50 protein-coding genes, 1 tRNA gene and 1 pseudogene (1 of these 52 cut by a window edge) are annotated in these 57,001 nt (G+C 61.1%); 29 read left to right on the top strand and 23 right to left on the bottom strand.

What is annotated here, in order from left to right; all coding sequences use genetic code 11:
• From GV819_RS28500 to GV819_RS28475, 6 genes are all read right to left on the bottom strand, one after another.
• Window positions 1–939: the 5' portion of an ABC transporter ATP-binding protein gene (locus GV819_RS28500; RefSeq protein ID WP_161759364.1), read on the bottom strand. Its footprint begins 636 nt before the window's first position; the window shows 939 of its 1,575 coding nt (coding positions 1–939); its start codon is at window positions 937–939; its stop codon lies off the left edge, out of view.
• A 14-nt stretch (window positions 940–953) separates the two neighbouring features.
• Window positions 954–1,976 carry an ABC transporter permease gene (locus tag GV819_RS28495; RefSeq protein ID WP_161759363.1) on the bottom strand — a complete coding sequence of 341 codons (1,023 nt, stop codon included), beginning with the start codon at window positions 1,974–1,976 and terminating at the stop codon, window positions 954–956.
• Window positions 1,976–3,040: a microcin C ABC transporter permease YejB gene (locus tag GV819_RS28490; RefSeq protein ID WP_161759362.1), complete on the bottom strand. Its 1,065-nt coding sequence runs from the start codon at window positions 3,038–3,040 to the stop codon at window positions 1,976–1,978. The genes GV819_RS28495 and GV819_RS28490 overlap by 1 nt, the downstream gene beginning before the upstream one ends.
• Window positions 3,040–4,902 carry an extracellular solute-binding protein gene (locus tag GV819_RS28485; protein WP_161759361.1) on the bottom strand — a complete coding sequence of 621 codons (1,863 nt, stop codon included), beginning with the start codon at window positions 4,900–4,902 and terminating at the stop codon, window positions 3,040–3,042. Before GV819_RS28485 ends, GV819_RS28490 begins: the two co-directional genes overlap by 1 nt.
• Before the next feature lie 136 nt (window positions 4,903–5,038).
• The gene (locus tag GV819_RS28480; protein ID WP_161759360.1) at window positions 5,039–5,320 is read right to left on the bottom strand and encodes a peptidylprolyl isomerase; all 282 of its coding nucleotides are present in this window, start codon (window positions 5,318–5,320) and stop codon (window positions 5,039–5,041) included.
• Window positions 5,321–5,535: 215 nt separating this feature from the next.
• A complete protein-coding gene (locus tag GV819_RS28475) occupies window positions 5,536–6,627 on the bottom strand; it encodes a 3-deoxy-7-phosphoheptulonate synthase (RefSeq protein WP_161759359.1) in 1,092 nt (363 codons plus the stop codon).
• A 638-nt stretch (window positions 6,628–7,265) separates the two neighbouring features.
• Here GV819_RS28475 and GV819_RS28470 point away from each other — a divergent pair.
• The gene (locus tag GV819_RS28470; protein WP_161759358.1) at window positions 7,266–8,021 is read left to right on the top strand and encodes a carbon-nitrogen hydrolase family protein; all 756 of its coding nucleotides are present in this window, start codon (window positions 7,266–7,268) and stop codon (window positions 8,019–8,021) included.
• Window positions 8,021–8,482: a GNAT family N-acetyltransferase gene (locus GV819_RS28465; RefSeq protein WP_161759357.1), complete on the top strand. Its 462-nt coding sequence runs from the start codon at window positions 8,021–8,023 to the stop codon at window positions 8,480–8,482. Before GV819_RS28470 ends, GV819_RS28465 begins: the two co-directional genes overlap by 1 nt.
• 18 nt (window positions 8,483–8,500) lie before the next feature.
• Here the strand turns inward: GV819_RS28465 and GV819_RS28460 are convergent, their stop codons facing one another.
• Window positions 8,501–8,731 (bottom strand): DNA-binding protein, encoded by a 231-nt coding sequence (locus tag GV819_RS28460; protein WP_161759356.1) that lies wholly within the window; start codon window positions 8,729–8,731, stop codon window positions 8,501–8,503.
• Between the two features lie 81 nt (window positions 8,732–8,812).
• On the opposite strand from GV819_RS28460, the gene GV819_RS28455 reads away from it, so the two are divergent.
• From GV819_RS28455 to GV819_RS28430, 6 genes are all read left to right on the top strand, one after another.
• On the top strand, window positions 8,813–9,178 hold the full coding sequence (locus GV819_RS28455) for a helix-turn-helix domain-containing protein (protein WP_161759355.1): 366 nt from the start codon (window positions 8,813–8,815) through the stop codon (window positions 9,176–9,178).
• A gap of 145 nt (window positions 9,179–9,323) precedes the next feature.
• Window positions 9,324–9,965, top strand: coding sequence for a response regulator transcription factor GacA (gene gacA / locus GV819_RS28450; protein WP_011061841.1), 642 nt, complete (start codon window positions 9,324–9,326; stop codon window positions 9,963–9,965).
• 1 nt (window position 9,966) lies between these two features.
• On the top strand, window positions 9,967–11,790 hold the full coding sequence (uvrC, locus tag GV819_RS28445; protein ID WP_161759384.1) for an excinuclease ABC subunit UvrC: 1,824 nt from the start codon (window positions 9,967–9,969) through the stop codon (window positions 11,788–11,790).
• A 32-nt stretch (window positions 11,791–11,822) separates the two neighbouring features.
• A complete protein-coding gene (gene pgsA, locus GV819_RS28440; RefSeq protein WP_161759354.1) occupies window positions 11,823–12,383 on the top strand; it encodes a CDP-diacylglycerol--glycerol-3-phosphate 3-phosphatidyltransferase in 561 nt (186 codons plus the stop codon).
• A 64-nt stretch (window positions 12,384–12,447) separates the two neighbouring features.
• Window positions 12,448–12,523: transfer RNA gene (locus tag GV819_RS28435), tRNA-Gly, on the top strand.
• A gap of 375 nt (window positions 12,524–12,898) precedes the next feature.
• The gene (locus tag GV819_RS28430; protein ID WP_368668953.1) at window positions 12,899–13,657 is read left to right on the top strand and encodes a phosphopantetheine-binding protein; all 759 of its coding nucleotides are present in this window, start codon (window positions 12,899–12,901) and stop codon (window positions 13,655–13,657) included.
• 92 nt (window positions 13,658–13,749) lie between these two features.
• On the opposite strand, the gene GV819_RS28425 is transcribed toward GV819_RS28430, so the two are convergent.
• Window positions 13,750–14,523, bottom strand: coding sequence for an alpha/beta fold hydrolase (locus tag GV819_RS28425; RefSeq protein ID WP_161759352.1), 774 nt, complete (start codon window positions 14,521–14,523; stop codon window positions 13,750–13,752).
• A 737-nt stretch (window positions 14,524–15,260) separates the two neighbouring features.
• On the opposite strand from GV819_RS28425, the gene GV819_RS28420 reads away from it, so the two are divergent.
• The 4 genes from GV819_RS28420 to GV819_RS28405 all read left to right on the top strand — a co-directional run bounded on the left by GV819_RS28420 (window position 15,261) and on the right by GV819_RS28405 (window position 19,382).
• A complete protein-coding gene (locus tag GV819_RS28420) occupies window positions 15,261–16,268 on the top strand; it encodes a 2-keto-3-deoxygluconate permease (RefSeq protein ID WP_161759351.1) in 1,008 nt (335 codons plus the stop codon).
• The gene (locus GV819_RS28415) at window positions 16,265–17,545 is read left to right on the top strand and encodes a four-carbon acid sugar kinase family protein (protein ID WP_161759350.1); all 1,281 of its coding nucleotides are present in this window, start codon (window positions 16,265–16,267) and stop codon (window positions 17,543–17,545) included. The genes GV819_RS28420 and GV819_RS28415 overlap by 4 nt, the downstream gene beginning before the upstream one ends.
• Window positions 17,542–18,540, top strand: a complete 999-nt coding sequence (gene pdxA / locus GV819_RS28410; RefSeq protein WP_161759349.1) for a 4-hydroxythreonine-4-phosphate dehydrogenase PdxA — start codon at window positions 17,542–17,544, stop codon at window positions 18,538–18,540. Before GV819_RS28415 ends, pdxA begins: the two co-directional genes overlap by 4 nt.
• A 74-nt stretch (window positions 18,541–18,614) precedes the next feature.
• The gene (locus GV819_RS28405) at window positions 18,615–19,382 is read left to right on the top strand and encodes a DeoR/GlpR family DNA-binding transcription regulator (RefSeq protein ID WP_161759348.1); all 768 of its coding nucleotides are present in this window, start codon (window positions 18,615–18,617) and stop codon (window positions 19,380–19,382) included.
• Between the two features lie 170 nt (window positions 19,383–19,552).
• Here the strand turns inward: GV819_RS28405 and abaF are convergent, their stop codons facing one another.
• From abaF to GV819_RS28330, 15 genes and pseudogenes are all read right to left on the bottom strand, one after another.
• Window positions 19,553–20,950: a fosfomycin efflux MFS transporter AbaF gene (abaF, locus tag GV819_RS28400; protein ID WP_161759347.1), complete on the bottom strand. Its 1,398-nt coding sequence runs from the start codon at window positions 20,948–20,950 to the stop codon at window positions 19,553–19,555.
• 53 nt (window positions 20,951–21,003) lie between these two features.
• The gene (locus GV819_RS28395; protein WP_161759346.1) at window positions 21,004–22,032 is read right to left on the bottom strand and encodes a trans-3-hydroxy-L-proline dehydratase; all 1,029 of its coding nucleotides are present in this window, start codon (window positions 22,030–22,032) and stop codon (window positions 21,004–21,006) included.
• Between the two features lie 9 nt (window positions 22,033–22,041).
• Entirely contained in the window at window positions 22,042–22,764 is a 723-nt protein-coding gene (locus GV819_RS28390; protein WP_161759345.1) for an amino acid ABC transporter ATP-binding protein, read from the bottom strand.
• Window positions 22,757–23,407, bottom strand: a complete 651-nt coding sequence (locus GV819_RS28385) for an amino acid ABC transporter permease (protein ID WP_161759344.1) — start codon at window positions 23,405–23,407, stop codon at window positions 22,757–22,759. Before GV819_RS28385 ends, GV819_RS28390 begins: the two co-directional genes overlap by 8 nt.
• 10 nt (window positions 23,408–23,417) lie before the next feature.
• Window positions 23,418–24,083 carry an amino acid ABC transporter permease gene (locus tag GV819_RS28380; RefSeq protein WP_161759343.1) on the bottom strand — a complete coding sequence of 222 codons (666 nt, stop codon included), beginning with the start codon at window positions 24,081–24,083 and terminating at the stop codon, window positions 23,418–23,420.
• A complete protein-coding gene (gene lhpI, locus GV819_RS28375; RefSeq protein WP_161759342.1) occupies window positions 24,076–25,854 on the bottom strand; it encodes a cis-3-hydroxy-L-proline dehydratase in 1,779 nt (592 codons plus the stop codon). Before lhpI ends, GV819_RS28380 begins: the two co-directional genes overlap by 8 nt.
• 14 nt (window positions 25,855–25,868) lie before the next feature.
• A complete protein-coding gene (locus GV819_RS28370; RefSeq protein ID WP_161759341.1) occupies window positions 25,869–26,687 on the bottom strand; it encodes an ABC transporter substrate-binding protein in 819 nt (272 codons plus the stop codon).
• 243 nt (window positions 26,688–26,930) lie between these two features.
• Window positions 26,931–27,227: pseudogene (locus tag GV819_RS33365) on the bottom strand (helix-turn-helix domain-containing protein); the annotation flags it as partial.
• A 17-nt stretch (window positions 27,228–27,244) separates the two neighbouring features.
• Complete coding sequence (locus GV819_RS28360) at window positions 27,245–28,501, bottom strand: NAD(P)/FAD-dependent oxidoreductase (protein WP_161759339.1); 1,257 nt, start codon at window positions 28,499–28,501, stop codon at window positions 27,245–27,247.
• Window positions 28,498–28,734, bottom strand: coding sequence for a (2Fe-2S)-binding protein (locus tag GV819_RS28355; RefSeq protein WP_161759338.1), 237 nt, complete (start codon window positions 28,732–28,734; stop codon window positions 28,498–28,500). Before GV819_RS28355 ends, GV819_RS28360 begins: the two co-directional genes overlap by 4 nt.
• On the bottom strand, window positions 28,727–29,842 hold the full coding sequence (locus GV819_RS28350; protein WP_161759337.1) for an NAD(P)/FAD-dependent oxidoreductase: 1,116 nt from the start codon (window positions 29,840–29,842) through the stop codon (window positions 28,727–28,729). The genes GV819_RS28355 and GV819_RS28350 overlap by 8 nt, the downstream gene beginning before the upstream one ends.
• Window positions 29,839–30,771: a 4-hydroxyproline epimerase gene (locus tag GV819_RS28345; protein ID WP_161759336.1), complete on the bottom strand. Its 933-nt coding sequence runs from the start codon at window positions 30,769–30,771 to the stop codon at window positions 29,839–29,841. Before GV819_RS28345 ends, GV819_RS28350 begins: the two co-directional genes overlap by 4 nt.
• Before the next feature lie 111 nt (window positions 30,772–30,882).
• Window positions 30,883–31,557 (bottom strand): GntR family transcriptional regulator, encoded by a 675-nt coding sequence (locus tag GV819_RS28340; protein WP_161759335.1) that lies wholly within the window; start codon window positions 31,555–31,557, stop codon window positions 30,883–30,885.
• A 203-nt stretch (window positions 31,558–31,760) separates the two neighbouring features.
• Window positions 31,761–33,341, bottom strand: coding sequence for an aldehyde dehydrogenase (NADP(+)) (locus tag GV819_RS28335; protein ID WP_161759334.1), 1,581 nt, complete (start codon window positions 33,339–33,341; stop codon window positions 31,761–31,763).
• A gap of 134 nt (window positions 33,342–33,475) precedes the next feature.
• Entirely contained in the window at window positions 33,476–34,423 is a 948-nt protein-coding gene (locus tag GV819_RS28330) for a dihydrodipicolinate synthase family protein (protein WP_161759333.1), read from the bottom strand.
• A gap of 332 nt (window positions 34,424–34,755) precedes the next feature.
• On the opposite strand from GV819_RS28330, the gene GV819_RS28325 reads away from it, so the two are divergent.
• The 17 genes from GV819_RS28325 to GV819_RS28245 all read left to right on the top strand — a co-directional run bounded on the left by GV819_RS28325 (window position 34,756) and on the right by GV819_RS28245 (window position 56,624).
• The gene (locus GV819_RS28325) at window positions 34,756–35,049 is read left to right on the top strand and encodes an aldehyde dehydrogenase family protein (protein ID WP_306108862.1); all 294 of its coding nucleotides are present in this window, start codon (window positions 34,756–34,758) and stop codon (window positions 35,047–35,049) included.
• 918 nt (window positions 35,050–35,967) lie between these two features.
• Entirely contained in the window at window positions 35,968–37,524 is a 1,557-nt protein-coding gene (tssA, locus tag GV819_RS28320; RefSeq protein ID WP_161759332.1) for a type VI secretion system protein TssA, read from the top strand.
• 33 nt (window positions 37,525–37,557) lie between these two features.
• Window positions 37,558–38,061: a type VI secretion system contractile sheath small subunit gene (tssB, locus tag GV819_RS28315; RefSeq protein WP_161759331.1), complete on the top strand. Its 504-nt coding sequence runs from the start codon at window positions 37,558–37,560 to the stop codon at window positions 38,059–38,061.
• Between the two features lie 27 nt (window positions 38,062–38,088).
• Window positions 38,089–39,564, top strand: coding sequence for a type VI secretion system contractile sheath large subunit (tssC, locus tag GV819_RS28310; protein WP_161759330.1), 1,476 nt, complete (start codon window positions 38,089–38,091; stop codon window positions 39,562–39,564).
• Window positions 39,565–39,578: 14 nt separating this feature from the next.
• The gene (gene tssE / locus GV819_RS28305) at window positions 39,579–39,986 is read left to right on the top strand and encodes a type VI secretion system baseplate subunit TssE (RefSeq protein ID WP_161759329.1); all 408 of its coding nucleotides are present in this window, start codon (window positions 39,579–39,581) and stop codon (window positions 39,984–39,986) included.
• Between the two features lie 197 nt (window positions 39,987–40,183).
• The gene (tssF, locus tag GV819_RS28300) at window positions 40,184–41,971 is read left to right on the top strand and encodes a type VI secretion system baseplate subunit TssF (protein ID WP_161759328.1); all 1,788 of its coding nucleotides are present in this window, start codon (window positions 40,184–40,186) and stop codon (window positions 41,969–41,971) included.
• Window positions 41,935–42,942 carry a type VI secretion system baseplate subunit TssG gene (gene tssG, locus GV819_RS28295; protein WP_161759327.1) on the top strand — a complete coding sequence of 336 codons (1,008 nt, stop codon included), beginning with the start codon at window positions 41,935–41,937 and terminating at the stop codon, window positions 42,940–42,942. Before tssF ends, tssG begins: the two co-directional genes overlap by 37 nt.
• A gap of 6 nt (window positions 42,943–42,948) precedes the next feature.
• Window positions 42,949–45,609: a type VI secretion system ATPase TssH gene (gene tssH, locus GV819_RS28290; protein WP_178125120.1), complete on the top strand. Its 2,661-nt coding sequence runs from the start codon at window positions 42,949–42,951 to the stop codon at window positions 45,607–45,609.
• A gap of 10 nt (window positions 45,610–45,619) precedes the next feature.
• Window positions 45,620–47,137, top strand: coding sequence for a sigma-54 interaction domain-containing protein (locus tag GV819_RS28285; protein ID WP_161759325.1), 1,518 nt, complete (start codon window positions 45,620–45,622; stop codon window positions 47,135–47,137).
• A gap of 89 nt (window positions 47,138–47,226) precedes the next feature.
• Entirely contained in the window at window positions 47,227–47,367 is a 141-nt protein-coding gene (locus tag GV819_RS28280) for a type VI secretion protein (protein ID WP_161759324.1), read from the top strand.
• 17 nt (window positions 47,368–47,384) lie between these two features.
• On the top strand, window positions 47,385–48,581 hold the full coding sequence (gene tagH / locus GV819_RS28275) for a type VI secretion system-associated FHA domain protein TagH (protein WP_161759323.1): 1,197 nt from the start codon (window positions 47,385–47,387) through the stop codon (window positions 48,579–48,581).
• A gap of 5 nt (window positions 48,582–48,586) precedes the next feature.
• Window positions 48,587–49,093 carry a type VI secretion system lipoprotein TssJ gene (gene tssJ / locus GV819_RS28270; RefSeq protein WP_161759322.1) on the top strand — a complete coding sequence of 169 codons (507 nt, stop codon included), beginning with the start codon at window positions 48,587–48,589 and terminating at the stop codon, window positions 49,091–49,093.
• Window positions 49,090–50,421 (top strand): type VI secretion system baseplate subunit TssK, encoded by a 1,332-nt coding sequence (tssK, locus tag GV819_RS28265; protein WP_161759321.1) that lies wholly within the window; start codon window positions 49,090–49,092, stop codon window positions 50,419–50,421. The genes tssJ and tssK overlap by 4 nt, the downstream gene beginning before the upstream one ends.
• A 5-nt stretch (window positions 50,422–50,426) precedes the next feature.
• Window positions 50,427–51,296 (top strand): type IVB secretion system protein IcmH/DotU, encoded by an 870-nt coding sequence (gene icmH, locus GV819_RS28260; protein WP_161759320.1) that lies wholly within the window; start codon window positions 50,427–50,429, stop codon window positions 51,294–51,296.
• Between the two features lie 14 nt (window positions 51,297–51,310).
• Window positions 51,311–54,838 (top strand): type VI secretion system membrane subunit TssM, encoded by a 3,528-nt coding sequence (gene tssM, locus GV819_RS28255; protein ID WP_161759319.1) that lies wholly within the window; start codon window positions 51,311–51,313, stop codon window positions 54,836–54,838.
• The gene (locus tag GV819_RS28250) at window positions 54,838–55,566 is read left to right on the top strand and encodes a PP2C family protein-serine/threonine phosphatase (RefSeq protein ID WP_161759318.1); all 729 of its coding nucleotides are present in this window, start codon (window positions 54,838–54,840) and stop codon (window positions 55,564–55,566) included. The genes tssM and GV819_RS28250 overlap by 1 nt, the downstream gene beginning before the upstream one ends.
• The gene (locus tag GV819_RS28245) at window positions 55,563–56,624 is read left to right on the top strand and encodes a serine/threonine-protein kinase (protein ID WP_161759317.1); all 1,062 of its coding nucleotides are present in this window, start codon (window positions 55,563–55,565) and stop codon (window positions 56,622–56,624) included. The genes GV819_RS28250 and GV819_RS28245 overlap by 4 nt, the downstream gene beginning before the upstream one ends.
• Window positions 56,625–57,001 lie beyond the last annotated feature (377 nt).

Raw genomic sequence — 57,001 nt, 5'->3', positions numbered from 1 at the left:
CTCGCCGACAATTCCCAGGGTCTTGCCTTGCTGCACGCTGAGGCTGATGCCGTCTACTGCCCGCAGATACTCCTTGCGCCGGAACAGGCCGCCGGCGATCTGGAACTGGACGCTGAGGTGGTCCACTTCCAGCACGGTTTTCCGGGTGTCGAGGCACAGGGGTTCGCCCTCGGGTTCGGCGTGCAGCAGCTCGCAGCTGTAGGGATGTTGCGGGGTGTTGAACAGGGTTTCGCAATCGGCCTGTTCGACGATCTCCCCGGCCTTCATCACGCACACCCGCTGGGCAATGCGCCGCACCAGGTTGAGGTCGTGGCTGATCAGCAGCAGCGACATGCCCAGGCGCTGTTGCAGGGACTTGAGCAGCAGCAGGATCTTGCGTTGCACCGTGACGTCGAGGGCGGTGGTCGGCTCGTCGGCGATCAGCAGTTCCGGCTCGCAGGCCAGGGCCATGGCGATCATCACCCGTTGGCGCTGGCCGCCGGAGAGTTGGTGCGGGTAGGCCTTGAGGCGTTCCCTGGGTTTTTGAATGCCAACCAGCTCCAGCAGTTCGAGGATCCGTGCCTGGGCTTCCTTGCCGCCCAGGCCACGGTGCAGCAGCAGGGTCTCGCCGATCTGCTTCTCGATGCTGTGCAGCGGATTGAGCGAGGTCATCGGCTCCTGGAAGATCATCGCGATGCGGTTGCCCCGCAGCTTCTGCAGGGTCGCGGCGTCGGCGCCGATCAGTTCCTGGCCGCGATAGCGCACGCTGCCGCTGCTGCTGCAGCCGGTCTGCGGCAGCAGTTGCAGGATCGAGTGGGCGGTCACCGACTTGCCCGAGCCGGACTCGCCCACCAGCGCCAGGCATTCGCCGGGGCGGATATCCAGGTTCAGGTTGCGGACTACGCGGTGCTCGCCGAAGGCCACGTCGAGCTGGCGGATTTCAATCAGGTTGTCGGTCATTGGTTCAATCCGCTTCACGATCGTGGGTCAAAGGCATCACGCAGCGCCTCGCCGATAAACACCAGCAACGAGAGAATCAGCGCCAGGGTGAAGAACGCCGTCAGTCCCAGCCAGGGTGCCTGCAGGTTCTGCTTGCCCTGGCCGATCAGTTCGCCCAGGGAGGCGCTGCCGGCGGGCATGCCGAAGCCGAGGAAGTCCAGGGCGGTGAGGGTCGAGATGGCGCCGGTGAGGATGAACGGCAGGTAGCTCAGGGTCGCGTTCATGGCGTTGGGCAGGATGTGCCGCAGGATGATCTTGCGGTCGGTCAGGCCCAGGGCCCGGGCGGCCTTGACGTATTCCAGGTTGCGTCCGCGCAGGAACTCGGCACGCACCACGTCCACCAGGGCGAGCCAGGAGAACAGCGCCATGATTCCCAGCAGCCACCAGAAGTTCGGTTCGACGAACCCCGAGAGAATGATCAGCAGGTACAGCACCGGCAGCCCCGACCAGACCTCCAGCAGGCGCTGGCCGAGGAGGTCGATCCAGCCGCCGTAGTAGCCTTGCAGGGCGCCGGCGGCGATGCCGATCAGGGCGCTGATGGCGGTCAGCGCCAAGGCAAACAGGATCGATACCCGGGCACCGTAGATCACTCGCGCCAGTACATCCCGGGCCTGGTCGTCGGTGCCCAGCCAATTGACGGTGCTCGGCGGGCTGGGGGCGGGTTGGCTGAGGTCGTAGTTGGGCGTGTCCTCACTGAAGGGCACCGGTGGGAACAGCAGCCAGCCACCGTCCTTGCGGATCAGTTGCTGCACGTAGTCGCTGCGGTAGTCGGCCTGGAATGGCAGCTGGCCGCCGAATTCCTGCTCGGTGTAGCGCTTGAACACCGGGAAATACAGCGAGCCCTGGTAGCTGACCACCAGCGGTTTGTCGTTGGCGATCAGCTCGCCGCCGAGGGTGAGGATGAACAGGCCGATGAACAGCCACAGCGACCACCAGCCACGGCGGTTTTTCTTGAAACGCTCGAAGCGTCGGCGCGCCAGGGGAGAAAGCGTGAACATCAGGCGTTCCTCGCGGCGAAGTCGATACGCGGGTCGACCAGGGTGTAGCACAGGTCGCCGATGAGTTTTATCAAGAGGCCGAACAGGGTGAAGATGAACAGCGAGCCAAACACCACCGGGTAGTCACGGGACACGGCGGCCTCGTAGCTCATGCGGCCCAGGCCATCGAGGGAGAAGATCACCTCGATCAGCAGCGAGCCGGCGAAGAACACACTGATGAAGGCCTGGGGAATCCCCGACACCACCAGCAGCATGGCGTTGCGGAACACGTGGCCATACAGCACCCGGCGTTCGCTCAGGCCCTTGGCCCGGGCGGTGACCACGTACTGGCGGGTGATCTCGTTGAGGAAGGAGTTCTTGGTGAGGATGGTCAGGGTAGCGAAGCCGCCGATCACCAGCGAGGTCACCGGCAGCACCAGGTGCCAGAAGTAGTCGGCGATCTTGCCCAGGGTGCTCAGTTGCTCGAAGTTGTCCGAGACCAGCCCGCGCACCGGGAACCAGTTCAGCGAGGTGCCACCGGCGAACAGCACGATCAGGAACATGGCGAACAGGAACGCCGGCATGGCGTAGCCGATGATGATCGCGGTGCTGCTCCAGATGTCGAAGTGGCTGCCGTGGTGCACCGCCTTGCGAATGCCCAGGGGGATCGACACCAGGTAGGTGATCAGGGTCGCCCAGAGGCCGAGGGAGATGGTCACCGGCATCTTTTCCAGGATCAGGTCGGTGACCGTGGCGCCGCGAAAGAAGCTCTTGCCGAAGTCCAGCCGGGCGTAGTTCTTGAGCATCAGCCATAGGCGTTCGTGGGCCGGTTTGTCGAAGCCGTATTGTTTCTCGATGTCCTCGATCAGCTTGGGATCCAGGCCGCGGCTGGCCCGGGAGCCGCTGCTGCTCATGACGTCGGCGGAACCGCCGACACTGCCACCACCGCCGATGCCTTGCAGGCGAGCGATGGCCTGTTCCACCGGCCCGCCGGGGGCGGCCTGGACGATGACGAAATTCACCAGGAGGATGATCAACAGGGTCGGAATGATCAGCAGCAGGCGCCGCAGAATATAGGCCAGCATCAGTGGCGTCCTCCGGGTTTGCCACGGCGGATCTGCTCGGCGGCCATTTGTTCATCGGTCAGCGCAGTGTTGCTGACTTCCCACCAACTCTCGATGGCTTCATCGTTGCTTGCGGGCACCTTGGGGATGCCGAAGCGGTTCCACCATACGGTGGAGGTGCCCGGTGGGTAGTAGTTGGCGATCCAGTAGTAGTTCCACTGCAGCACTCGGTCCAGGGCGTGGGCATAGCGCAGCATCTCCGGTTGGCTGGTGGCTTTCACCAGGCCGTTGACCAGGGTGTCCACCGCCGGGTTCTTCAGCACCATGTAGTTGTTGGAGCCGGGGTCGTTGGCCGCGGCCGAGCCGAAGTAGTTGTACAGCTCCATGCCGGGCGAGGTGGTCACCGGGTAGCCGGTGACGATCATGTCGTAGTCCCTGGCCATCAGGCGGTTGACGTATTGCGAAGAGTCGATGCGGCGGATGTTCAGGCTGATGCCGATCTGCGCCAGGTTGCGCTTGTAGGGCAGCAACAGGCGTTCGATGGAGCTTTGGGTGATCAGGAAGGTGAAGCTCAGCGGCTCGCCCTGGGCATTCACCAGCTTGTCGCCTTCGGCTTTCCAGCCCGCCTGTTCCAGCAGGGCCAGGGCTTGCAACTGCTTGTCGCGAATATTGCCGCTGCCATCGGTCTTGGGGGCTTCGAAGACCTGGGTGAAGACTTCGTCGGGGATCTGCCCGCGCAGAGGTTCGAGGATCTTCAGCTCATCGGCGTCCGGCAGGCTGCGGGCCGCCAGCGAGGTGTTGGAGAAGAAGCTCTGCTGGCGGATGTACAGGTCGCGCATCATCTGCCGGTTGCTCCATTCGAAATCCCAGAGCATGGCCAGGGCCTGGCGCACCCGGCGGTCCTGGAACACCGGCCGGTCGAGGTTGAACACGTAGCCCTGGGCCGGCTGCGGTGCCGACTGGGCCAGGTGGGCCTTTTGCAGGCGGCCATCGCTCAGGGCCGGACTGCTGTAGCCGATGGAGTAGCCGGTGGCGGAAAATTCACGGTTGTAGTCGTAGGCGCCGCCGCGCAGCACCTGGCGGGCGACGTCGATGTCACCGAAGTACTCGACGCTGAAATGATCGAAGTTGTACAGGCCACGGCTTACTGGCAGGTCCTTGCCCCACCAGTCGGGGTTGCGGGCGAAAGTGATGCTGTTGCCCGAGTCGACCTTGCTTACCCGGTACGGCCCGCTGCCCAGGGGCGCTTCATAGCCGCCGCCATTGGCAAAGTCGCGACTCTTCCACCAGTGTTCGGGGAACACCGGCAGGGTCGCGATATCCAGGGGCAGGGTGCGGTTTTCATTGTTCTTGAAGTCGAAGCGCACCACCCGTGGCGATTCCACGGTGACGCCTTTGACGTCCTCGAACTGGGTGCGGTAGCGCATGCTGCCCTGGGTCATCAGCAGCTCGTAGCTGTAGCGTACGTCTTCGGCGGTGATCGGCGTGTTATCGGCAAAGCGAGCCTTGGGGTTGAGGTAGAAGCGCAGCCACAGGCCGTCTTCGGCGCGCTCCATCTTCTCGGCCACCAGGCCGTAGACGGTGTAGGGCTCGTCCAGGGAACGCAGGGCCAGGGGCGAATAGACCATGCCGTCGAGCTGGGACACGCCGATGCCTTTGTCGATATAGGGCAGCACATGGTCAAAGCGGCCGATCTCGATCGCCGAGCGGCGCAGGGTCCCGCCTTTCGGGGCCTGGGGGTTGACGTAGTCGAAGTGGCTGAAGCCCTGGGTGTACTTGGCCGGTTCGCCGTAGACGGTCATGGCGTGCTGCGGTGCGGCCTGGGTACTTGCGGCGCCCAGCAACAGGGCGGTGAGAAGCGCGGAGGAGGAAAGCAGTCGCATTGTCAGCCTTAGGAGCCGGGTGATCGATGACCACGATTTGTACGCTAGCGGCGCGTTGCTGGCCAGCCGCATCCTGTGTCACAAGCACAACGGCCCACCAGAAGGCGGGCCGTTGGCTGGAAAAATCGCGAGCGGATCAGTCCTGGCGGCTGGTGACTTCCAGCAGGTGATAACCGAACTGGGTCTTCACCGGACCTTGTACGACGTTGATCGGGGCGCTGAACACCACGGTGTCGAATTCCTTGACCATCTGGCCCGGGCCAAAGGAGCCCAGGTTGCCGCCGTCACGGCTGGACGGGCAGGTGGAGTTCTTTTTCGCGACTTCGGCGAAGTCGGCGCCGGCTTCGATCTCGGATTTGAGTTCGTTGCACTTGGCTTCGCTGGCAACCAGGATGTGACGGGCAGTGGCTTTGGCCATGGGTGTTGCTCCTTTCAAGAAAGTTGAGAGCCTACCGGATTCAGGTGGCTATTTCTTCTCAAAGTTCCTTCAAACCATTGCCGCCGGGCGGTTGCGGGGGGATGGGTGGTGATAGTCCCGTAGGAGCCGGCTTGCCGGCGAAGAGGTCCTTGGAGGAGACGGTGCTCTTGAGGACGCCTTCGCTGGCAAGCCAGCTCCTACGGGGGCGCTGGTGCTCAGGCGGGGACGGCTGCGGCCTTGTGCGCGCGCTGCAGTTGCTGGGCGGCATTGCGCAACAGTTGCTCGGTGGCGTCCCAGCCCAGGCAACCGTCGGTCACCGATACGCCGTAGCGCAGGTTGGCGCTCAGGGGCTGGCAGCCTTCGAACAAGTGGCTCTCCAGCATCACCCCCATCAATGAGCGATCGCCTTGTAGGCGCTGTTCCAGCACCTCGTTGAATACCGCCGGCTGGCGCAGTGGGTCCTTGCCGCTGTTGGCGTGGCTGCAATCCACCATGATCCGCGCTGGAATCTTCAGCTTCTGCAGGTCGTGCTGGACCTGGGCCACGCTCTGGCGGTCGTAGTTCGGCCCGCGATGGCCGCCGCGCAGCACCAGATGGGTATCGGGGTTGCCCGGAGTCTGGATGATCGCCGGATGGCCTTGGCTGTCGACGCCGAAGTGGCGGTGCGGATGGCTCGCCGAGCGCATGGCATCGCAAGCGATGGCGACGCCGCCGTCGGTGCCGTTCTTGAAACCCACGGGCATCTCCAGGCCGCTGGCCATTTCGCGATGGATCTGCGATTCGGTGGTGCGCGCGCCGATGGCGACCCAGCTCAACAGGTCATCGAAGTAGCCGGCGGCCATGGGCTGCAGCAGTTCGGTGGCAATCGGCAGGCCCAGGCGCAGCATTTCGCGCATCAGTTCGCGGGACAGGCTCAGGCCGCCGGCCATGTCGTCGCTGCCGTCCAGGTGCGGGTCATAGGCCAGGCCTTTCCAGCCGACGGTGGTGCGAGGTTTTTCCACGTAGGCGCGCATCACCAAGAGCATCTGGTCGCTCACTTGGCTGGCCAGGCGGGCCAGGTTGGCGGCGTATTCCAGGGCGGATTGCGGATCGTGGATGGAGCAGGGGCCGACCACTACCAGCAGACGCTGGTCTTGACCTTCGAGAATGGCACGCACCGCTTGGCGGTGGGCAGCGACTTGCTGGCTCAGGGCCAGGGACAGCGGCAGTTGCTGCTTGAGCTCCAATGAGCTGGGCAGGCGCTGGGTCAGGGTTTCATTGGCACTGACGTGGGTGGACAGGGGCAGAGCGGATACGGACGAGTTCATGTTCGGTCTTCCTGGGCGGGCGGCGGGGTTTGTCCCGCTCGCGGCCCTACTGGGGTGTTCGACAATTGGCCGTACTGGCCATAAGTGTGCAATTGCCACCGGTAGGTGACCGATCGGAGGCGGCAGGCTGTCCCGAACGGAGGCTGCTAAATCGCCAGGCGGAAAACATGTCGTAGCGGTAATAGGTGGCGTAGTTCATGGGGCAATCCTCAATAAGTTCGGTGTGTCGCTGAAAGTCGTGGTTAAAAACGTCGAGCCTGAAAAAACAAAACCCCCGGTCGGGAAGCCGACCGGGGGTTGAGAAATCTCTGGTAGGCGACCCGTTTACATGGGCGCCGGTTGGGTATCAGGCGCGCCAGTGGCTAAACCAATACCCAAAATAAAAGTTGACCGGAGCGCAGGTGCCGTTGACCCAGGCAGCCGCAACCGAACGCAGTGCGCTGGCGGTGTGGCGATGCAAGGAAAGGGTCTGGGACAACATGTGGTTTCTCCGTGAAGTGGGGCGAGCTTACTAGAGGCTGGGGCCGTGATTCAATCAGTAATTGCTATGGGCATTGGTATGAGGGGCTATGGATTAAGTCACGAAGGGATTTATGCCACACTCGCCGCTCCCTCAGATTGTCCCGCCAGGAATGTCCATGACCATGCTGACCCTTGCTGCTGCCCAATCGGTGTCCGTCGCTGGTGACCTGCAGGCCAACCTCGATCGCCATCGGCGCTTGATGCAGCTGGCGGCGCAGCAGGGGGTGCAGTTGCTGGTTTTTCCCGAGCTGTCGCTGACCGGCTACGAGCCGCAACTGGCCGCTGACTTGGCGCTGGCGCCGGACTCACTGGCGTTGCAGTCGCTGCGGAATCTGGCTCGGGAGCTGGGGCTGACGGCGGTGGTGGGAATGCCGATCCGCCTGTCTGCCGATGGGCCGGTGTTGGTCGGGGCGTTGGTGCTTGGTGCTGATGGCTCACTGGCGGTGTACAGCAAGCAGCACCTGCATGCGGGAGAGGAGCGGGCGTTTGCTCCAGGCACTGGCGGTGCGCCGTTGAGCCTGGGCGGTGAAACCGTGGCCTTGGCCGTTTGTGCGGATTTTTGTCATGCCAGCCATGTGCAATCGGCGGTGGACGCCGGTGCCGGGGTCTATGCCGCCGGGGTACTGATCAGTGAAGGCGGTTACGCCACCGACAGCGCATTGTTGCAAGGCTATGCCCGTGACCACGGGATTCTGGTGATGATAGCCAACCATGGTGGTCCCAGTGGTGGTTGGGCCTGTGCCGGGCGCAGTGCGGTCTGGGGCACGCAGGGTGAGCTGCTGGGCGCTGTGGAGGGTGTCGGCGAGGCACTACTGATTGCCCGGCGCGACGCTGGGCGGTGGCAGACCGAAGTGTTGGCGATCGTGGATTGATGAGCGCTTTTGAACTGCGTCCGGCGACTGACATGGACCTGGCGTTCGCCCGGGACCTGACCCGTTCCACCATGCTCGGCTATTACATTCGCAATGATTTGCTGTGGCAGGATCAAGCTTTTGATGTGGCCTGGGCTGGACGCGAGAACCTGCTGATCTGCCAGGGCGTCGAGGTGCTGGGTTTCGTCAGCCTGAGCCGGGATCTGCGGGCGCTTTATGTTCGTGAACTGCATGTGCTGCAAGCGTGGCGCGGGCAGGGCGCCGGGGCCTGGACGTTAGAGCAGGTGCTGGAAATGGCGCGCCAGGAACGACGGGGTTTGTTGCGCCTGACTGTGTTCAAGGGCAACCCGGCGCAGCAACTGTACGAGCGGATGGGGCTGCAGGTGGTAGGCGAGGATGATTGCTTCTGGCGCATGGAGCGCTCATCGGCTTCAACTGCGAAAGACTGCGCCGACAACTGAGTGATGGGCCTGGTGCTCTTACAGCCGGGCTGGGTCCACTGGCGAGACCTGGTCCGGAATGATCCCGTCCTTCATCCCCAGCAATACGGCCACTTTGTGGGCTTCCCCCCGTTTGCCTTTCTTGCGGCCTGCCAGTACCTGATAGGTAGTGGCCGGATCAACTCCGTGTTCGCGTGCGAACTGTTGAACCGATTTACCTTGATGTTCCAGCCAGGCCTTGGCTTGTGCGGCAGTGCGGATACCGGGCATAGTTCAATACCGTTCAATTTTGTTCAATGCTTGAAGAGTATGACACCCCTAGGGGTGTATCTGACGGGATCATACATCCAAATGAGTGGAATCGGTTCGCGGTTGAGGCAGGAGCGAGAACGCCTTGGACTGTCGCAAAAAGTTTTTGGCGAAATCGGCGGCGTTGAAGCCAACGCCCAAGGTAAATATGAAAGTGGAGACCGTGCACCCAAGGCGGACTACCTGTCGCGGGTGGCGGCAAAAGACGTGGACGTGCTGTATGTGCTGACAGGCAGCCGCACGCCGATCCAGGTCGGCAAGCTGAGTCAGTCGGAGGCCAAGGTGCTCGACGGTTATCGGGCATTGTTCAAGGAGGACCAGGAGGCAATCTGTCGCCTGACCACCACCCTGGCCGAGTTGTCGCAGGGCCAGGGTGCACGGAAAAAGCCCCAGGCCGCGGAGTCCTGAGGCCGGGACACTTTCTACTAACAGGTCGGCAGCGTCTCTTATCGCTCGTCGATGAATTTTATATAGCGCTTCTGATTAGGTTTGTACGGTGCTTTTTTGCTAAGGTGTCCGGCAACCTTTAAAGACCATATCGCGAGGTGTCTGCTTGATTAGGGTGCTAGTAGTCGATGACCATGATCTCGTTCGTACGGGCATTACACGAATGTTGGCTGACATCGATGGCCTGCAAGTAGTCGGGCAGGCAGAGTCAGGGGAAGAATCCTTGCTCAAGGCGCGGGAGCTGAAGCCCGATGTGGTCCTGATGGACGTCAAGATGCCCGGGATCGGAGGTCTTGAAGCGACGCGCAAATTGCTGCGCAGCCATCCGGATATCAAAGTCGTCGCGGTGACTGTCTGCGAGGAAGATCCGTTTCCGACTCGCTTGCTGCAAGCAGGCGCGGCGGGCTACCTGACCAAGGGCGCCGGTCTCAATGAAATGGTCCAGGCCATCCGCCTGGTGTTTGCCGGTCAGCGCTACATCAGCCCGCAGATCGCTCAGCAACTGGTATTCAAATCATTCCAGCCTTCCAGTGATTCGCCGTTCGACGCCTTGTCGGAACGGGAGATCCAGATTGCGTTGATGATTGTCGGCTGCCAGAAAGTGCAGATCATCTCCGACAAGCTATGCCTGTCGCCCAAGACCGTGAACACCTACCGCTATCGTATTTTCGAGAAGCTTTCGATCAGCAGCGATGTCGAGTTGACGCTGTTGGCAGTTCGCCATGGCATGGTTGATGCCAGCCTCTGAAATGACCGACCTGTTTGATCCCAGTGCCTTTCTTTCTACCTGCAGTGGCCGTCCCGGTGTGTATCGCATGTTCGACAGCGATGCACGCCTGCTCTACGTCGGTAAAGCCAAGAACCTGAAAAGCCGCCTGTCGAGCTATTTCCGCAAGACTGGCCATGCGCCGAAGACCGCTGCCCTGGTGGCGCGCATCGCGCAGATCGAAACCACCATCACCGCCAACGAAACCGAAGCCCTGCTGCTGGAGCAGACGCTGATCAAGGAATGGCGGCCGCCGTACAACATCCTCCTGCGCGACGATAAGTCATATCCCTACGTGTTTCTTTCGGACGGCGACTTTCCGCGTTTCAGCATTCATCGCGGGGCAAAGAAGCAAAAGGGCAAGTACTTCGGACCTTACCCCAGCGCCGGTGCCATTCGTGAGAGCCTCAGCCTGCTGCAGAAGACCTTCATGGTCCGGCAGTGTGAGGACAGCTATTACAAGAACCGCACGCGGCCTTGCCTGCAGTACCAGATCAAGCGCTGCAAGGCGCCTTGCGTCGGCCTGGTGGAGCCCGAGGTCTATGCCGAAGACGTGCGCCACTCGGTGATGTTCCTGGAAGGGCGCAGCAACGCCCTGACGGATGAGCTCTCCAGTGCCATGGAGGCCGCTGCCGGCACCCTGGATTTTGAAAGGGCCGCCGAGTTGCGCGATCAGATTTCCCTGCTGCGCCGGGTCCAAGACCAGCAGAGCATGGAGGGTGGCACCGGCGATGTCGACGTGGTGGCGGCCTTCGTCAACCCGGGCGGCGCCTGTGTGCACCTGATCAGCGTGCGTGGCGGGCGGGTGCTGGGCAGCAAGAATTTCTTTCCCCAGGTGGGCATCGAGGAGGACGTTTCCGAGGTCATGCTGGCCTTTCTTGGCCAGTACTTCGTCAGCAGCCCCGAGCGCGACCTGCCTGCGGAATTGATCGTCAATGTGCTCCATGAGGACTTCCCGGTCCTGATCGCCGCCATCGATGAGTTGCGCGGTCGTGAATTGACCATCAGTCACCGAGTGCGCGGCACCCGTGCCCGCTGGCAGCAACTGGCAGTGACCAACGCCGAGCAGGCCTTGAGCGCGCGCTTGGCCAACCGCCAGCACGTGGCCGCCCGTTTTGAAGCCCTGGCCGAGGTGCTGAACCTGGACGAGCCCCCGCAGCGCCTGGAGTGCTACGACATCAGCCACTCCAGCGGCGAGGCGACGGTAGCCTCCTGCGTGGTCTTCGGGCCGGAAGGGCCGCTGAAATCCGATTACCGCCGCTACAACATCGAAGGCGTTACAGCCGGCGATGATTACGCGGCCATGCACCAGGCCCTGACACGACGCTTCAGCAAGCTCAAGGACGGAGAGGGCAAGCTGCCAGATATCCTCCTGGTGGACGGTGGCAAGGGCCAGTTGTCCATGGCTCGTGATGTGCTCAATGAACTGGCAGTGCCGGACCTGATTCTCCTCGGCGTGGCCAAGGGGGCGACCCGCAAGGCCGGTTTCGAAACCCTGTACCTGAATGATGCCGCCCATGAGTTCACCCTGAAGGGGGACTCGCCGGCGTTGCACCTGATCCAGCAAATCCGCGATGAGGCTCACCGCTTCGCGATCACCGGTCACCGCGCCCGACGTGGCAAGACCCGGCGCACCTCGACCCTGGAAGGGGTGGCGGGCGTCGGCCCGAAACGTCGGCGTGACCTCCTTAAACATTTTGGTGGATTGCAAGAACTGTCCCGTGCAAGCATCGACGAGATTGCCAAAGCACCGGGAATCAGTAAAAAGCTCGCAGAGTTGATTTATGCAAATCTGCACAGCGAGTAGAATGCCCAATCACCTCGTAGCCAGTTGTGCCGATGAATATCCCTAATCTGATCACCGTTCTACGCGTCCTGCTCATCCCGATTTTCATATTGCTGTTCTATTTGCCGTATAGCTGGAGCTACATGGCTGCCAGTTCGGTCTTTGCCTTCGCGGCCGCCACGGACTGGCTGGATGGGTACCTGGCGCGACGCCTGCAACAGAGCACGCCGTTTGGCGCGTTCCTCGATCCCGTGGCCGACAAGCTGATGGTGGCGGTGGCCTTGGTCTTGCTGGTTCAGGAGCACCACAATCTGTGGCTGACCTTGCCGGCCGCGGTGATCATCGGTCGCGAGATCGTGATTTCGGCGCTGCGTGAATGGATGGCCGAACTGGGCGCCCGTGCCCAGGTAGCGGTGTCCAGCATGGGCAAATGGAAAACCGCGGCGCAGATGCTTGCACTGGTGATCCTCCTGGCCAACCCGTCGGATTTCAGTTTCTGGGTGCTGGTGGGCTACGCCTTGCTGCTGGCAGCAGCGGGCCTGACCCTGTGGTCGATGCTGCAGTATCTGCGCGCTGCCTGGCCGCATCTGAAAATCGACAATGAAAAAAAATAACTTTTTTGAATCAAAGGCTTGACGCGCATTCTAATTTCTATAGAATGCGCATCACCAAGACGTTGCGGGAATAGCTCAGTTGGTAGAGCACGACCTTGCCAAGGTCGGGGTCGCGAGTTCGAGTCTCGTTTCCCGCTCCAAACATAGCGCTGCAGAGTTCAACTGAACTTTGCAGCGATCGCAAAAAGGACCTTCGGGTCCTTTTTTCGTTTCTGCGGATTTCGCTGAAATCCAGCATCCTCCAGTGCTTTAAGTCCAGAGCGGAGCCCTGATTGGGAGCCTTGAGTCTGGACAGGTGCTGCTTCTCCTCGGCAAAACTGATGGGCTTGCGCTCAATGGCCGCCTACGGCTCTATCCGCTGAATGATGACCGAGCCTTGCGCAAGATCGAGGCGTTGCTGTCTGCATACTGGTGCTGGTGGGATAGGCGAGCCGTTACGCAATACCTATCTGCATGTCCTTGATGACACCTTGCAACCGTGCAGCCAAGGCGACCTCTGCATCTCGGGTGCCGGTTTGGCGCAAGAGTACCTGGGGGATCCCGATGCGACTGCTGCGGCATTCAGGCGGCACCCCGATACCGGCACCTTGATTTACCGCAGTGGCGACAAGGTTCGGATGCATGAGAGGGGAGTCCTGGAGTGGATTGGCCGTGGGGAGGCCGAGTTGAAGATTCGCGGCAACCGCATCGGTTCTCGCGAGGTGGAGCGCGAGCTGGAAAGTATCAACGGGCTCGATGCTGCGGTAGTCGCTGCGCGCGGCTTCGAGGGCCGGGGGGAAGACATGTTGGCGGCTTACATCGTCGTCAGTCGGCCGTTTAGCAAAGAAGAGCTGAATCTCATGTTAAGCCGGCATCTGCCGGAGTACATGATTCCTGATCTGTATGTCGTGCTGCCGGAGTTTCCGCTGTTGCCCAATGGCAAGTTTGATCGATCGAATCTTCCCGTTCCATCGCGCAGCAACACATTGAGCAGTGAAAAACGCGTACTTGCGTCATTACCAGTTTCCCCTGCTTCCCTTGCGGAACACCGGTTACGGGTGGAGCAGATTTGCCAGGTCTTTGCCCAACTGCTGGGACGCGATCACTTTGATGAGCATGACGACTTTTTCGACCTGGGAGGCAATTCGGCGTTGGTGGTCATCGCTGCGGGGTTACTCAGTGTGAAACTCAAGTCAAAGGTTTCTGGAGCCATTGTCTTGGCGTCGCGCACTCCTACGCGAATGGCAGAGGTGCTGACCAGCAGTGACAAGGACCTCAAAACCACACTGGCCTGATGACTGATAGCTGGGTTTATAACCCAGGGCTGGTTGCACATCCTGGAATGGACAACCAGCCGCCGGTTGAAGGAGAGTAAGTTGCAAGGGGTTCAAGTGTTGATGAATTCATTCAGGCTTGCGATGAACACTTCGCATTTTTCTTCATGGGCGCAGTGGCCGGCAAACGGAATATTCATCAGCCGGGCTTCAGGAACTTGATTGGCCAGTTCAACTGAGTTGATCCTTGAGACCAGCATGTCATCGTCGCCGCGAACCACGAGCAACGGGCAACGAATGTGCCTGACACTGGCATTGGGATATCCGCTGTTGCTTGAGTCGAGCCAAAGGTCGACCAGAGCCTTGGACAGCGCGTCGAATTCAGGCGTCGGGTTGAGTGTCATGTAACGGTCGTAGCTGGCGGGAAACATCGTATGCCAGCTGTTGGCGGTAATGTCGGCATACACCTTGCGCGTCGGATCATTGGCCTTCAACGTCCAATGGGCACCGATGGTGACGAGCCTTTTGATCTTGATCCGATTGTCGGCTGCCAATCTGAGTGCGGCAATGCCGCCGTCGCTGTGGCCGATCAGGATGATATCGTCGAGCCCAAGGTGGTGGATGACCGCCTCGACATCATCCTGGATTCTTTTGTAGGTCAGCGCGGCTGTGCCCAGTGTCGATTTGCCGTGGCCTCTGCTATCGATGCCTATGAGCCGATAGTCCTTGCTCAGGTAAGGCGTGATGGGGTTGAAATCTTCAATGTTTCCAAAGCCGCCGTGGAGGAGAACAATCACCGGGCCGGCATCATTGCCCTGGATTTCGAAATAGATATTCGCGCCGCCAATTTCCAGGAACTGACCATCCTGATGGTTGAATACATTCATTTACATACGTCCTGTGTAATGACTTCCTTGACCTGGCTGGCGACCGTGACCGTCAAGGCTCGGGGTCCTCAAGGTCACGCGGCAAGCGCCAGGCCTCCATGGTAGCGCAAGGCTGTGAGTTGGTTTCTGCTTTGTTAGTGCGATGACCGAGCCATACCAACGTTTAAAGTTGGAATCACCTAGCCGATGATTTCTTTAGCCACGTAGCTTCGGGCAAGCATGCCTTCACGGGCCGCACGATATGGCTGTTGTGTTTTTTGCTGATGCCGATCTTGGGTCTCTTTTGCCGGCGCTGGCGTGGTGCGCAGACTTGCCGGATAGCTGCCAGACCTTGTTGCAGGATGAAGGTATGAAGGCCGCTGCACGGCGAACCATCAGCTTCGACCTCCTGACCGCCTTGCGCCCTTGCGCAGCCGACAGCCAATCTGGCTCAGCCAGGACCTGCCGGGTTCTGTGGGCGGCGCGCTTTAACTGATCCGACCAGGCAGTGCCGCGAGCGCGCGCCTGCCTGTTGTCGCGCCCTTGCTATCCGGTATCGAGAGCCACCGCCAGTTGTGGCTCGAGAGGGGGCAGATGCGCTCGATCCAGCGGACTTTATGATTGAATTGATCATTTATTGATTGAGTTGCGCATTATTGAGTCTTGTTTTAAGGTGCGATTGATCGAGTCAATCATTTCGTGATTGTTTCGATCAGGTCAGAGCCGTGTTGCGCACCATAAAAATAAGGAGTTACCGGATGATCCAGATTCCAATCAAGCGCTCCATCGAGCGTGTTCCTGGCGGCATGATGATTGTTCCGTTACTGATCGGTTCACTCATCGCCACCTTCCTCCCGGACATGCCAAAGTACTTTGGCTCGTTCACCAATGCGCTGTTCAGCGGTTCACTGCCGATTCTCGCGGTGTTCTACGTCTGCATGGGCGCCAGCATCAATATCAAGACCACGCCCTATCTGTTGAAAAAGGGGGGTGTGCTGTTCGCCACCAAGGTTGGAACGGCCATGATCATGGGGTTGGTCATGGGGCACTTTCTGGGCGAGCAACCGATTTCCTCGGGATTCTTTGCCGGACTGTCCACCCTGGCCGTGGTGGCGGCGATGAACGATACCAACGGTGGTCTGTACATGGCGCTCATGGGGCAGTACGGACGCCCCGCCGATGTCGGTGCCTATTCGGTCATGTCCCTGGAGTCCGGTCCATTCCTGACCATGATCACCCTGGGTGTTGCAGGTTTGTCGGCCTTTCCCTGGCCCACCCTGGTGGGCGCGATTCTGCCGCTGATGCTCGGCATGCTGCTGGGCAATCTTGATCGGGAGATGCGTGATTTTCTGGCCAAGGCGGTGCCGGTGCTGATTCCGTTCTTCGCCTTGGCCCTGGGGGCCAGCCTGGATCTGTTCAAAGTCTGGCAAGCCGGTTTACTGGGCATCGCCCTCGGCGTGGCCGTGGTGGTGGTCACCGGCATTCCGTTGTATTTCGCCGATCGCCTGTCCGGTGGCACTGGGGTGGCCGGGGCCGCGGCGGCGACCACGGCTGGCAATGCCGCCGCCGTACCGGCGCTGATTGCCGCGGCCAATCCCGCCTATGCCGAGGCGGCAAGCAGCGCGACACTGCTGGTCGCCGCTTGCGTGGTGGTGACGGCGATCCTGGCACCGATTCTGGTGTCGTCGCTGGCCAAGCGGCAAAAGGCCAGGGAAGTGTCGGCCACCGAACAAGCGGGTCTGCACCGACAGGAGACGCAACCATGAACCTGTTGATTATTGCCGATGACCTGTCTGGGGCCGCGGATTGCGCGATCGGTTTTGCCAGCGCCGGGCTGCACACCGTGGTGGCGCTCGATACCTCGACGGACACCCTTGGGGCTCAGGTCATTGCGATCGATACCGACTCCCGGCGCCTGGCGCCGACGGACGCGGCGGCGCTGACCCTGCGTGCGTTCGACGCGCTGAACCGTCCAGGAGGTCGCCTGTACAAGAAGATCGACTCGACCCTGCGTGGCAACTGGGCAGCCGAAGTGGCTGTTCTGCAACCGCGGGCCGGGCTGGCCATCATCGCCCCGGCATTTCCTGCCACCGGCCGGACCTTGCGCGAGGGCCGGGTTCTGGTGGCCGGTGCGCCCCTGGAAAGCACAGACACCTGGCGTTTGGAAAATGCCGATCGAGAGGCGGATATCGAGGCCATGCTGCTGGGGGCCGGGCTGACCTCCGCACGCCTGGATCTACAAGGGCTGCGGGTTGATCCCCGGCAGCTCGCCCAGCACCTGCTGAACGTCAAGGAGAGCGGTGTACAGGCATTGATCGTCGACAGTGAAACCAGCGATGACCTGCGCACCCTGGCGCTGGCGACCATTGACCTGGAGCGGGAGGTTTTCTGGGTCGGTTCCGGAGGCTTGGCGCGGGAGATCAGCGCCTTGCTGCAACCTGGCACTTTTTCAGCAGCGGACGCTGCCCTGGCGCCGGAGCCAAGCGGCTCGATCCTGGTCATGGTCGGTAGCCTGTCTGCTGTGTCGGACCGTCAATGCGCCTTGCTCAAATCCCAGAGCGGCATTGCCGAACTGTTGGTGCCGCCTGCGGTTCTGCGTGCCGGTCCGGAACACCACGACTGGCGACTGTGGCAGGCGTGCATGATCCAGGCACTGGATGGCGGTTCGGACCTGCTGCTGCGCATCGGTCGTGACGCGGTCTTTGCGCCAGCCGAGGGTGAGCGCCTGTGCACGGCGCTGGCGGCCATGACCGCGCCGTATTTCGGGCAGGTGGCGGGGCTGGTCGCCACCGGTGGCGAAACCGCTCGGGCCATGCTCAGTGCCGCAGCGATTGGCGGCCTGCAGATACATCAGGAAATAGAGGCCGGTGTGGTGCTCGGCAAACCATTGCTCCGGGCCCAAGACCGCTGTCCCCGCATCGTCACCAAGGCCGGGGCCTTTGGCAGCGATCAGGCGCTTTACCGGGCTTGGCAGTATTTGAACCAGGCGGGCGGTAACCACGCGTCTGCACACCCAGTTAAGGCATCGAGGTCAACTTTATGAGTAACACGCTTCCCGTCATTGGCATCACCATGGGTGACGCCACCGGTGTCGGGCCGGAAATCATTGTCAAAAGCCTGACTCATGCAGTGGTCTATCAACAGTGCCGGCCACTGGTGATCGGAGATGCCCGGCGTCTGGAGCAGGCCAACCGCATTGTTGGTGGCCAGCTGGTGATTCGCCGGATCAAGGATGCATCCGAGGCGTTGTATCAGCCTGGCAGCATCGATTGCATCGACCTGGGGCTGATTCCCCAGGACCTGCCATTCGGCGTGCTCTCAGCCATAGCGGGTGATGCGGCCTACCAGTACATTGCCCGCGCCGTGGAGCTGGCGAACGCGCAGCAGATCGACGCGATCTGTACTGCGCCGCTGAACAAGGAAGCACTGCACGCGGGAGGGCACAAGTACCCGGGGCACACGGAGATGCTTGCCCACCTGACTCACGTCGACGAGGTGTCGATGATGCTGGTGGCGCCGCAGTTGCGGGTGATCCACGTGACGACTCACATCGGCATCATCGACGCTATCCGCAAGATCGAGCCGGGTCTGGTACAGCGCACCATCGAGCGCGGCAACGCGACCTTGATCAAGGCCGGGATCGCTCGTCCGCGCATTGGCGTCTGCGGGATCAATCCCCATGCGGGGGAGAATGGTCTGTTTGGCTATGGCGAGGAAGAGGAGAAAATCATTCCCGCCGTGCAGCGCTTGCAGGCCCTCGGCCTGGACGTGACCGGCCCCTTGCCTGCTGACACCCTGTTTTTTCGCGCTGGGCGAGGTGATTTCGACCTGGTGGTGGCGATGTATCACGACCAGGGCCATGGCCCGGTGAAGGTCCTCGGCCTGGAGGCGGGGGTCAACGTCACGGTGGGGCTGGAAGTGATTCGTACCTCGGTGGATCATGGCACCGCGTTCGATATCGCCGGCCAGGGCATCGCTGATGAACGCAGCCTGTTGGAAGCGTTGCGCCAGGGTGCCGAGTTGGCCACTCGACGCTGAGATCGCAGTGAAGGCTACAAGGCACTGATGGGCTGCTGTATAAGATCAGCGCCCACCAGACAAGGAGCCCGTGCATGAAACCCGTCGACCGCCACCGCCTTATCCTCGATCTCGTTCGGACCCACGACACCAGCGTCGAGGAGTTGAGTTCGGCGTTGAATGTGTCGGAAGCCACGGTACGCCGTGACCTGACCCTGCTGGGCAAGCAACGCCTGCTGGTGCGTACCCATGGCGGCGCCACGGCGTTGATCGGCGTGCACGAGCCAGAGGCTTCACTGGAAGAGCGCAAGGCCAGTCGGGGGGATGAAAAGGCCGCGATCGCCAGGGCCGCCATTGCCCACATTCAGGATGGAGACACGGTATTCCTGGATGGCGGCACCACTTGTAGTGCACTGGCGGCACTGCTGTATTCGCACGGCAATATCCAGGTGGTTACCAACAATTTGTTGGCGGTCATGACGCTGGCCACGGCCCCGGGTGTCCGACTGACCCTGATCGGTGGCGATCTTCGGGAATCCAGCATGAGCACCCTTGGGCCTCTCGCCGAGCTGGCGATCAGCCGGCTCAGCGTTGATCGGGCTTTTCTTGGCGCCGACGGTGTGGTCGCCGAATTCGGTCTTTGTGAGGCCAGTGCACAACAGGCCTACCTCAAGGAATGCATCATCAAAAGGGCCGCGCAGGTATTCGTCCTGGCCGATTCGGAAAAGCTGGGCAGGGCACGTCAACAGCACTGGACGCCGCTGGAGCGGGAATGGCGGTTGATTACCTCGGCGGTTGATGAGGTGGAACTGCAACCGTTCCAGGATCTGGCCATGGCCACCGTGGAGACCGTCGAGCTATAGGTGCCCTAACGGTCGGTGCCAGTCGGTAATGCTTGCGAGTCGGTCGGCATGCTTGCCGCGAGAAAATCGAGGGCGACGCACTCAAGTCGCACCTCGATCGCCGGCCTGTGTTGCTGACATGATGGGAGGCGGGCGTCGTGGCGCCCACCCGAAACGCTTGTGAGGCTGGATCAGGCCCGCGCGTTGCCCTGGTATGCATTGGCGGGTTCGGCACTGCCTTGGCTGGCGATCCGCGCAGCCGCCTCGGCGTCGACCTGGTGCAGTGATTTGCCACGGGTTTCGCGGGTCAGGCCTACGGCGACAATCGAGATCAGCGCGGCGCCGACCAGGTACCAGGCGATCGGGGTTGAGCTGTGGTATTTGTTGAGCAGGGTGAGCGCAATCAACGGTGCCAGGGAGCCGGCAAAGATAGGTGCAACCTGATAGCACAGCGACAACGCGGTATAGCGGACATGGGTGGGGAACATCTCGGCCATCAGCGCCGAGTACGGGGCATAGGTCATCGATTCGATGGCCAGGCCCAAGGTAATGGCCGTCATGATCAGCCAACTGTTACCCGTGTCCATCATCGGGAAGCCAATGAACCCCCAGAAGGCTGTCAGCACTGCACCGGTCAGATACACCGGTTTGCGCCCGACGATATCGGACAGGTAACCCATCAGCGGGATCAGGAAGAAATGCAGCAGGTGTGCACCGAACATCAACAGCAGAATCTGCGATGTGTCCTTGTGCACGACCAGCTTCAGGTACGTAATCGAGAACGTCACCACGGTGTAGTAGAGGATGTTTTCGGCGAATCGCGCCCCGATCCCGACCAGCACGGCACGCCAGTGGTGACGCAGCACTTCGACCACGCCCAGTTGCTGCGAGGTGTTCTGCGCTTGGCGTGCCTGGGCCTCCTTGAAGATCGGCGCATCATCGACGCTGGTGCGGATCCAGTAGCCGATCAATACCACGACGGCCGAGAACCAGAACGCTACGCGCCAGCCCCAGGCCAGGAACTGTTCCTCAGTCAGGCTTGAGGACAACAGCAGCAAGGCAACGGTAGCGACCAGATTGCCGGCGGGTACCCCGGCTTGCGGCCAACTGGCCCAAAAACCTCGGCGGTTGTCCGGGCAGTGCTCGGAGACCAGCAGGATGGCCCCGCCCCATTCGCCGCCAAAGGCGAACCCCTGGATCAGGCGCAAGAGCACCAGCAACAACGGCGCGGCATAGCCGATGCTGTCGAACCCCGGCAGGCAGCCCATCAGGAAGGTGGTAATTCCGACCACCACCAGGCTCAGTTGCAGCAGCCGCTTGCGGCCGAACTTGTCGCCATAGTGACCGAACACCAATCCGCCCAGCGGGCGGGCCAGAAAACCGACGGCGTACAGGGCAAAGGCAGCAATGATGCCATCGACCGGGCTGTCGGTCTGACGGAAGAACAGCTGGCCGAAGACCAGTGCCGAGGCGGTGCCATAGAGAAAAAATTCGTACCACTCGGCCACGGTGCCCGCCATGGCGGCAGCCACGACGCGTTTCAATCCGGAGGGCGTGGTGGAGCTGGAAGCATGCGGGTGAGTAGGCATGGGATGTCCTTTCAAGGCACGAAGAGAGGAGGGGCGATTATCGGTAAATCCACTCAGGCACCTGGCCAGGTGTCTGATAGTCGATAGCCCTGGGGCCATGGGTCCGTTGGGTCGAGTAATAACTGGTGTGTTCCGGTGATCCAGGCTTGGCCGGATATGCACGGGTAGATTGCTGCGCGTCCGGCCACCTCGGTCAGTGAGTCGATGCGGCAGTGGAACTCGGAGCCAATGATCGAGCGCCCGATAAAACGATCTCCCACGTTCATCAAGCCTTTGGCCTGGAGCACTGCCATGCGTGCCGAGCAGCCGGTACCTGTGGGTGAGCGGTCGATCTTGCCGGGTTGGATGACCACGGCATTGGCGCCGCTGGCAACGCCACGTTCACTCACGATAGGTGCGGCGATCTGGCAAAACGAGATATGCGACCACTCGGGGTTCAGCGGGTGCACGAAGCCCAACTGCTCATTGGCTGCCCGAGTGATTTTCAGCCCCACCTCGACCAGATCCGCGGCCTCGTCGGCCTGGATGGCAAACCCCAGGCGCTTGGCGTCGGCGATCACGAAACTGTCACCGCCATAAGCCGTGTCGACTTGTAGCGTGCCAATGCCCTCGACCTCGATCCAGGCATCAAGGTGGTCGGCGAACGAGGGCACGTTCTTGATTTCCACACGTTCGACCTTGCCATTGCGGCAGTCGGCTACCGCTTCAATCAGGCCGCCTGGCGCCTCGAGCACCAGATGGGTTTGCGGTTCGGTCATCGGCAGGATGCCGCTTTCGAGCAGCACGGTGGCCACGCAGAGTGAGTTCGAGCCGGACATCGGCGGTGTGTCGGCCGGCTCCATGATAATCCAGGCCATCTGTGCCCGCGGGTCTTTGGGCGGCACCAGCAGATTGACGTGGCGAAAGACGCCGCCACGCGGTTCATTGAGGACGAAATTGCGCAGGGTCTGATCGTTGGCAATCCAGCGAGACTGCTCCCACACAGTGGCACCAGGTGGCGGCGCGACGCCGCCAACAATCACGTCGCCCACTTCGCCTTCGGCATGGCAACTGACGACATGAATCACTTTTGAAGAGCGCATGGTGTACTCCTATTTGACTGATTTGAGGAACGCAGCGGTTTCAGGCTGGAGAGGGTTGCCAATCACCTGATCGGGCGATCCGATTTCATGCACCAATCCATTGCGAAAGAACGCCACGCGATCCGAAACGTCGCGGGCAAAGCGGATCTCGTGGGTGACCAGCACCATGGTCATGCCGTCTTCGGCGAGCGTGCGCATGGTGTCGAGCACTTCGCCAACCAGTTGTGGATCAAGTGCCGAGGTGGCTTCGTCGAACAGCATGTAATCCGGCGACATGGCCAGTGCACGGGCAATCGCCATGCGCTGTTGCTGGCCGCCCGAGAGCTTGCCGGGAAACACCTTGAGCTTGTCCCTCAGGCCCACGTGCGTCAGTTGCTTTACCGCCAGCGCTTCAGCTTCTTCGCGGCTCTTGCCCAGCACTTTGCGGGGCGACAACATCACGTTTTCCAGTACGGTCAGGTGGGGGAAGGCGTTCCACTGCTGAAAGACAATGCCGATTTTCTGGCGCAGTCGATTGAGGTCGGTGGCCTTGTTGTGCACTTCGACCCCGTCCACGCGAATGCTGCCTTTCTGGATCGGCTCAAGACCGTTGATGCACATCAGCAGGGTGGACTTTCCCGAGCCGGAGCCGCCGATGATCGATACCACTTCGCCCTTGTTGACGGTCAGGTTGACGCCCTTGACCACTTCGAGTTCACCGAAGGATTTGTGTACGTTGTCGATCTCAATCATTTTCTTGCCACCTTGCTTCCAGGCGAGCCCCCAGACGTGCGACCGCCAGGCTCATGAGGTAATAGATAAGGCCCGCGATGCACAGCACCAGAAGCGGCTCCTGGATGCGGGTCACGATGGTTTGCGAGGCGCGAAGCAGTTCAACGATGCCGATCCACATCACCAATGCGGTGTCTTTCATCACCCCCAGCACCAGGTTCAGCCAGCCGGGGAAGGCCACCCGCGTCGCCATGGGCAGGACGATCCAGCGCAAGTCCTGGAAGTAACTCAGGCCCAGCGAACGACTGGCCCGGCGCAGCGTGAAAGGCACCGACAGCACGCCGCCGCGCACAATTTCGGTGAAGTACGCGGCGGTGTAGATGCCGAGTACGATGCAGCCGACGCTGAAGGCGCTGATATTCAGGCCGACGATGCTTTTGAACGAGTTGAACAAGACGAACTGGATCAGCAGCGGCACGCTGCGAAAGATGTCCAGGACCCAGGCCAGCGGCAGGCTGGCGAGTGGCATCAGGGCCCGTAGCAAGCCGAACACCAGGCCGGCGATGGTGCCCAGGATGATTGCCCAGAAGGTCAGCTGCAGGGTGACCCAGGCACCGTCGAGCAGGAACAGCAGGTCGTTCCAGGTAAAGCTGGTGGTTAGCATGAAGAGGTCCTCAATAGCGGAACAGCCGCCAGGCCATGAGCCGGGCTACCGCGACGATCGACTTGGCGATCAGGTAATACAGAACCGCCGCGAGCGCGAAATATTCAAAGGTCCGGAACGTTTTGACGTTGAAGTCCTGGGTCACGCCGGTGAGGTCGTTGTTCAGCCCGACGATCACCCCCAGCGACGTCATCAGCACTGCCCAGACCATCTGGTTGCTCAAGGGGTAGAACACCACCCGGAGCAGCTGCGGAACGATGATCATCCGGTACGTTTGAAACGCGCTCATGCCCAGCGAACGGGCGGCGCGCATTTGGGTGCTGGGAACGGCCTTCAGGCCACCGCGAAAGTTCTCCGCCAGGTAACCGGCATTGTTGAAGGTGATACCGGCCAGCAAGGCCAGCCATGAGCTGACGTGCAGCCCCAGCGAACCGAGGCCGAAGTACAGGATGTAGATCTGGAACAGAGAAGGCGTATTGCGGGCGATCGACACCCAGCCATTGGCAAAGCCACGGATCAGCGGTTGCGGGGCTTCACGCATCACCGTCAAGGCCAGGGCAATCAGCACCCCGAGAATCATCGACAAGGCCGCGGTCTCGAACGTGACCCAGGCCCCAGCGAGCATGTCTGGCAGCGCACGCAGCGCTGAGCGCCACTGGAAGGTGTAATCAAACATGCGCAGGTTTCTCCTGTTGAATGGCAGGTTGCAGCCAACGTGGTAGGCGGCCGCTGGCCGTGGTGGTGCAGGCGCTGTCGACACATTCGGCAAGGCTTGCGAAGTGCACCAGGCGCCCCACCAGCCCCGGTGCGTAATGGGCGTACTTGCCCGAGTTGGTCATGAGCGTACGGGCCCCCGGTGGCATCACCGGCTCACCGACCATGCACCAGCAGGTATCGGTGATCAGGGTCGCGCCGAAGCGTTCAAGCACGTCCAGGTATCCCGCGTCTCGGGCCTGCTCCAGTACGGCCCGCCCACAGGTGATCGCCAGCACCATGTCAGGGTGTTTGCGTCGGCCGTGGCAGAGGTGTGCCAGCTGAGCAAACTCACTCAGTGAAAAATGCGGATTGCCCAGCGAGACAATGTCCACATGCGGGTCGTTGGCACTGTTGAGCTCGCACCAGGCGTCATACAGGTGCTCAAGGCGAATGCGGATAACCTCGGGCGCATTCCCAGGCGCCAGCACGTTCGCGGGCTCCAGCGCCTCCGGGGTGACTCCGCCGATATGAAACAAGGGCGCGGCCGACGTGGTGGCAAATGCCGCACCGAAGGCTTTCAAGTCGTCCAGGCTCGGGGAGGCGTTTTGCAGCCCCAGCACCAGCGGGATTCGGGAGCCTGCCAGGGCACCGATGTGATAGCCCAGCAGTGGGTAGAAGGCGTCGTCCAGATCCTCCAGCGGCGGCACTTCGACAATCATCCGGGCCTTGCGTTGGGCTTGCAGGTGGCAGCCAGCCAGTGGTGCCCGGCCAGTCAGGGCAATACAGATATCCAGGTAATCCGGGTATTTCTGGGTGTGTGCCCCCAACACGCTGTTGGCATAGACCACGGCATTGGATTCGGCCCAGACGATCTGTTCTCCGGCCTTGGGGGCGCTGTCGAGCAGGTACGGTGCGCAGGTGTAGCTCAGTTGCGCACCCATGGCCATGTAGGCATCCCCCAGCGCACTGGCAGGTTCGCCAAGTGCCGGGTCGACGCCCAACTCACGCCAACGGCGCTGATCAACGGATATCGAGTTGAGGGTGGTTGGCACGCGTACGCGAGCTCCCCACTTAACCAACTGCTCGGCAAACTGCAGGCTGGCGGGCCCGGTATAAATGCAGCCATCGATGTGCGCCTGGCTGATAGTGACCAGGCTGCTGGCGCCTTGCAGTTCGGCCATGCGCACCACCAGTTGCATGGCTACTTGGGCGGCCTTGCCATGCTGGCCGTCGAGCTGCGCCTGGTCTTCAGCGCTCAGCTCCAGTGACGCGCCAGGCACTGGTTCGGCCAGTGTGTTGCTCGCTTGGCAGTCGCTGTCGGGGGCGTGCTCGAATAACGTCAGCGCCTGCCCCTCCACCCGGGCGAACGCCGCATCGCGCAGTGCGCCGAAGGCTTCCCTGCCGATGCATAACACCGGCAGGGAACGTTCAAACAGGGTGTGAGCCACGAGCACGCCAAGGGTCAGAATTTCATCGACATCCGCCAGCACCAGTGCGGCCGGTGCATGACCATTGCTGATCAACTCCATCAGGACGCTGCTGCCTGTGCATGAGCCGCGACCGCTGGGGATGGCCAGCACGCGACCGGCCATATGCTGCCCGCTGAGCGGATGATGGCGATCAATGACTTCGCCACTGACGGGATCGACGCCACCCCAGAAGCTCAGACCGACATCGGCAAATAACAGTGCACCTTGTGCAGCACCACCGACCAAGGGGCGACCGGTCAGCGTCATGGGAGTACTTGGCATACCGGACACCTTGCTCAGTAGTAGACGTGCGGTACGGTCAACTCGGTCGGAGCAATCTCGGTCCCGACCCATTTAGCGAACAGCTCCTGGTAACGGCCAGTGCGCACTTGTTGGTTGATGAACAGATTGAGGTAGTTGATCAGGCCATACTCATTGCGCTTGGCGCCCAACGAAACGAAATCGACCACATACGGGGCATTGCCGGCGACCTTCAGGTTCTTGTACTTACCGGATTTCAAGGTGGCGGCGGCGACGGTATTGGTCACCACCGTGGCATCGATATGGCCTTGGGCGACGGCCAGGATGGTGTCGCTTTGCGATTGGTAGGCGCGGAAACTACCGTTGCCCCAGCTCTTCACGTCTTTTTCCAGCGCGATGGCTTCGTAGGTGCCACTGGTATTGCCCATGGCTTTGCCCTTGATGTCGTTGAAGCTGTTGATGCCGGTGTCATCGCGAGTCAGCACGACCATCTGGAAGGCAAAGTAGGGCACGGTCAGCCCAACCGTTTTGGCGCGTTCAAGGGTGTCTGAGGTGGATGCTACGATGACGTCGGCACGGCCTGATACCAATGCGGGAATGCGGTCGGGAAAGGGCGTTTCGACCACTTCGGCATCAACCCCAAGCACCTTTGCCAAATCATGGCAGTAGTCCACATCGAACCCGGCCGGGCTGTTGCTGGCATCGCGAAAACCCATCGGAGGGAAGTCCAGCGTCACCGCGCAACGCAGCTTGCCGGAGCTGATGATGTCGTCGAGCTTGTCGGCGTGGGCGGTGCTCATAATGGTGGAGCCCAGAACAGCGGTGAGGGATACGGCAAGGATCGAATGCTTCATGAGTGCCTCGTGTCGTAATGGTCTTTGAATATCGTATTGTGAATTTCGTATACGATATTAAATAAGCAATCGGCATGCCTATTCCCTGGCAGGCTCTGCAAATATTTTTGGATCGTTGTGGGGCATGCCTTCGGGCCGCTGGGCACGCGACCGCGGTATTGTTCCGGCTCGAAACTGTGCGAGGTAATGTTACATAAGGGAGCAGTAGCGTTAGTTTGTGCCTCCAAACGGGAACGCGGGGTGCTACCGCGGGGTGCGATTGGTTTTGCGATAGGGGCTCGGGGAGCGCTCGGTCAACGCAGAAGCTTGCCGGCGGAAGGCACTGTGATTGGTGTAACCGCAATGCAGGGCAATCTCGGTGGTGGGGAACTCGTGCTCCAGCAACAGTCGAGATGCCTCTGCAAGGCGTGCTTGATGAATCTGTTGCCGGGGCGTGAGTTGAAAGACTTCCTTGCCGTGACGCTCCAGTTGGGCGACAGATACGCTGGCCTTGGTCACCCGCGCGACAAGGCTGATGGTGCGTGTGAACTCGTTATGAATAGATTGGCGAAAGCGATTCAGGCAGGGGGAGTGTCGTCCAGGCACATCAGGGTTTCGATGCGCGCGGGGCTGAAGGGTGGACGTGGCGCTGAGGGTTGCCAGCCGAACAGGTGATGGACCGCGCCACCACAAATCCGCCCCTGGCAGGCGCCCATGCCACAGCGGCTGGCGAGTTTGGCCTCGCGCCAGTTGTCATGCCCAGCCAGTGCGGAATAGGCAACGTCTTCGCATCGGCAGACCAGGGTATCGGGTTCGGCGAGCGTTTTTAGTCCAGGTGCCAGGGTAAAAGCCTGGTGCAATGCATCGGCAAATCCTTGCCAGCGTGCCCGGCGCGGCCAAAGTTGCTCGGCGAGGTCAAGCTCGCCGACCGCTGCATATCCGGCAATTGCCCCTTCGACCAGTGCCAGTTCGCTGCCGCCAAAGCCCGTGCATTCGCCGGCGGCGTAATGGTCAGGGCGGCTGCCGGCTTGCCAGGCATCGACGGCGATGGCTTGTCCCGCCAGTTCGTAACCCAGTGCCTGGCCGAGTTGGCTATTGGGGATCAGACCAAATCCGCAGGCCAGCCGGTCACAGTCGATTTCGACTATCTTGCCCTGCTGTAGCAGGCGCACTGCCTCCAGCCGGCCATTGCCCAGTGCGGCGAGAACGTGGCTCTGCGGGCGGTAGTGGCGGTCGAACAGGTTGAATGACTGCACAAGCTTGTGGGGCCAGCGGGGCAGTTGCGAGGCAAACCGGGCGATCGCGCCCAGCGATGCCTGTTCGGCAATGCGCAGCACCTTGGCTGCGTTTTTCTTCGCCGTGGCGGCGCTGGCCAAGAGTAGAGGCCCGCTACCGGCAATCACGATACGTTGCTCATGCACCGTCAGGCCGCTCTTGATCAAGGCCTGCAGGCCGCCGGCGCCGGTGACACCGGGCAGGGTCCAGCCTGGAAACGGCAGAAGTAATTCCCGCGCACCGGTGCACAGGATCAGGCGGTCATAGTTGATCTGCCAGCCACGCTCGGCGTTCTCCAGCAGCAGGGACTTGGGACCCGCACTGGCAATCACCCGGGTACCGCTGTGGAGGCGGACGTTGGTGCAGGCCAGCAAGCGCTCACGTAGTTCACGTGCCTGGGCCGGTAGACTGGCTTGTGGCCCATCGCGCCAGATTTGCCCGCCGGTAAAGGGGTTGTCGTCAACCAATACAATCTGCGTGGCAAAGGGTGCGGCAGCAATGGCTGCTGCCATACCCGCTGGGCCGCTGCCGATAATCAGCAGTTGCGTGTCTTCGTTCATGACCGGGTCTCCACGTGCATGTCATCACGGCACAAGGTCTGGCAGGCCAGGCGCCGGAAACCGTCGATGCTGACTCGACACTCCTGGCAGATACCCATGCCGCACAACGGTGCGCGGCGCTGGCCGCTGACCGAAGTCCGGCAGCAGCCATCGTCATTCAACGCCAGCGCTGCGGCGACGCTGGTACCATCGGCGACGCGCAGCTTGCGACCGTCCAGGAACAATTCAGGCATACAGGGCTTCTCCCAGATAACGGTGGGGCAGATACGGTTGTGGGGGCAAAGGCGGGGCCTCATCGAACAATTGTGCGACCAGCAAATCAGCGGTGCCCGGTGCCGTCGTTACGCCAAGACCTTCATGCCCGACTGCCAGCCACAAGCCCTTGCGCTGCGGATGCGGGCCAACCAGGGGCAGGCCATCGGGGCTGGCGGCACGAAAGCCGGTCCAGGCGCGAATGCCATTGAGTTGTGCAAGCACCGGCATGTACTCGGCAGCACGCTTGAGCATCTTGGCCAACATCCAGCTCTCGACCTCAGGGGCCACGGTGCCGAATTGTCGTGAGGCACCGATAAAGAGCTGGCCGGTGGGCCGCGGCTGAATATTGCAGGCCGTCGATGGGCCACTGGTGGTGTGGGCGCTGGTGACATAGCCCAGTTCGACGAGGGTATGGGTCACCGTCCCGGGATAACGGTCGGTGATCAGCAGGTGGCCTTTTTTCGGTTCGATCGGTAGCTCCGGGCACAGATCATTCGCCTGAATGCCATTGGCCATCACCACCGCTTGCGCGCTGAGCCACTGGCCGTCCTCAAGCTTGACCCGGTTGCCATCGACTTCGACAACTTGCGCCTTACGCTGGCGGATGTTCGGGGTGTCGAGCATCCAGCGGGCCGTTGCCGGCGCATAAAGAATGCCATCGCCGTTTATCAGCAGGCCGCCTTCCAGGCCTTCGCGTAAGTGCGGCTCACGTTCGCGCAGGCTCTGGCGACCGACCAGTTCGCAGCGGACACCGTGGGCTTTCAGGTTGTTGTATTTGCTTTGGGCAACCGCCATTTCTTCCGGGTTGGCCGCGAGCCAGAGCGTGCCGTTGCTGCGGTAAGCGCAGTCGTCAGGCAACTCGCTGGCGGCATCGCGCCAACGTTGCAGCGAGTATTGGCTCAAGGCCAATTCAGCCGGGTTGTCATCGAGTACCAACAGATGGCCCATGCCGGCCGCCGTGGCGCCGGACAGGCCGGCATCCAGTACCAGCACGCTCAGGCCACGGCGTGCCAGGCCCTGGGCGCAGGCCGCGCCGATGATGCCTGCACCGATCACGATGATGTCGGCGACCGCTGTTGGGGTCACAGGTGAATGCCCCAGGCGAAAGGATCATCCTGTTCAATCACCAGGGTGGCTTCGGCGCTGATATGGGCACGTCCACGAATGGTTGGCACAATCCGATCCCCCAGGTGTTCGTAGGAGCCTTCGAATTCGCTACCGATCACGCTGGCCTGGCGCCAGATCTGCCCGGCCTGCAATTTACCGTCGGCGGCCAGGCATGCCAGTTTGGCGCTGGTACCTGTACCGCAGGGGGAGCGGTCATAGGCCTTGCCTGGGCAGAGTACGAAGTTGCGGCTATCGGCGTGCTCGTCGTCGGCGAACAGCTCGATATGATCGATCAGCCCACCGTCTTCGCCGCGAATGCCTTGGGTCTGCAGGGCGTGTTGCACGGCGCAGGTGTAGGTGGTCAAGGCCTCGAGATTATGACTGGCCACGGCCAGCCCATGGTCGGCGATCAGAAAGAACCAATTGCCGCCCCAGGCAATATCCCCGACGACCAGGCCCACCCCGGGCACCTCGACGGTCACGGCTTTTCTGTAGCGATAGGCGGGTACATTACGCACGCTCACCGACCGATCTTCATGCAAGGTGGCTTGCACGGTGCCGACCGGCGTTTCAATACGGTGAACGCCAGGGCCGATCTTGCCCAGGTGCGCCAGCGATACCACCAGGCCGATGGTGCCGTGGCCACACATGCCCAAATAGCCGCTGTTGTTGAAAAATATGACACCGGCACAGGCGCTTGGATCTACCGGTTCGCAGAGCAGGGCGCCGACCAGTACATCGCTGCCACGGGGTTCGAGCATGCAGGTGGCGCGCCATGGATCGTACTGTTCGGCCAGCCGCTGCCGGCGCTCTGCCATGCTGCCGTTGCCCAGGTCAGGAAAGCCGTCAGTTACCAGGCGGGTCGGTTCGCCGCCAGTGTGAGAGTCGATCACGGTAATACGTTTCATCAGAAGGCCACGTCCGTTCAGATTGGTAGACGAAAGAGTGGCCTGTACCGCGGTATGTCGGCTTGATGTATTTGTCAGTCGTGGATGACGAAATTAGCACAGTCGGTTGAATCAGGGCTTGGCCGATGGCAAGTGCTCGAACAAGGTTTTACACACCCCGGCAATGTGTTCGTCAAGCAGGCCCGCAGCCCGCTCTACATCGCCGTCTCGACATGCCTGGAGGATTTCGTGGTGCTCATGGTCGGCCCGCTCCTTGCCTGCTGACAGGCTCATTTGCATGCGCAGGTAGCGTTCCAGTTTGTCGTTGACTGAGCGGATCATGCTGATCAGGAAGGGGCGTTGCGCGGGCTCGTAGAGGCACGCGTGCAGTTCCCAGTTGAGTTCGGCCCAGCGACCCACGTTGTTTTCGCCGATAAATTCCTGGCAAATGCGTTCTGCGCGGGCAAAGGTGGCTTCTGTCATGTTGGGTATGGCCAAGCGCAGGGCCTTGTCTTCGAGCAGCATGCGCACTTCGAACATTTGCGCCAGTTCCGATTCCGACATGCGTGTCACCATGGCGCCACGATTGCGTTGGAACATGACCAGGCCTTCGGCTTCCAGGCGCTTGAGTGCTTCGCGGACCGGGATCTTGCTGACGTTGAACTGGCGCGCGATATCGTCTTGGCGAATAGGTTCGTCTTCGGCGAATTGCCCGGCAACGATGGCGTCGCGCAGATGCCGGGTGATGATTTCCGAAGTGGAAGGTATGTTGCCGAGGTCCGGGGCGTTGAGGTGAGGTATGTTCACGGTATGCAGTCGTTTTAATTGAATTCAGCATATGGTATACGAGATTTCTGGCGTCCACCTGCCTTTGCCCGTTAACACTCACAGGGCTTGAGAGTGCCTGTGTAAGGGCTCCAATCGTCCTGGCCAGACGCATCCCGCAAGCGCTGAACGCCCCTCGGAGCTCAGCGCTTGCGGGATGTGGTTTTTTTGGCAGCGGTAGCTCTCTACGAGTGTTCCCGCTGACCGTCGACCAAGCGACTGAGCTTTAGCGGATTATCGCCCCTGATCGCTGATGGCAACAAAGCGTCCGGCAAATTCTGGTAGCAGACCGGGCGAAGGAAGCGAGCGATTGCGGCGGTGCCGACAGACGTCGAGCGAGAATCGGACGTGGCGGGGAACGGCCCACCATGAACCATCGCATCGCACACCTCGACACCTGTTGGCCAGCTGTTAACCAGGATGCGACCGGCTTTGCGCTCCAGGGTCGGGAGCAGGCCTCTCACTGCTTCAAGGTCGCCTTCGTCCATGTGAATCGTCGCGGTCAACTGACCCTCCAGGTGCTCGGCAACCTGGTGGAGCTCGGCCATGTCAGCGCATTGCACAATCAGCGAGGCTGCGCCGAACACTTCGACCTGCAACTGTTCTTCTCGAAGAAAATCCGCGGCCTGTGCCGTGAAAAGGTGGGACTGGCATTGGTTGGGGCCATCACCTTTCGAACCGGCGGCAACCAGGACGGCTTTTGCGCTTTGAAGCAATGCGCCGACACCCTCTTCAAAGGCATTGAAGAGGGTCGGGGTCAGCATGGTTTGAGCGGGGCTGCACATGACTGCGTCTGCAGCGGCGGCGGTGAACGCGTCCAGGGCGGCTCCTTTGACAGCGATAACCAACCCGGGATTGGTGCAGAACTGCCCGGCCCCCTGGTTGAGGGAGCTGACGAACGCTTGCGCCAGAGGCTGGTGCTGAGACTCAAGGGCTGCTGAAAACAAAAACACTGGATTGATTGAGCTCATTTCGGCGTACACCGGAATGGGCTCATGGCGCGCCTGGGCAGCCTTGCACAAGGCCATGCCGCCACTGCGCGATCCGGTGAAGCCAACGGCCTTGATGCGTCGGTCGCTGACCAGCGCCAAGCCTACTTCGCGGCCTGCGCCGAACAGCAACGAGAACACTCCGTCGGGCAGTTTGCATTTCTTGACCGCGGCCTGAACGGCTCGACCAACGAGCTCACTGGTACCAGGATGTGCGCCGTGTGCTTTGACCACTACCGGACAACCCGCAGCGAGGGCTGAGGCGGTGTCGCCACCGGCCACCGAGAATGCCAAGGGGAAATTGCTGGCGCCAAATACCACCACCGGGCCCAGTGCCACGTGCTGCTGACGCAGGTCCAGGCGCGGCAAGGGCTGACGTTCCGGCAACGCATTATCGACTCGAACGTCCAGCCATTCACCCGCACGCACCGTCCGCGCAAACATTCTGAGTTGGCTGCAGGTGCGGCCACGTTCGCCTTGAATGCGCGCACGCGGCAAGCCTGTTTCAGCGCTGGCTCGTTCGATCAGAGTGTCGCCGAGCGCTTCGATTTCATCAGCAATGGCCTGCAGGAAATCGGCCCGGAGCTCCGGCGAGGTTTCACGGTAGCGATCGAAGGCCGCCCACGCCAATCCGCAAGCCTGGTCCACGTGTTCTTGAGTGCCGCCCAGGTAGGGGGGGGCGAGAGTCTCGTTGGTGGCCGGGTTGATCGCCCAGACTGCTTCACGGGTACCCTTTACGGCCTGTTGGCCAATCAGCATTTCACCTGTCAGATTCATGTGGCTTCCTGAGGATCAAAAGATGCTGTGCCCGCTCAATCCCCGGATGAAAACAGTTCATCGAGGGATTGCGGGGCACGCGGTAGATCGGGGCGGTCGCGCAGGAGGGGCCGCCTCTGATAGACGTTTGCGGCTCAGGCCTTGTTCAGCTCTGCAGACCAGTTGCGGTACCACTCACGGAACAGTGCGTACTGGTTTTCGACGTACTTGCGCTGGGCATCGCTGAGTACGTCGGTTTCGTTGAAGTGCAGGGTGTATTCCGTGTCGCCGTTGAGCACCATCAAATGCTTGTAGTACAGCACCAGGTCGGTGCCTTCGTCGAAGGAGGAAAGTACGGCCAGGGCCGACTCCAGTTCCAAGGCTTGGCGGCGGGCGCAGGCATTGCCTTTGGCGGCTTTCCGGCTCAGGTCGACCAGTTGCAATATTTCACGCGGCAAGGCGTTGCCGATACCGGTGATAGCGCCGGTGGCACCGCAGTTTACGAAGCCGTGGAACACTTGAGTGTCGACGCCGGCCATCAGGATGACGTTCTCATCTTGGGAGGTGATGTGCTCAGCGGCGTAACGCATGTCGACAGCGCCGCCGAACTCTTTGAAGCCGATCAGGCTTGGGTATTGACGGCGCAATTCGAAGAACAGGTCGGCACGGGTAGCGAAGCCATAGTGCGGGCTGTTGTAGATCACCGCCGGCAAGTTGGGGGCAGCTTCGAGAATGGCAGCGAAGTGGGCTTTCTGGGCGGTAAGCGAAGTGCCGCGGGAGAGCACGCGGGGAATGACCATCAAACCATGGGCGCCGACCTTGGCTGCATGTGCAGCGTGGGAAATGGCTTCTTTAGAGTTCACGGCGCCAGTCCCGACAATGGTCGGAACCCCCGCAGCAACCAGGCGGCTGACGCCTTCCTGACGTTGCGCCTCACTCAGTAGTGGCCAATCGCCCATCGAGCCGCAGTAAACCACAGCGCTCATACCGAGTTCGATCATTTCGCGGCCTTTGGCCACGAGCTTATCGAAGTCTGGCTTGCGATCAGCGGTGCACGGGGTCATGAGTGCAGGAATGGTGCCGGTGAAGATGTTGTCGCTCATTGTGACCTCTCGAATATTCGTTTTGTAAGTGCCTCCTTTCAGGGAGGGCAGTCGCTCGCAATGCAAGGCCACCTGAAAACCCTGATTTGCGAATATCGTATACGTTATTTCTTATTCCGCATGTTGTAAAGGGTGATTGAGAGGACGGTTGGTGGCTGTCGCTGAGAAAGCTCGGGAATGTGCGTGGCCATTCAGATGGCAAGCCCGCTGGGTTGTCAGCGATCTTAAAAAATCATCACGACCGGGAGAGATCGCTGGCGCAGGCGACGCGCGTCGCCTTTGCCCTTAACTGTGCGGCGCCACTGATTGATCGAGAGGTTTTGGAGATTGCGATGGGTGGCAGTGGGTCGATGCGCGCATTCGACAGCGAAGCCGAAGCGATACGCTTGGCCAATGATTCGCCGTTTGGCCTGGCAGCGGCCGTCATGTCCCGTGATATTCCACGCTGCGAATCGGTTGCCCGGCGTTTTCGCGCCGGGGTTGCCTGGATCAATTGCTCGCAAGCGACTTTTGTCCAAGCCCCTTGGGGCGGTTACAAGCAGAACGGTATCGGGGGGGCTGCAACAACTACCTGGAAACCAAGCAGATCACGCGCTACAGCGGCGAAGCCTGGGGCTGGGAGTTGAGCTGAGGTGTCCTTTAGCCCCACGGCAGGCGAGTTGCTTGTGGGGTTTTTCAGCGCGGTTGGTGCTAATCAACAACGACATCATGCTTGATCTGGGGGCGCGACCGCGCTCGATGGAAGCGCACGCAGTCGATTGCGAATCAGGAGGGGAGTGTGAACTTGAAGAGGAACTCGATGGTACGGACGCTGATGCGGGCTGAAGCTGTGTAACTGTAGTCCGCGGTTTGAAGTGATGTTCAAATGGTTAGGAGCAGAGTTCAGTAACTTGTCTTGGGGCCTTCAACTGCTTGTTGTTGATGAATGCTGAAAACAAACTCATAACTAATACTTTCTGCTGTGGAAGAAACTCCTTTGAATTCAATGGGCCAGTGCTGGATATACGCCTTGTTTTTGCTCGGTGCTTTACTGGATGTGCTGCGCAGAATGTAACGACGCAAAGTAGTTAGTTGCTGCTGAATAATATCGAATTTTATTTAATTCGCTTTTCCTATACCCGCTGGTTGATACCCAGGAGCTTGAACGGAATCCGGCGCGGACCTTGAAGCTGTGACGCTGCCAAATCCCCCTGTTACGAATCATTGATTCTTGTGCATGTACAAGCTTCGAGCAGTATTGACTGCTGTATTGGCGCCAGTCCGCCGGTGAGGTTGTAGCCGCCCGAGGTTACTTCCTACGTATCGTACTGATTTGCGCAGGCGCATCATTGAAAGCCGTCTGGGCCTGGCATTACAGCGAGGTATATCAACTGAATAAGGGCGACAAATTTTAGCACGGAGGAGACTTTTGGAAGAAAGTCGACTTGATTAAGGAATTGTTTCCCTCAGTTTAGGAATTTTCTTAAGTTAATACTTGTCGCTTAGCGGTTATATTTTTAGCGCATTTGCTGCTTATTCAGCAGGAAGCTCTAAACAGGTCATGGATGAACTACTCAAATAAACTCTCCGCTCATTATCTTGAGCTCGCCAAATCCTCTGTTTCCAAAGGGGATTTTGCGGGCACGGATGTTCGTTTTTCGAGCGAGTACGAGGCCCTTGAGAGTGAGTTGGGCAAAGCCCAGTCCATGCACGAAAGCGGTCAGATCGACTGGCTGAAAGTGCTCGAAAGCAGTGAGACGCTGCTGCGCATGCAGTCCAAGGACCTGCGGGTGGCGGCCTGGCTCACCTGGGCGTTGTATCAGCGGGAGTCCTTCTCTGGCCTGCTGGCCGGTTCTGGCCTCCTGCAGTGCTTGTGTGAGCAGCATTGGCTTGAGGTCTACCCCAGTAAACTGCGTACCCGGGGTGCAGCCATCAGTTGGCTGGTGCCGCGACTGGAGCAGGTCTTCAGCGAGAACATCGCGATCAAGGAGCAGTTGCCGCTGTTTCGCCGTTTGCTGCTGAATCTGGAAAAACTCGACGCTGTGCTGACCCAGCACCTCGGCGATGACGCACCCCTGTTGCTGCCAATCTGTCGACGGCTGTCGAGCATGATCCAGCGCACCGTCGAGCATCAGCCGGAATCCGGCGCGGTGGGCGCGGTGGTGGCCCAGGTCAAGCAGGCCGCGACCCAGCTCTTCTCATCGGCGTCTGCCATCGACAATGAAAAGGACGCGCAGAAGGTCCTGCGTGCCTTGCAGGAACACTCCCGGCCGCTATGCGCCTGGTGGCTCAAGCAGAAGTCCACGGATATGCGCTCCTTGCGCCTTAACCGCACCATGCTGTGGTTACCCATCGACGCGGTTCCCGAGCGCAATGCCGAGCAGGTCACGGCATTGCGCGGGCTCCCGGCGGACAAGCTCAAGACTTACCAGGAACGCTATGCCAGCGGGCAGTTCGCCGATCTGCTGCTGGAACTCGAGGCCAGCCTGGCCAGGGCACCGTTCTGGTTCGACGGGCAGCGCCTGGTCTGGGAATGCCTGCAGGAGCTGAACGCCGACCAGGCGATGCGCGAAGTCGAATTTCACTTTGCGCTGTTGCTGCAGCGCCTGCCAGGTGTGGTCGAGTTGCGCTTTCACGACGGTAGCCCCTTTGCCGATCCAGCCACTCGCGCCTGGATCAGTGCCCATGTCATGCCCCATCTGTCCAGCACCAGTGCGCCGCGCCAGGTCGAAGCCAGCGCCAGCCAGCCGGTGTGGGAAGAGGCCCTGGAAGAGGTCTTGCCGATCCTGCGCAAGGATGGTCTCAAGGCTGCGGTTCAGGTGCTCAAGCCGGGCTTGCAGAGCGCTCGAGGCGGTCGTGTGAAGTTCTTCTGGCATTTCAGCCTGGCGCGGCTGTGTTTCATCGCCAAGAAGTACGAGCTGGCCAAGACCCAGCTGGAAACCCTGGATCAACAATTACAAAGCTCGGGCCTGCACGCCTGGGAGCCGGATCTTGCGTTGGAAGTGCTGCACCTCCTGCATAGCTGCTGTGAGTTGTTGCCGCAGAACCACGCAGTGCGAGAACGCAAGGAAGAGATTTATCGCAGGCTGTGCCACCTCGATCTCGAAGTGGTACTCGAATAGGCCCCAGGGCCAATCATCGCAAGGAGAAAACCCATGGCCAAAGAAGGCTCGGTAGCCCCCAAGGAACGCATCAACGTCACCTTCAAACCCGCAACCGGCGGTGCTCAGGAGGAGATTGAGCTACCGCTGAAGCTATTGGCGATAGGCGATTACACCCAGCGTGTGGACGAGCGCAAGGTAGAGGATCGCAAGCCGATCAGCATCGACAAAATGACCTTCGATGAAGTGTTGGCCAAGCAAGAGCTGAGCCTGACGCTGAGCGTGCCTAACCGTCTTCAGGAGAACAGTGACACCGATGAGCTGGCGGTGAGCCTGCGGGTCAGTTCGATGAAGGACTTCAACCCGGCCAGCCTGGTAGAGCAGGTGCCCGAGCTGAAAAAACTGATGGAGCTGCGCGATGCCTTGGTGGCACTCAAGGGACCGCTGGGTAACGCCCCGGCATTTCGCAAAGCCATCGAAGGCGTTCTCGCTGACGACGAAGCCCGCGTTCGTGTACTTGGCGAACTGGGCCTGAACGCCGCAGCCGCAGACGCCTGACCCAATCAGCCAAGGAAGCCAACACCCATGACTACCCGTGCCGCACAACAGAAAAGCAATGAGAATGGCGAGTACAGCATTCTCGACGGCATCATCGCCGAAACCCGCCTGACGCCGAACGACGAAGCCTACAACATCGCCAAGCGCGGTGTATCAGCCTTCATCGAGGAGTTGCTCAAGCCGCAGAACAGCGGTGAGCCGGTCAAGAAGGCCATGGTTGATCGGATGATCGCCGAGATTGATGCCAAGCTCAGCCACCAGATGGATGAGATTCTCCACCACCCGAGCTTCCAGTCGCTGGAGTCGGCGTGGCGCGGCCTGCAACTGCTGGTGGATCGCACAAACTTCCGTGAAAACATCAAGATAGAAATCCTCAACGTCTCCAAGCAGGATCTGTTGGACGACTTCGAAGATTCGCCGGAAGTGATGCAGGCTGGCCTCTACAAGCACATCTACACCGCTGAGTACGGCCAGTTCGGTGGCCAGCCGGTGGGTGCGATCATCGCCAACTACTTCATGTCGCCCAGCTCCCCTGACGTGAAACTGATGCAGTACGTGTCCAGCGTTTCCTGCATGTCCCATGCGCCGTTCATCGCCGCCGCCGGTTCGGATTTCTTCGGCCTGGAAAGCTTCACTGGCCTGCCGGACCTGAAGGATCTGAAGGACCATTTCGAAGGCCCGCAATTCGCCAAGTGGCAGAGCTTCCGTCAATCGGAAGACGCGCGCTACATCGCCCTGACCTTGCCGCGTTTCCTCCTGCGCAACCCGTACGACCCGGAGGAGAACCCGGTCAAGTCCTTCGTCTACAAGGAAACCGTTGCCAATCACCACGAGCACTACCTGTGGGGCAATACCGCGTATGCGTTCGGTACCAAGCTGACCGATAGCTTCGCCAAGTTCCGCTGGTGCCCGAACATCATCGGCCCGCAGAGCGGTGGCGCGGTGGAAGACCTGCCGTTGCACCACTTCGAAAGCATGGGCGAAATCGAAACCAAGATTCCCACCGAAGTCCTGGTTTCAGACCGTCGTGAGTACGAACTGGCGGAGGAAGGCTTTATCTCCCTGACCATGCGCAAGGGCAGTGACAACGCGGCGTTCTTTTCCGCCAACTCGGTACAGAAGCCGAAATTCTTTGGCATCAGCGCTGAAGGCAAGACCGCCGAGTTGAACTACAAGCTCGGCACCCAACTGCCGTACATGATGATCGTCAACCGTCTGGCTCATTACCTGAAAGTACTGCAGCGCGAACAACTCGGTTCGTGGAAGGAGCGCACCGATCTTGAGCTGGAACTCAACAAGTGGATCCGTCAATACGTTGCCGACCAGGAAAACCCAAGCTCCGAGGTCCGTGGCCGGCGGCCACTGCGTGCAGCACAGATCATCGTCAGCGATGTGGAAGGTGAGCCGGGTTGGTATCGCGTCAGCCTGAACGTGCGCCCGCACTTCAAGTACATGGGGGCTGATTTCACCCTCTCTCTGGTTGGCAAGCTGGACAAAGAGTAACCGGGAGCCCGCTCATGAACGGATACGGCAGCCTGTTTGAACGCTTGAACGCAGAGGCCGACCAGCGCGTCGGCTGGAGCCGCGAGGCCTGCGCGATGGCATCGGTGGCTGCCCATCTGGGCAAGATGCTCAGCACCCGTGCGGGCAGCGTGCAGACGCTGTCCGATTACGGGTTGCCCGATCTCAACGACATGCGCTTGAGCTTGCACGACGCCCTGAGCCAGGCCCGCCAGGCCATCGAGCATTTCATCGAGGCCTACGAGCCGCGGCTCAGTCAGGTGCGTGTCGTTTCCCTGCCGCGTGATCATGACCCGCTCAAGTTGGCGTTCAGCATTGAAGGCTCGCTTGAGGTCGACGGGATCAAGCGTCAGGTCAGTTTTTCCGCCTGCCTGGATGGCAGCGGACAGGTCAAGGTCAGTTAAGGAAACCACGATGACAGGAAACCCCGAAGTCTGCGCCAGTGCTCCTTGTGACTGCCCTGGCCACGACCTTGGTTGGATGCCCCGTATCCGCTGCGAAAGCCGGCGGGATCACTGGCGAGTGGGATGACTCTGGGTGCGTACCGGCAACTGCGTTGCACCGAGGTTATCCACGACTCCTACTACCAGGCATTCAGCCCATGTCCTTTAACCACTATTACCAAAGTGAACTCACGGCGTTGCGCCAGTTGGGTCGCCGCTTCGCCGAGCGTAGTCCGGCGCTGGCACCCTTCCTGGGACAGGCCGGGCGGGATCCGGATGTGGAGCGCCTGCTCGAAGGGTTTGCGTTTCTGACGGGGCGTTTGCGCCAGAAACTCGATGACGAACTGCCTGAACTGAGCCATTCGCTGATGCATCTGCTGTGGCCGAACTACATGCGGCCATTGCCAGCCTTCAGCATCTTGCAGTTCGAGCCATTGCAGCAGTCCGGGCCCGCTCAGCGGGTAGCGCGAGATACGCCGGTGGAGAGCCAACCGATCGATGAGGTTCGCTGTCGCTTTCGCACCTGCTACCCGACTGAAGTCCTGCCTCTTGACCTGACGGCGCTGAGCTACTCGGTCAAGGGCGATGGCGCATTGCTCAGCCTGCGGTTGCAGATGAGCTGCGACGGTCATCTCGGTGAGCTGAATCTGAGCCGCCTGCGCCTGCACCTGGCCGGTGAGCGCTACATCAGCCAGATGCTTTACCTCGGCCTGTTGCGCAACCTCGAGGGCATTGAACTGGTGCCGCTGGGGACGGGGGGTGTAGCGCTGCCCGGGGTCAATGGCGATCCCATGTCGTTCAAGATAGCGGGCAGCCATGTGCAGCCCGTGGGCTTCGCTGAAGAAGAGGCGTTGATCCCGTATCCGCTGAACACCTTCCGCGGTTATCGCTACTTGCAGGAGTATTTTGCCTTCCAGGACAAGTTCCTGTTCGTCGATCTCACTGGCCTGGACCTGCTGCAGGCATTGCCGCAAGACATCCTCAAGCAGATGCATGGCCTGGAACTGCGCTTTGACATTCGCAACAGCGGCGCCCAGCGCCTGCGTCCGACCCTGGACAACGTGAAGCTCTACTGCACGCCTATCGTCAACCTGTTCAAGCACGATGCCTTGCCGATTCGCCTCGATGGCAAGCAGGACGAGTACCTGTTGCTGCCCGGCAAATACGACCTGAAAAACTGCGGTGTATTTTCCATTGAGAGCGTCACCGGCTGGAAACCGGGCGGCCTGGGTTACCAGGCGTATGTACCGTTTGAGTCCTTCGAGCATGATCCGAGTTTCGACGTGCCGCAGAGCCGTCCGCACTACAGCATCCGCCAGCGCTCTTCGTTGTTGCACGACGGCCTCGACACTTACCTGAGCTTTGGCACCCGCCACACCGACGCCCAGGAAACCCTGTCGATCGAGCTGATGTGCACCAACCAGAACCTGCCGCGCCAGCTCAAGCTCGGCGACATCAACCAGTTGTGCGAGGAAACTCCGGAGTTCCTCAGCTTTCGCAACATCACCCCGGTCACGTCGAGCTACGCACCACCGCTGAACCGCGACTTCCTGTGGCGACTCATCAGCAACATGTCGCTCAACTACCTGTCGCTGGCCAACGTTGATGCGTTGAAGGTGATCCTCGAAACCTACGACTTGCCGCGCTACTACGACCAGCACCTGGAAAAGGTCAGCAAGCGTTTGCTCGGTGGGCTCAAGTCGATACGTCACCAACACGTCGACCGCCTGCACCGAGGCTTGCCGCTGCGCGGCTTGCGCACCGAGCTGAGTATCGATCCGCAAGGTTATATCGGCGAAGGCGATCTGTTCGTTTTCGCGTCGGTTCTTAACGAGTTTTTTGCTCTTTACGCCAGTCTCAATTCCTACCACGAGCTGCGAGTAAAAAGTACACAGGGAGAGGTGTACAAATGGGCACCACGCATGGGGCTGCAGCCCCTGCTTTAAGCCGGCTGAGCGAGGGAATACGCGAGTATTCGCTGTTTCAGGCGGTGCTGCTGGTGGTCGATCGATTACGCGACGCCCATCCGTACCTGAGCGAAGAGGAACTCTATGATCAGCTGGAGTTCCAGGCCAATCCGAGCCTGGGTTTTCCTGGCAGTGACGTCGATCGCGTGGAGTTTTTCGAAGAGTGCGGCCTGCTGCGCGCACGCCTGCGTTTCAACCTGATCGGGCTGTTCGGCGCGAGTTCGCCGCTGCCGGCCTTCTATGGCGAACAGGCCCTGGGCGATAGCGAGGAGGGTAACCCGACGCGCAATTTCCTCGATCTGTTCCACCACCGCCTGCAACGCCTGATGCTGCCGATCTGGCGTAAATACCGCTACCGCGCCAGTTTCAAGAGCGGTGCCCTCGACCCGTTTTCCGCCCAGTTGTTTGCCTTGATCGGCCTGGGTGGCGAAGACATCCGCCAGGCCCGGGAACTGAACTGGAAACGCTTGCTGCCGTACCTCGGGCTGCTCAGTTTGCGCGCGCATTCGGCGGCGCTGATCGAAGCCGTGCTGCGTTACTACTTCAAGCACGCGGACCTGGTGATCGAGCAGTGCATCGAGCGCCGGGTAGCGATTCTCGACGAGCAGCGCAACCGCCTGGGCCAGGCCAACAGCCAGCTCGGCGAGGACCTGGTGTTGGGCGAACGGGTACGCGACCGCAGTGGCAAGTTTCGCATTCATATCCGCCAGCTTGACTGGCAACGCTTCCACGAATTCCTGCCGATCGGTTTCGGTTATCAGCCGCTGTGCGCGCTGGTGCGCTTCACCCTGCGTGACCCGCTGGACTACGACATTCGCCTGGTGCTGCGCCAGGAGGAAATTCGTGAACTGCGCATTGGCGAGCAAAACGCTTGCCGCCTGGGCTGGACCAGCTGGCTGGGCCATGAACACGCCGATGGCGTGGTGACCCTGGGTAGCAAAATTCATTAAGGACGGATGAACATGATCAACGTGGACCTGCAACAACTGATTCAGGCACTGGACGCCGAAACCCGCCGTGACCTGGAGCATTGCGCCGAGCGTTGTGTGGCCCGTGGCGGCAGCAAGATCCTCGTCGAAGACCTGCTGCTGGGCTTGCTTGAGCGCCCTCAGGGCCTGCTCGCCCGTGCCTTGCAGGATGCTGAAGTAGACGCGGGCGAATTGAGCGCGGCGTTGCAGGCGCAGGTCGAGCACAGCGCTTCGCGCAACCCGGTGTTCGCCCCGGAACTGGTGCAGTGGCTGCAGGATGCGTTGCTGGTGGCCAACCTCGAATTGGGGCAGACCCAGGTCGAACAGGCGGCGTTGATTCTGGCGCTGTTGCGTAACCCGATGCGCTACGCGGGCAGCCGTTATCAAACGTTGCTGGCTCGGCTGGATATCGAACGGCTGAAGGCCTTTGCCTTGGCGCAGAGCGCCCCGGCGGCGACGGGTGTGAAGGCGGCCCAGGGCGAGTCGTTGTTGCAGCGCTTCACTCACAACCTCACCCAACAGGCCCGCGATGGCCAACTGGACCCGGTGCTGTGCCGCGATGATGCGATCCGCCAGATGATCGACATCCTCGCTCGTCGCCGCAAGAACAACCCGATCGTGGTCGGTGAGGCTGGAGTCGGCAAAACCGCCATCGTCGAAGGCCTGGCCTCGCGTATCGCCGCCGGTGAAGTGCCCCCGGTGCTCAAGGGCATTGAGCTGCTTGCCCTGGACATGGGCCTGCTGCAAGCGGGCGCCAGCGTCAAAGGTGAATTCGAGCGGCGCCTGAAAGGGGTGATTGACGAGGTCAAGGCCTCGCCAAAACCGATCATTCTGTTCATCGACGAAGCTCACACCTTGATCGGTGCGGGCGGCAATGCCGGCGGCTCCGATGCGGCCAACCTGCTCAAGCCGGCCCTGGCCCGCGGTGAGTTGCGCACCATCGCGGCGACTACCTGGACCGAGTACAAAAAATACTTCGAGAAAGATCCGGCCCTGGCCCGTCGCTTCCAACCCGTGCAACTGCACGAACCGACCGTTGCCGAGGCGGTGACCATCCTGCGTGGCCTGGCCCAGGTCTACGAGAAAAGCCATGGCATCTACCTGCGGGATGATGCAGTGGTGGCGGCAGCCGAACTGTCCGCCCGTTACCTCGCGGGTCGCCAGCTTCCGGACAAGGCCGTCGATGTGCTCGACACCGCCTGTGCCCGGGTCCGCATCAGCCTCGCTGCGGCGCCGGAAAGCCTGGAGCGCCTGCGCGGCGAACTGGCTGAAGGCGGCCGGCAGTGCCAGGCCCTGCGTCGCGATGCCGAAGCCGGTCTGGTCATCGACCAAGAGGCGCTGGATACCCTCGAGGCGCGTCTGGTTGACGCCGAGGATGAGCAGCAGGCACTGGAAAAACTCTGGAGCGAACAGCGTGGGTTGGCCGAGCGTTTGCTGGCACTGCGTCAGCAACTGGCCAAGGCCCGCGATTCGGCCAACCAAGAACCTGTGCTATCGGTGGCAGAAGACGCCGCAGGCACCGTGATCGAAATCCTCGAAGCACCTGTACCGGAAGGTCAAAGCGTGGAAGCGCTGGAAGCGGCGCTAAAGCAAACCCATCGTGCCCTGGGTGATGCACAAGTCCGCGAGCGTCTGGTCAGCTTCGAAGTCTGCCCGCGCTTGGTGGCTGAGGTGATCAGTGCCTGGACTGGCGTGCCCCTGGCGCAACTGGCCCGTGAGCACAACGCCAAGGTGGCGAGTTTCGCCACGGACCTGCGCCGCCGTATTCGCGGCCAGGAACAGGCCGTGCATGCGCTGGACCGTTCGATGCGGGCCACCGCGGCCGGGTTGAACAAACCGGATGGGCCCGTCGGGGTGTTTCTGCTGGTGGGGCCGAGCGGGGTCGGCAAGACTGAAACCGCCCTGGCCCTGGCCGACCTGCTGTACGGCGGCGAACGTTTTATCACCACCATCAACATGTCCGAGTTCCAGGAAAAACACACCGTGTCGCGGCTGATCGGCGCGCCGCCGGGTTACGTCGGCTATGGCGAAGGCGGCATGCTCACTGAGGCGGTGCGGCAGAAACCGTACTCGGTGGTGCTGCTCGACGAGGTGGAGAAGGCTGACCCGGATGTGCTCAACCTGTTCTATCAAATCTTCGACAAGGGCGTGGCCAACGACGGCGAGGGGCGTGAAATCGACTTTCGCAACACCCTGATCCTGATGACCTCGAACCTGGCCAGTGAACACATCAGCGCCTTGTGCGAGAGCGGTGAGCGACCGAGCGCCGAGCATCTGGAAGCGACCATCCGCCCGGTACTGAGCAAGCACTTCAAACCGGCCTTGCTGGCGCGCATGCGCGTGGTGCCGTACTACCCGGTGAGTGGCCCGGTACTGCGCGAGCTGATCGAAATGAAACTCGGTCGTTTGGGCGAGCGCCTGAACCGGCGTCAGCTCGACTTCAGCCATTGCCAGGACCTGGTTGATCACTTGGCCGAGCGTTGTACTCAAAGCGAGAGTGGCGCGCGCCTGATCGACCATTTGCTCGACTTGCACGTACTGCCGTTGGTGGCCGACCGCCTGCTGGATGCGATGGCCACTGGCGAGCACCTCAAGCGTGTGCACGCAACGCTCGATAGCAGCGGCAGCGTGGCCTGTGAGTTCGCCTGAGGTGGGGCTGATGTTCAGGCGCGTGCCGCAGCCGCTGGTTTATGCAGAGGCACTGCTGGCGCAATTTGCCGACTTGTCCCGTGCCGCGGAAGGTACGGTGCTGCTTGACGACTTTGTCCGCGCCGTGGCGCAGCTCAGTGGTTGTGAGCTGAGCCAGCTGTACCTGCTCGATGCCAGCCACACCTGTCTACAGCTCAGTGCCGAATGCCTGGACGGCTTATTGCAGCCGCGTGAAGTGACGAGCCAGCCGGCAGACTACAGCGCTGAGCCACTGCTGCAGTTCGCTCTGTGCCAGAACCGCGTGGTGAGCCTGGTGGGCTTGAGCCACAGCGTTCACGAAACCAGCTTCCTGCCAGCCCGCAGTGCGTCGTGGCAGTCGCTGTTGTGCGTACCGCTGGTCAACTCGCGCAAGGCCGTCGAGGGCCTGCTGCTGTGTGCCAGCCCTGAACATGACGACCTGCAGGTTTTTGCCGACTCGCTGGGGCAACTGGGGTCATTTGTCCTGGGGCAGTTGGCATTGCTGCGACGTTTGCGTTGCCCCCTGGGTGAGCCGGCTGTGGCTCTCCCGCCCGAGGTCATCACCAGCGGTTATGGCTTGATCGGCAACAGTTCGGCAATGCGCCAGACCTATCAACTGATCAGCAAGGTGCTGCACAGCCCTTACACCGTGTTGCTGCGGGGCGAGACCGGCACCGGCAAGGAGGTGGTGGCGCGCGCCATTCATGACTACGGTCCGCGTCGCTCCCAGGCATTCATCGTGCAGAACTGCGCGGCGTTCCCGGAGAACCTGCTGGAGAGTGAGTTGTTCGGTTATCGCAAGGGTGCGTTCACCGGCGCCGACGGCGATCGACCCGGGCTGTTCGACGCAGCCAATGGCGGCACCCTGTTGCTGGATGAAATCGGCGACATGCCGCTGTCCCTGCAAGCCAAATTGCTCCGTGTGCTGCAGGACGGCGAGATCCGCCCGCTGGGCTGCAATGACACGCACAGGATCGACGTGCGAATCATTGCCGCCACCCACCGCGATCTGGTCGCGTTGGTCGGCGAAGGCAAGTTCCGCGAAGACTTGTACTACCGCCTGGCTCAGTTTCCGATCGAGTTGCCGGCCTTGCGTCAACGTGAAGGCGACATTCTCGAGCTGGCCCGGCACTTCGCCGACAAAGCCTGTGCCTTTCTCCAGCGCGACCCGCTGAGCTGGTCCCCCATGGCCCTCAACCATCTGTCTGGCTACGCCTTTCCAGGCAACGTGCGCGAGCTCAAGGGCCAGGTGGAGCGTGCGGTCCTGCTCTGTGAAGGCGGCGAGCTTCTGGCTGAACATTTTTCACTGAGCATTGAAGTCCTGCCGCAGGACCTGAGCCTCAACCTGCGCGAGCAACTGGAGCACGTCGAGCGTCATCTGTTGCTCGATTGCCTGCGCAAGAACGCCGGCAATCAAACCCTGGCGGCCCGCGAACTGGGCTTGCCCAGACGCACGCTGCTGTACCGCCTGGGGCGCCTGAATATCAATCTTGGCGACTTCGAGGTGTAGCCATGCATGACGCATTCAGCCCTTTTTCGTACTGCTCGGCGCGCCCGCAAGGGCGGGCGTTTTGTGCACTTACCTATGGAGACCTTCTGATGTCTGTTCGTCACTGGCAAGCCGTCCTCTTGGCCCTGGTTGTTCTTGTTGGCCTCGGCGGCTGTAGCGGCAATTACAAATTCAACGACAGCACCTATCGCCCACTGGGTGATCCGCAGGCGGTCAATCGCGGTAAGTGAGCGCAAGGAGCATCACCATGGAACTGGTTTTTGAAATGCTGAATACCAAGCAGTTCGTGCCAGCGCAGTTGAGCAGCAAAACCTTCGGGCAGGCTGGTGGAGTCATCGGCCGGGGCGAGGATTGCGAGTGGGTGATTCCTGATCACCGGCGCCATTTGTCCAACCATCATGCGTTGGTCAGTTATCGTGATGGGCGGTTTTTCCTCACCGATACCAGTAGCAATGGCATCCAGGACAGTGGCAGCGGTGCGCGCCTGCGCAAGGGTGAACCCCAGCGTATCGAGCAGGGCAGTGTCTACGTGCTGGGGGATTTCGAGATCCGTGCGCGGCTGCTGCAAGCCCCGGAAACCTTCGAGCTTGAAGCCGGTCGCCCGCAGGCTGCCGGCAGCATCATTCCGGATAACGCTTTCTTTGATCTTGACCCACTCAAGGCGTTGCAACAGCAGGAGCAGAGCGGGGCGCAGCTTGACGAGCTGAGCGCGCTCAACCTGCAGCACCAGGAGTCCGCACCGCGAGCCGACTATGCCCGCATCGATATGGAACGCTTGCTGGTGCCGGAGCTGGTGGCGCCACCTGAGCCGCAGGCCGTGCCGGAAGCCCAGGAGGTGGCGCGTCAGAGTGAAACTTTCTGGCAGCGTTTCGCTGCAGTTCTGGGTGTCGATCTCAAGGGGCTTGATGATGACCACCGTGAGGCATTGGCAATCAATGCCGCGCGCTTGCTCAAGCAGAGCATTGGTGGCTTGCAGCAGAGTCTGCGGACGCGCCGCGAGCTGAAAAACGAGCTGCGCCTGCCCCTCACCACGGCCCAGGACCACAGTAAGAACCCGCTCAAGCTGGCTGCGGATGCCGAAACGGTACTGGGCATCCTGCTGCAGGGTAACAAGCCCGGGCAACTGCCCGCCGAGCAAGCAATTTCCCGTGCGTTCCGCGATCTGCAGGCGCATCAGGTGGCACTGCTCAGCGCCAGTCGCGCCGCGGTACGCAGCACCCTCGAACACTTTTCGCCGCAGCAGTTGACCCTGCGTTTCGAGCGCGATGGTCGCCAGCCGTGGCTGGCGACTTCCGGCAGTCGCTGGAGAGCTTACCGCCGCTATCACCAGACGCTGTGCCAGGACGCTGACTGGAATGAGCGCCTGTTGGCGCGGGATTTCGCCCAGGCCTATGAAGAACAGGTCCGTCTGATCTCCACCCTTCACATCGACGATCAAGGATGACCTGCATGTCTCACCGTACCCACCTGCTAAGCAAAGCCCTGGCTGCGTTGATGGCGCTGGCGCTGTTGGCTGGCTGTTCATCAATGTCGCCGTATTCGACCGTGACCAAGCTGAACCTGAAGCTGATCGCCAGCGACAAGCTCAACCCCGACCTCAATGGGCGTCCGTCGCCGATCGTGGTACGGCTGATGGAACTCAAGCATCCGGTAGCGTTTGAGAACGCCGACTTTTTCAGCCTCTACGAGCGCGCCAAGGAATCTCTGGCGCCGGACCTGGTGGCCAGCGAAGAGCTGGAGCTGCGTCCGGGCGAAAGCGTCGAACTCAAGCTGCGGGTCGAAAACGGCAGCCGTTTCGTCGGTGTGCTTGCGGCCTATCGCGACCTGCCGGAAAGCCAATGGCGCTATGTGGTGCAACTCACTCCGGTGGAGGTCACCGAGGCCAGTCTGACCCTCGACCAGTCTGGTATCCGCAACAGCCACGAAGTGTTCGCCCAAGCGGATGACAACTCATGAACGTGCATAAAATCATTTGGCAGGAAGGCATGTTGCTGCGGCCCCAGCATTTCCAGCACAACGATCGTTACTACGACTACCAGATGAAAACCCGCACCCAGTTGCTGAGCAGCTACAGCTGGGGGTTCCTGGCGCTGGAGATCGACCTGCAGTTTCTCAACATGGGCAAGCTGGTGATCAGCCAGGCCTCTGGGATCCTGCCCGACGGCAGTCTGTTCGAGCTAGGGGGCGACACCGAGCCGCTGGCCCTGGATGTGCCGCCCAATACGGGGAATACGCCGGTCTACCTGGCACTACCGCTGGTCACTGGCAACCATATCGAGTCACGTCGTCCAGAGCAGTCCGATGTGCTGGCGCGCTACACCGTCTACGAGGCGGAAATCGCCGACTCCAACGCCGGTGACGACTCCAGCAGCCAACTCAGCTGTGCTCGCCCGGACTTCCGTCTGTTGCTGGGTGAGCAGCAGAGCGAGCAGGCCTACGTCAAATTGAAGATCTGTGAAGTGCTGGACGCGACCCCCGATGGCGTGATCAGCCTTGATGCGGATTTTGTGCCGACCTTCCTGCACACCCATTCCTCCGCCTATCTGCTGTCGTGCCTGAAAGAAATCATCAGCATGCTCAGCCATCGGGGCGACACCATCGCCGAGCGCATTCGCTCCAACGGCAAGGTGGGTGGCGCCGAGGTTGGCGACTTCATGATGCTGCAACTGATCAACCGCACCGAGTTGCTGTTGCGGCATTACCTGGAGCTTCAGCATGTCCACCCGGAAGAGCTCTATCGCACGCTGCTGAGCATGCTTGGCGAGCTGGCGACGTTCGCCAGCGACAGCAAGCGCCCGCGACTGGACAGCCGCTATCAGCACAGCGACCAGGGCTTGAGCTTCCGCAAACTGATGGATGCGATTCGCCAGGTGCTGTCGATGGTGCTCGAGCAGCACGCCATCGAGTTGCTGCTGCAACCCCGCCAATACGGGGTGCTGGTGTCGCCGCTGCATGACCACAAACTGCTGGGCTCGGCCTCGTTTGTGCTCGCCGCCAGTGCCAACTGCGACTCCGAAGAGCTGCGGCATCGCTTGCCGGCGCACCTCAAGGTCGGGCCGGTGGAAAGCATTCGTCAGTTGGTCAACCTGCACCTGCCGGGGATCAAGGTCCGGCCCTTGCCAGTGGCCCCGCGGCAGATCGCTTTCCACTCCAATAAAACCTATTTCATCCTCGAACTCAGCCCCGAGGACTTGGCACAACTGGAGCGCTCGGGTGGTTTCGCCTTCCACGTGTCCGGTGAGTTCGCCGAGCTTGAATTGAAATTCTGGGCCATTAGGAACTGACCGACATGATCAAGGACATGGAACACCCTCAGGACGAAAAGACCGTCCTGCTTGACCGTCATGGACATGGCCCGGCGCAAAGCCCGCTGACCGACTTCGCTGAACCACCGCGTTTCGAACAGCTGGAAGAGCGGATGATCTATGCCGCGCGCCTGGGCCCCGCACAATCCTTCAGCGTCGGCCTCAACGCACTGGTGGCGGCGGCGTCCGACCTGCTGTCGGAAGTGGTTCGACTCAAGCACAGCGACACCGCTGAAGACCTGCCGGCGCTCAACGCGCGCCTGAGCGCCAGCCTCAAGCAGTTCGATGTGCGGGCCCTGCAAAACGGTGCGCAAAGTAGCCAGGTGATGGCCGCACGCTATGTGCTGTGTACGGTGGTCGACGAGGCGGTGGTGACCACCTCCTGGGGCAACGAAAGCAAGTGGTCGCAAATGAGCCTGCTCAGCAGCTTCCACAACGAAACCTTTGGCGGCGAGAAGTTCTTCCAGTTGCTGGATCGCTTGTCGAAGAACCCGGTCAAGCACCTGCCGATGCTGGAACTGATGTACCTATGCCTGTCGCTGGGGTTCGAGGGCAAGTACCGAGTCATATCCCGCGGCATGCTCGAACTCGAAGGGATTCGCGATGCGCTGTACCGGCAGATTCGGCAGTTGCGTGGCGATGTGCCCCGTGAGCTTTCGCCGCGCTGGGAAGGGCTGCGCGATCAGCGTCGCAGCCTGGTGCGCATCGTGCCTTGGTGGACGGTTGCGCTGTTCACGGTGGTGTGCCTGGTGGTGATGTACTCGGGGTTCGCCTGGGTACTTGGCCAGCAGCGCGAAAGCGTATTGCAGACTTATCAGCCGCTTGACTCGGTGGCGGTCCAGCCCCAGCAGTAAGACAGGGACGTGTGATGAATAATTTCTTCAAGAAAGCCGGCGCCTTCCTGCGCAAGACCTGGGTCTGGACGCTGCTGTTGGTGCTTTTCGTGGCCGTGCTGGTGTGGTTCGTCGGGCCGCTGCTGGCGGTCAACGACTATAAGTTCTGGGCCGGCGCAACCTCGCGCCTGCTGACCATCAGCCTGTCGTTCCTGCTCTGGGGCTTGGCGATGGTCTTCGTCAGTTGGCGCTCCGGAGTGCGCAAGAAAGCCGTCGAGGACAGCGAGGCAGGGCAGGAGCGCATCCATCGTGACGAGTTGATCGACCAGGAGCACAAGGAGTTGCATGAGCGCTTCAAGGACGCAATGCGCACCCTCAAGAGCTCAAGCCTGTATCGCGGCCGCAGCGAGCGCTGGCGCAATGATTTGCCCTGGTACCTGCTGATCGGTCCGCCAGACAGCGGCAAGACCAGCCTGCTGGATTTTTCGGGGCTGGAATTCCCACTCAACAAGATGGGCCGCAAGCTGACCCGCGACACCGTCGGTACTCGTCACTGTGACTGGTACTTCGCCGAGCATGGTGTACTGATCGACACCGCAGGCCGCTACCTGACCCAAGCGGCTGCCGACGTCGACGCCAGTGCCTGGAGCACCTTGCTCGGCCTGTTGCGCAGGCGTCATCGCGGTCGTCCACTGAATGGCGTACTGGTGACCCTCCCGGTGGAGGCACTGCTGAGCGATGATGAGCAGGCGCTGGATACCCTGGCGCACCAGGTGCGCATGCGCTTGCAGGAGATTCATCAGAAGCTGCACGTCGATGTGCCGGTCTACCTGGTACTCAGCAAGGCTGACCAACTGTCGGGGTTTGATGAGTTCTTTGACCAGATGAGTCGCGAGGAAAGCGATCAGGTACTCGGCACCAGTTTTGGCCAGGAACAAAGCGGCACCGATGTAGCGGTACTGCGCCAGGAGTTCGAGGAGTTGCTGCGGCGCTTGAACAGCCAGGTGATCATGCGCATGCACCAGGAGCGAGACACCCAGCGCCGTGGCCGCATCCTCGACTTCCCGCACCAACTGGGGCAGATCGGTGAGCGCCTGTGCCTGTTCGTCGACATGGCGTTCACCGGCAATCGCTATCAGCGGCCCACCCAGCTACGTGGTTTTTACCTGACCAGTGCGCCCCACCTGCTTGAACAACTCGATCAGGATACCGCCAGTATCGGTTCTAACCTGGGCATGGCGGCCGCTGTCCTGCCGACCCTGCGCAGCGGTCGGGCGCGGTTCATTCACCACTTGCTGAGCCGGGTGATCTTCCCCGAGGCCAACCTGGCCGGCCTGGACCAGCGTGAGCGCCGACGCATTCACTGGGGCCAGCGCGCCATGTATATCGGCGCCCTGGCAGCCCTGGCGGTGTTTGGCCTGCTGTGGACGGGGAGCTTCTCGGCCAACCACGGGCGCCTGGAGCAATTGCGTTCCCTGGCGCAGGCCTGGACCGAGCAACGCACGAGCCTGACTGCGCGTGACGATGCACCGACACTGCTCAAGCTTCTCGACACCCGCTATGCGGCCACTCAGGTCTTTGCGCCCGAGGGCAATGTGTCGTTGCATGAGCGTGGCGGACTGTATCAAGGCGACGCTAGCAATCCGCTGGTCCTGAGTGCCTATGAGCGTGAGTTGCAGGAGCAACTGCTGCCAAGAGTCGCGCAGATGCTCGAAGGGCAGATTCGAGCCAACATGCGCGACCGCGAACGCCTGCTCAACAGCCTGCGGGCCTACCTGATGCTGAACATGCAGGATCGCCGGGATCCGTCCCTGCTCAAGGACTGGGTGGCTCGAGACTGGTCCAGCCGCTATGCCGGCAACACGGCTTTGCAGAACGGCCTGAATGGGCACTTCGAGCGCCTGCTCGAGTTGCCGTTCAGTTACCCGCTCAACGATGCACTGGTGGGCCAGGCCCGTCAGGTGCTGCGCAGCGAATCGCTGGCCAACGTGGTCTACCGGGTGCTGCGCGAACAAGCCCGCAGCTTGCCGCAATACCGTCTGAGCCAGCACCTGGGGCCACAAGGTGGCCTGTTTGTCGGTACCGACTATGTGATTCCCGGTTTTTATACCCAGCAGGGTTATCAGCAGTATTTCTCGATCCAGGGCTCGGCCCTGGTCACCGATATCCTGCGGGACAACTGGGTGCTGGGCGAAGGCTCGGGAATCAGCGGCATGGATTTGCATCGGCTGATGGTCGAGCTGGAGCAACTGTACTTTCGCGACTACGCCAACCACTGGAGCGAAGCCGTGGGCCAGGTCAGCCTGCCGCCGTTCAGCGATGCCGGTGAAGGGGCCGAACAGCTGGCCAGTCTGACCGCGGCCAACTCGCCGTTGTTGCAGTTGCTGGTGGAGATCCGTGAGAACACCCGTTTCCAGAGCATTGTCGAGCCTGCTGACGAGGTCGCCGCGTCCGCGGACAAGGCGGCGGACCAGGGCGGCGTGCAGGGCAAGGTGCTGGCCGCCGTCGCGGGGAAGGCCCAGCAGGCGCTCGCCAAGAGCCTGCCGGATACGGCAAAGAAGGCGCTGCAACGGCGTTTCGAACCCCTGCATCGCTTGCTGGATGACAACAACGGCCCGGCGGCTGACCTGACCCCGGCGCTACAGGCGCTGAACGACCTGCAACTGCAGCTGTCCAGCCTGGCCAGGGCCAGCCAGCCTGACCAGGCCGCGTTCGAGATGGCCAAGGTGCGCATGAGTGGCCAGCGCGATGCTTTGAGCAGTCTGCGCAATGCCTCTGGGCGTCTGCCACGGCCGGTGAGCCTGTGGTTCAACATGTTGGCCGAAGACACCTGGCGTCTGGTGCTCAACGACTCGTACCAGTACCTCAATCAGCGTTATCAGAGCGAGTTGTACAGCTTCTACGGCAAGGCGATCAGCAAGCGTTATCCGTTCAACGCCCATAGCAGCAGCGATGTGGCGATCAACGATTTTCGCGAGTTCTTCAAGGCCCAGGGCATCGCCGAGCGTTTCTTCGACACCTACATCCGCGCTTTCGTCAGCGGTGATCCAGGCAGCTACCGCCTGCGCAGCATCGATGGCCAAAGCCTGCCGATCAACAAGGCCTACCTTGAGCAGATGGTCGCCGCGCAAGTGATTCGCCAGGGGTTCTTTGCCCAGAATCCGGCCGAGCCGCAGGTGCAGTTCAGGCTTGAGCCGTACACCCTCGATCCAGCGGTCAGCCGGGCCGAGTTCCGCTTCGGCAACCAGCAACTGGAATACCGCCACGGACCGATTGTGCCGATGTCCTTCAAGTGGCCGACCGATGCCGAAGAGGGTCGAGCCAGCCTGGTGCTGGACAAGATAGCCGGCCGGCCGATCGGTATCGAGAAAAACACCGGGCCCTGGTCATTGTTCCGTCTGTTCGACCTGATGCAGACCGAATACCTGACCGGTCGTGATGTACTGGTGCTCAAGGCTGAACTGGGTGGCTTGCGGGCCAATTATCTGTTGCTGAGCCAACGCACGCCGAACCCGTTCGAGATGAGCGTGCTGCGCTCCTTCCGTATGCCGGCGCAGCTCTGATGTGGGTTGCCAGTACCTGGCGCAGCGCCGCGCGGACCGATCCGGGCAAGGTTCGGCTGCGCAATGAAGATGCCTTTCTCGATTGCCCGGAGCAGGGGCTCTGGGTGGTCGCGGATGGCATGGGCGGTCATCAGAGCGGTGACGTTGCCAGCCAGTTGATTGTCGCCAGCCTGGCGGACCTGGCGCGGCATGACAGTTTCGAGGGCCGGCTCAACGACTTGCGCCAGTGCCTGCATTGGCTCAACCGGCGTCTGGGCCAAGAGTTGACGGTCACTGCCGGGCGGCATGACAGCATCGTTGGCAGTACCGTGGTCGCGCTGTTGCTGGAGGGCAACCGCGCAGCCTGTATCTGGGCCGGTGACAGTCGCTGTTATCTGTGGCGCGGGCAGTGCCTGTACCAACTGTCCAGGGACCACTCGTTGATGCAGCAACTGGTTGACGAGCAACAGCTGAGCCCGGAACAGGCCAGCGCCCACCCCGACGCCAATGCCCTGACTCGTGCGGTGGGTGCCAGCGAGCGCTTGACCCTGGATGTGCTGGAGTTCGAGGTCCGTGCGGGTGATGTTTTCCTGCTGTGCAGCGACGGCCTGTACCAGGGGCTGACCCGGGATGCGTTGGGCAGGGCCTTGAGCCTGGCGTCGCCGCGGATTGCCCTGGAACGCCTGTTCGAGGGGGCATTGCGCGGCTCGGCCCGAGACAATCTGACGGCTGTGGTGATTCGCCAATGAGTGATCTGAAACCCGATGGGGAGGATATTCTGGTCAGCGAGGCAGAGGCCAATGACTTGACCTATTTCGCCTTCGTCAAACCCAAGCCCGTTTCAGTCGCCGTGGCGCAGCCCAAGGGCAAGGGCCGCAGCCGGCGGAGGAAAGGTTCCAGGCCCAAGCCTGTGGAAGCTGCCCCGGTCGCCGCGGTGCCGGTGCTGCTGGCGGGTCGCTATCGACTTGAGCGTCTGTTGGGGGCAGGGGGCATGGGCACGGTCTATCGGGCGCGTGACCTGCTGCATGAGCAGTTTGGTGATCCCGATCCTTACATCGCGCTCAAGGTCTTGAGCGAAGAGTTTGCCGAGTCACCGGATGCAGGCCTGGTGCTTTACAGCGAGTTCGCCCTGACTCGACGCCTGTGTCACCCGAACATCGTGCGTCTGCACAGCTTTGAAGTGGATGCTCAATGTCAGTGCGCGTTCATCACCATGGAGCTGATGCGGGGGCTGACGCTGGACAAGCTGCTCTGCGAACACCCGAGCGGACTGCCGTGGAAAGCCCTGCAGGAGGTAGTCGTGCCGTTACTCGACGCCCTGGCCTATAGCCACGGACGTGGCGTGCTGCATGGGGATCTGAAGCCGAGCAACGTGATGCTCAGCGAAGAAGGCGTGCGCTTGTTCGACTTCGGCCTGGGCCAGGCCGAGGCGGGTGTCTTGCCTGGTTTGCCTCACCTGAGCCGCACCCGCTTCAATGCCTGGACCCTTGGCTACGCGGCGCCCGAATTGTTGGAAGGCGGTGCCTTGTCGGCCGCTGCCGATCTGTACGCCGTTGCTTGTGTGATCTTTGAACTGGCCACTGGCAAACATCCCTTCCGGAGGTTGCCGTCGACCCAGGCCCGTGATCAACGCCTGGATCGCACGCTGCAGGCGCCAAAGCATCTTCCCCGGCATTGCTGGCCGGTGCTGCGCTCGGCGCTGGCTTTCAATGTGCAAGAGCGCAGCGCCACCCTTGATGCACTAGTTGCCGCGATGCGTGGGGAGTCGCCCTGGTGGTCACGCTGGTGGTCTCGGTGCAGAGCTTAGGCCTTGAGCAACGGAGTCTTGATTGCTGTCTCCAGGTTGCCGGTCCAAGAACGATTATTGCCCTTGATGGCTTTTGGCCTTGATGCGCAAGAAGTTGCGCACTCCAATGGGGATAACCCTGTGGGTACATGGCTGTAGGCGAGATGGCTGGGGCTGTACAGAGGAGTGCGCAAGAAGTTGCGCAGTACTGCGCAACTTCTTGCGCACTTTCCATGGGATCTCGGGCCTGAAACAGGCTGTTGAATCATGGAAATACAGTAACTGATTGATTTGTAATTGTTATTTTTAAGCTGGCACAAGTCTTGATATGTCCCTGGAGCCCGGCCGGCCATTCAGGCCTCCGGTTTTCCGTATGTCCAAGCAAGGAGAGCAACAAT

Source organism: Pseudomonas sp. Fl5BN2 (genome assembly GCF_009908205.1).
In the GTDB taxonomy this organism is placed as follows: domain Bacteria; phylum Pseudomonadota; class Gammaproteobacteria; order Pseudomonadales; family Pseudomonadaceae; genus Aquipseudomonas.
Note: the sequence above shows the minus strand (reverse complement) of the source record. Positions and strands in the feature narration are given on the sequence as shown.

What these genes read in the sequence shown, in the direction of transcription:
- GV819_RS28495 (WP_161759363.1), bottom strand. Translation starts at nt 1,976, where the DNA reads ATGTTCACGCTTTCTCCCCTGGCGCGCCGACGCTTCGAGCGTTTCAAG.
- GV819_RS28490 (WP_161759362.1), bottom strand. Translation starts at nt 3,040, where the DNA reads ATGCTGGCCTATATTCTGCGGCGCCTGCTGCTGATCATTCCGACCCTG.
- GV819_RS28485 (WP_161759361.1), bottom strand. Translation starts at nt 4,902, where the DNA reads ATGCGACTGCTTTCCTCCTCCGCGCTTCTCACCGCCCTGTTGCTGGGC.
- GV819_RS28480 (WP_161759360.1), bottom strand. Translation starts at nt 5,320, where the DNA reads ATGGCCAAAGCCACTGCCCGTCACATCCTGGTTGCCAGCGAAGCCAAG.
- GV819_RS28475 (WP_161759359.1), bottom strand. Translation starts at nt 6,627, where the DNA reads ATGAACTCGTCCGTATCCGCTCTGCCCCTGTCCACCCACGTCAGTGCC.
- GV819_RS28470 (WP_161759358.1), top strand. Translation starts at nt 7,266, where the DNA reads ATGACCATGCTGACCCTTGCTGCTGCCCAATCGGTGTCCGTCGCTGGT.
- GV819_RS28465 (WP_161759357.1), top strand. Translation starts at nt 8,021, where the DNA reads ATGAGCGCTTTTGAACTGCGTCCGGCGACTGACATGGACCTGGCGTTC.
- GV819_RS28460 (WP_161759356.1), bottom strand. Translation starts at nt 8,731, where the DNA reads ATGCCCGGTATCCGCACTGCCGCACAAGCCAAGGCCTGGCTGGAACAT.
- GV819_RS28455 (WP_161759355.1), top strand. Translation starts at nt 8,813, where the DNA reads ATGAGTGGAATCGGTTCGCGGTTGAGGCAGGAGCGAGAACGCCTTGGA.
- uvrC (WP_161759384.1), top strand. Translation starts at nt 9,967, where the DNA reads ATGACCGACCTGTTTGATCCCAGTGCCTTTCTTTCTACCTGCAGTGGC.
- pgsA (WP_161759354.1), top strand. Translation starts at nt 11,823, where the DNA reads ATGAATATCCCTAATCTGATCACCGTTCTACGCGTCCTGCTCATCCCG.
- GV819_RS28425 (WP_161759352.1), bottom strand. Translation starts at nt 14,523, where the DNA reads ATGAATGTATTCAACCATCAGGATGGTCAGTTCCTGGAAATTGGCGGC.
- GV819_RS28420 (WP_161759351.1), top strand. Translation starts at nt 15,261, where the DNA reads ATGATCCAGATTCCAATCAAGCGCTCCATCGAGCGTGTTCCTGGCGGC.
- GV819_RS28415 (WP_161759350.1), top strand. Translation starts at nt 16,265, where the DNA reads ATGAACCTGTTGATTATTGCCGATGACCTGTCTGGGGCCGCGGATTGC.
- pdxA (WP_161759349.1), top strand. Translation starts at nt 17,542, where the DNA reads ATGAGTAACACGCTTCCCGTCATTGGCATCACCATGGGTGACGCCACC.
- GV819_RS28405 (WP_161759348.1), top strand. Translation starts at nt 18,615, where the DNA reads ATGAAACCCGTCGACCGCCACCGCCTTATCCTCGATCTCGTTCGGACC.
- abaF (WP_161759347.1), bottom strand. Translation starts at nt 20,950, where the DNA reads ATGCCTACTCACCCGCATGCTTCCAGCTCCACCACGCCCTCCGGATTG.
- GV819_RS28395 (WP_161759346.1), bottom strand. Translation starts at nt 22,032, where the DNA reads ATGCGCTCTTCAAAAGTGATTCATGTCGTCAGTTGCCATGCCGAAGGC.
- GV819_RS28390 (WP_161759345.1), bottom strand. Translation starts at nt 22,764, where the DNA reads ATGATTGAGATCGACAACGTACACAAATCCTTCGGTGAACTCGAAGTG.
- GV819_RS28385 (WP_161759344.1), bottom strand. Translation starts at nt 23,407, where the DNA reads ATGCTAACCACCAGCTTTACCTGGAACGACCTGCTGTTCCTGCTCGAC.
- GV819_RS28380 (WP_161759343.1), bottom strand. Translation starts at nt 24,083, where the DNA reads ATGTTTGATTACACCTTCCAGTGGCGCTCAGCGCTGCGTGCGCTGCCA.
- lhpI (WP_161759342.1), bottom strand. Translation starts at nt 25,854, where the DNA reads ATGCCAAGTACTCCCATGACGCTGACCGGTCGCCCCTTGGTCGGTGGT.
- GV819_RS28370 (WP_161759341.1), bottom strand. Translation starts at nt 26,687, where the DNA reads ATGAAGCATTCGATCCTTGCCGTATCCCTCACCGCTGTTCTGGGCTCC.
- GV819_RS28360 (WP_161759339.1), bottom strand. Translation starts at nt 28,501, where the DNA reads ATGAACGAAGACACGCAACTGCTGATTATCGGCAGCGGCCCAGCGGGT.
- GV819_RS28355 (WP_161759338.1), bottom strand. Translation starts at nt 28,734, where the DNA reads ATGCCTGAATTGTTCCTGGACGGTCGCAAGCTGCGCGTCGCCGATGGT.
- GV819_RS28345 (WP_161759336.1), bottom strand. Translation starts at nt 30,771, where the DNA reads ATGAAACGTATTACCGTGATCGACTCTCACACTGGCGGCGAACCGACC.
- GV819_RS28335 (WP_161759334.1), bottom strand. Translation starts at nt 33,341, where the DNA reads ATGAATCTGACAGGTGAAATGCTGATTGGCCAACAGGCCGTAAAGGGT.
- GV819_RS28330 (WP_161759333.1), bottom strand. Translation starts at nt 34,423, where the DNA reads ATGAGCGACAACATCTTCACCGGCACCATTCCTGCACTCATGACCCCG.
- GV819_RS28325 (WP_306108862.1), top strand. Translation starts at nt 34,756, where the DNA reads ATGGGTGGCAGTGGGTCGATGCGCGCATTCGACAGCGAAGCCGAAGCG.
- tssA (WP_161759332.1), top strand. Translation starts at nt 35,968, where the DNA reads ATGAACTACTCAAATAAACTCTCCGCTCATTATCTTGAGCTCGCCAAA.
- tssB (WP_161759331.1), top strand. Translation starts at nt 37,558, where the DNA reads ATGGCCAAAGAAGGCTCGGTAGCCCCCAAGGAACGCATCAACGTCACC.
- tssC (WP_161759330.1), top strand. Translation starts at nt 38,089, where the DNA reads ATGACTACCCGTGCCGCACAACAGAAAAGCAATGAGAATGGCGAGTAC.
- tssE (WP_161759329.1), top strand. Translation starts at nt 39,579, where the DNA reads ATGAACGGATACGGCAGCCTGTTTGAACGCTTGAACGCAGAGGCCGAC.
- tssF (WP_161759328.1), top strand. Translation starts at nt 40,184, where the DNA reads ATGTCCTTTAACCACTATTACCAAAGTGAACTCACGGCGTTGCGCCAG.
- tssG (WP_161759327.1), top strand. Translation starts at nt 41,935, where the DNA reads ATGGGCACCACGCATGGGGCTGCAGCCCCTGCTTTAAGCCGGCTGAGC.
- tssH (WP_178125120.1), top strand. Translation starts at nt 42,949, where the DNA reads ATGAACATGATCAACGTGGACCTGCAACAACTGATTCAGGCACTGGAC.
- GV819_RS28285 (WP_161759325.1), top strand. Translation starts at nt 45,620, where the DNA reads ATGTTCAGGCGCGTGCCGCAGCCGCTGGTTTATGCAGAGGCACTGCTG.
- GV819_RS28280 (WP_161759324.1), top strand. Translation starts at nt 47,227, where the DNA reads ATGTCTGTTCGTCACTGGCAAGCCGTCCTCTTGGCCCTGGTTGTTCTT.
- tagH (WP_161759323.1), top strand. Translation starts at nt 47,385, where the DNA reads ATGGAACTGGTTTTTGAAATGCTGAATACCAAGCAGTTCGTGCCAGCG.
- tssJ (WP_161759322.1), top strand. Translation starts at nt 48,587, where the DNA reads ATGTCTCACCGTACCCACCTGCTAAGCAAAGCCCTGGCTGCGTTGATG.
- tssK (WP_161759321.1), top strand. Translation starts at nt 49,090, where the DNA reads ATGAACGTGCATAAAATCATTTGGCAGGAAGGCATGTTGCTGCGGCCC.
- icmH (WP_161759320.1), top strand. Translation starts at nt 50,427, where the DNA reads ATGATCAAGGACATGGAACACCCTCAGGACGAAAAGACCGTCCTGCTT.
- tssM (WP_161759319.1), top strand. Translation starts at nt 51,311, where the DNA reads ATGAATAATTTCTTCAAGAAAGCCGGCGCCTTCCTGCGCAAGACCTGG.
- GV819_RS28250 (WP_161759318.1), top strand. Translation starts at nt 54,838, where the DNA reads ATGTGGGTTGCCAGTACCTGGCGCAGCGCCGCGCGGACCGATCCGGGC.
- GV819_RS28245 (WP_161759317.1), top strand. Translation starts at nt 55,563, where the DNA reads ATGAGTGATCTGAAACCCGATGGGGAGGATATTCTGGTCAGCGAGGCA.